Below are 48,996 nucleotides of genomic sequence, written 5' to 3' on the forward strand. Positions count from 1 at the left end.
GAGGACATCGATGCCACCACATGGAAAACACTGGCGGTGCAGTGGTTTCGGGGAATCAACTCCGCGCTGGGGGTGGCCCGTACCGGCATCTACGGCGGCCGCAGGCAGTGCGGTTGGGCGATTGCCGACGGCGTCGTCGGATCGTCGTCCAGTCCCGGCTACCGCTGGGCCTGGCAGACCAAGGCGTGGTCACGGGGCGAGCGTGAGCCGGCGGCCGTGTTGTTTCAGCGGGAGGTCGTCACCGCATCCGATCCCGGGTTCGTGATCGACGGCGTCCACGTCGACGTAAATGATGTTCTCGCAGCCGATTTCGGCCAGTGGGAGCTTTCCCGATGAACCAGGTAACCCGACCGTAGGAGCCGATCCATGAGCAATCCCGAAGCCACACGCGCCGTTGCCGCCACCGGTGCGGCCATGGAGCAGGCGGTGGCCACATTCATGCTGCACCCGGAGACTTTCGGGCAGAGCGTCGCGGCCGGGTATCAGAACCCGTTGGCGCACTACGTCGCCGGCCGCGGCGGGGTATTGGGTGAGGCCACCGGCGCCACGGTCAGCGCGGTCTTCGCCGTGTTCGAGCCGACGGGGCTCGCGGCGATGTGGGACGAGGGTGTCGCAGTGCGCGGTGCCGCCGGTGCGGCGCAACTGTATTGGGAGCAGGCGGCGGATTTCGGGCGCAAATACCTCGCCGGCGCGCAGGGCCTCGATCGGATTGCTGCTCTGGGAGAGAAGCTGATCGCCGCGACGCCGGTAGCCGGGTTGCCGCTGTTCGCCGGCTGGCGTGCGATGCCGTTGGCCGACGATGCGGCCGCACGCGCGTTCCAGGTGATGTTCGTGCTCCGGGAACTGCGTGCCGGTGTGCACTTCAATGCGCTCACGATCTCCGGCATCGCCCCGGTCGAGGCGCACATGCTCAACAAGGGGCCGCAGTACACCGCGATGTTCGGGTGGCCTGAGCCGTACGCCGACGGTGCGGACAAGAAGGACCGCTACGACGAGATCGAGCTGGCGACCAACCGGCGGATGGCCGAGCTCTTCGCCGCTGCCCTCGAGGAGGGCCAGGTCGAGGACCTCGCGCAGCTGAGCGCCCAAGCGCTGGCGACATTGAAGGCCAACGTCTGAAGCTGCCGACACACCGCCGAGAGGTGTACGTTGTATATATACGGCGTATATCTAGGAGGTTCTCATGACTCCGCTCTCTGTGATCGCGCTGTGTCTGGTCGCGGTCACGTTCGGGTTGTCCCTGGCACACGCGCTGGAGTATCCGGGCAAGGTGCGGTTGGACGAGCCGACGTATCGGTCCGTGCAGGCGATCTACTACCCGGGGTTCACCATCGGTGGCCTGGTCGGCGAGCTCGGTTCGTTGATCTCGGTCGCGCTGCTGCTGGCCATCACCCCGGCCGATTCGCCTCGGTTCGGGTGGACCGCGGCCGCCCTGGGCTTCATGGTGCTGGTGCACCTGACGTACTGGTTCGTCACTCATCCGGTGAACCGCGCTTGGCTGGCGGGCACGCAGGTGTCCGCGGCCGGCCGGAAGTTCTTCGCGACGCACTCGGCCGGTGAGTCAGATTGGCGGCACATGCGCAACGTGTGGGAGATGTCGCACGTGGCCCGCGCAGTGCTGGCCGCACTGAGCTTCCTCGCGCTCACCGTGGCCGCGGTGTAGCAGCGGTGCCGAATCGCATGCCACGCGGGCTTTCCCGCGACAAGATCGTCGCCGTCGGCCTCGAGATGGTCAATCAACGGGGCGCCGACGCGCTCACCATGCGCGGCCTGGCGCAGGCGCTCGGCGTGACGCCGATGGCGATCTACAACCACTTCGACGACAAGGGCGACCTGTTGCGCGCGATCGCAGATCAGGCGATCAGCGGCATGGACTTCGATGGCGGTCATGCCGAGTGGCAGCCTCAGTTGCGGCACTGCTTCACGGCGTTGCGCGATACTTGCCTGCGCAATCCGGCCCTGCCCCGCCTGCTCGAGATCGATGGTGTCGCACCGGCTTCCGCGCTGGCGCCCATGCAGGTGGCGGTGGCCGCACTGGGCCGCGCCGGTCTGAGCGAGATCGACAGCGTGCGGACGTTCTTCCTGCTCGTCGGGTTCACGCTCAGCCAGGTGAGCTATCAGCTGCACGGGCCCATCCCGGATCTGGAGCCGGCGCGGCGCCCGGAGTCGGCGTTGCCCGCCGATTGGGACTTCGACGCCGGCTTCGAGCACGGCCTCACGCTCATCACCGAAGGTGTGATCGCGATGGCCAATCGCGAGAAGCGCTGATGCGCTCGGCGGTTCAGCCGAGCATGCCCGGCCTGCCGGATATCAGCGGAAGCGCATGTTCAGCGTCGCCAGGCCGAAGATCTTCCGGCCGCCGGACTTCGCGCCGACGATGACGACACCGGAGCGGGTTTCCGGATCCAGCGACTTGATCCGGCCGCTGTACTCGATGTCCGTCCCCTCGGCGGGCACGACGGCGGGCTGCGACAGCCGCACCGCGTAGCGGGTGACGGCGCCGGGGTCGCCCGACCAGGCGGAGGCGAACGACGCGCCCAAGCCCATGGTGAGCATTCCGTGGGCGAGCACGTCGGGCTGGCCTGCGAGCTTGGCGATGTTCTCGTCCCAGTGCAGGGGGTTGGCGTCGCCGGCCACACCCGCGTAATTGACCAGGTCACCGCGGGACAGTCGCGTGTGGTGCACCGGCAACTCGTCGCCGACCGCGACGTCGTCGAAGGACGGTGACGCCAGCGTGCGGCTGGCGTCGGCCTGGGCGATCCGGAGGTCGCCTTCGGGACGCAGCGTCTTCACGTATGGCGCACCGGAGTCTTCGGCACCGAGCATGTTGATGCCGTGCATCATCACGCCTGCCACGGCCGGACGGATGGCCGCGTCGACATCCTCGGCGCCCACGCCGACGACGGTCGTGTGCAGGGTGTGCACCACCTCACCGGCGGTATCGGTGAAGGTGTTGGTCACCGTGATCAGGTCTCGGCCGGCGATCCGGCGGACCGATGCCAGCTCGATATCGATGCGAAGCTCATCGCCCTCGACGATCGGGCGGTGTTGCTCGAACACTTCCTCGGTCTGCAGGTACATGTCGTAACCGACGACCACCTGCTCGAACATGCGCTGGTTGCAGGCCATGGCCGGGCCGGATGTGAACGTCAGCGGCGCCACCAGGCCGGAGTAGCCGAGCTTTTGTGCGGCGGCGACATCCCAGTGCGCGGGGTGATAGTCCTGCACGGCGCGGGCGAACTCGCGGATCTTTTCGCGGCCCACCAGGTAGGTGTCGTCCATCTGGTAGTAGTGGCCGACCCGGGATTCGAGCGTCGACGTGTCTGCTGCTGCGGTCATGAATGTGCCTAACGTTTCTGTCGGCTTGTTCGCTGTGGCCGACGAAAGCACATTAACGTCTTGCCGCCGCGGCCATGCGCCAGCCCGGCGCTATGCCGAGAAGCGGCGGGTGGCGCGCCGCTCGAGGGCGGCGAGGGCACGGCCCCCCCCATCGATGTTCTCTTCCTCCAACCGGATGCCCCCCAGCAGGGGCCAGGAGGGNGTCGGCCTCGGCCAGAAATGCCTCTTCGGTTCGTCCGGCCAGCAGATGATCCTGCGCGCGCCGGTAGCGGGCGAGTTTTGCGGTGGCCCAGTCCAGCCGCTCGGCGAGGGCGGCGCGAACCGCTTCGACGTTGCCGGAGTCCACCGCCTGGATCTGGACCAGCAGGTCTTCGCGGATCGCCCCGGGCTTCGGTGGGATCGCGGTGAACTCGAGCAAGGCGGCCCGCCCGTCATCGGTCAGCGAGTACAGCCGCTTGTTCGGCCGGCGATCCTGTTCGACGAGGCGGGCCGTGATGAGCCCGTCGGCCGCCATGCGGTCCAGCTCACGGTAGAGCTGCTGGGGGGTGGCCATCCAGAAGTTCGCCACCGACGCGTCGAACCCTTTGGCCAGGTCATAGCCCGATGCCTCGCCGTCGAGGAGGGTGGCCAGGATCGCGTCGCGCAGCGCCATGCGCCGATGTTAGCAGCGAAGTTAATAATCAAAATGTTGACTATGGAATCGCGCCGCGCCTAGCATCGCCGCTGTCGAAAAAAGTGGAGGTGGACATGCATCCGTTCCGGAAGGCAGTGGAGGCCCGCGACGCGGCCGCGATGGAAGCACTCTTGGCCGATGACGTGGTGTTCACCAGTCCGGTGGCGTTCAAGCCGTATCCGGGCAAGCCGATCACCGCGGCGATCCTGCGGGCGGTACTGCGGGTCTTCGAGGACTTCCGGTACATCCGGGAGATCGCCGACGCCTCGGGACGCGATCATGCGCTGGTCTTCGAGGCGACCGTGGACGGCAAGAAGATCACCGGCTGCGACTTCCTGCACCTCGACGACGACGGCAAGATCGACGACTTCATGGTGATGGTGCGGCCACTGTCGGGCGCGACCGCACTGGCCGAGGCCATGGGCGCCCAGTTCGAGCGGATCAAAGAAGAAGCCGCGGAACAGATTCAGCGAGAGTCCGCTCAAGCGTAGGCGCGACGAGCCCTACGGCTTGATCAGCGTCCCCGCGTCCGACGCCGCCTTCTGCAATTCGGGGATCGTCATGTCGGCGTAGTCGGCGTTGACCGGTCCGGCCGGGTAGCCCAGCCACGGCACCACGCCGGGGTCCGGGGTGACACCCAGGTGGTAGGCCTGAATGCCGGGCAGGTGGTACTGCAGGAAGTTCACCGCGATGTCGACGACGAAGATGGCGGCTCCGATGGGGCCGGTGCTCAACAACGCCGCCGAGTTCATCAGGGGGATCGCGGCGTCGGGATTGCCGATCATCACGATCGAGCCGTAGTGCGGCTTGCTGCCGCCGCCGGGCACGTACGGCATGAACGGCTGCAGCCCGGGCAGGTCGGTGGAGAAGTACGCGGCGGTGTCGCCGTAGGTCAGGATGTTGACGAATCCGGAGTTGGCGCCGTTGCCCGGGACCGTCGTGTTGAGGCCGGGGCTCTCGAATGCGATGCCGCCCAGGCCGGTTTGTTGAGCGACGTAGGACGCCTCCCAACCGCCGAGCGAGTGGCCGGTGAGGAAGATGTCCTCCCGGCGGTAACCCTGCGCGACGGCCGCGGCCTCGACCTCCTGCTGGAACGCCAGGGCATCGGTGAATGCCTGGGGCGTGGTGTCGGTGAAGATCACCTGCATGTCGGTGATCACCTGGGAGACGGCGATCAGCGGATTGTGGAGCAGGTTCGTGCCGCCGGTAGTGCCCTGGTAGGCGATGATGATCTGGCCCTCGGGGGTGACCCACGCCTTGGCGGACATCCCGGTCAGCACGTTCGTCGATTCCATCTGCTTGCCGTCGACCACAAAGGGTTTCAGATCGCCCGGGGTGCCGCCGAAGACGTAGGCCGCGGTCGCGGCGTTGAGGAACTGGGACACCGTCGGGGACTTGCCGGTGGTGGGTCCGTCGTAGACCAGCTTCGGCGGAACCTCTTGCATGGCGGGCGGTTTGGTCAGGCCCAGCCGACCCTCGATCTCGCGGAACGCGGCGAACAACGCGTCGTTGATCGGCGCGAAATTCAGCGGGCCGTCCGGACCGTTGGCCGAGGTGGTGATGTCGAGTACTTCCAGCACCGAGTTGACGATGCGGCCGGGCAGTGCCGCGATCTTCGCGATCGGCGACAACGGCTCGGGCTCGCTCGGAGCGGTGGTGGTGGTCGGGGTCGTGACGGCCGCGGCCTTGGGGGCGACCAGCGTGATCGTCTTCGTCGGAATCGAGGGAGCGGCCGACGCGATCTCGGTGAGGTCGGGCAGCGTTGGCCGCTTCGCTGCCACCGGCGTCAGAGATGGTGCCAGGGCGGAGTCCATCACCGTCGACGGGGTCAGTGCGGCAAGGCGTTTCACCTCGGCGCGCGGTGTGGGCTCGGGGTTGACGGATCGCGGGCCACCGGCACGCAATCCCGGATTGTGCGTGGCTGAGCGGAGGATCTTGCTCAGCCTCTCGGTGGCCGTTTCCGGCTGCGGCGACGCCGAGGCGGGCGGTTCGGCGGGAGATTGGCTGGTCGGGGTTTCGGTGGCCGGCGGGGTGGCCTCGTCGGCGTCAGGGCCGGGGTCGGGCGAGTCCGGAACGGCGGGTTTTGGCGCCAACCGGGGGCGGTTCCCTTTNCCGTTGACGACCCCGAAGTCTGCCCTGAGGTCTGGCCGGACACGGAGCCACCTGAGGTGCCGGAGGAATCCGAGGCGCCGGGCGCCGCCCACGCCACGGCCTGACCGCTCGCGCCGGCCAGGCCGATCCCGATTCCGACCGCGACGACTGCCATCCCGTACCGCATCGGCATGCGTCTGGCGTCTTGCGGGCAGCGTGAACTGTGCACCATTACGGATGTCCCCCTTGATATCCCACGGCGATGTCCGCATCGGCCGGTGACAGGAATGTCAGGGACGGCGCACACACGCCGGGTCAATATATGACAGCGGGCGATGTCATTCGGGGCTTTTGACAGGTTGCCGCGGGCGGGGGATGGCGGCCAGGCCATTGCGCCGCACCGTGGTCATGAGGGTGAACCACCACGGTCGGGCCGGATTGGGCTCAAGGCCATTGGCGATGCGGTGGATCTGGTCGGTGTGCCACTGCACGTCGAGCAGCGCGTCGGCGGCGTGCAGGTCGACGACGCGGCCCAGCAATGCGCGAGCCGCGATACGTGGGGTTCCGGCGGCGGCGTAATGCCCGGTGTCGGCGAGCAGACGTCGCGCGGCTTCCGGGTCGACGCATAGTGGGCGTCCGAGGCCGACGATGTCGCAGGCAACGTCGGCGAGCGCTCGATCCATCGCACTGCGTGACCGGAAGCCGCCGGTGACGGCGAGCGGTACGTTGCCGGCATGCGACCGAACCCGTTCGGCGTAGGTGAGGAAGTAGGCCTCGCGTTCGCGGGTGCTCTGCCGCGCGGTGGATCCCATCATCGCCGGCCGCTCGAATGTGCCGCCGCTGATCTCGATCAGGTCGATCTGCTCGTCGGCCAGCCGCGCGACGACGTGCTCGGATTCGTCCTCGGTGAAGCCGCCGCGTTGAAAGTCGGCCGAGTTCAGCTTGATCGCCACGGGAAACGCGTCGCCGACCGCGGCGCGTACCGCTCGTAGCACCTCGACCGGGAAGCGCATCCGGCGCTCGAGGTCGCCACCCCATTCGTCGTCGCGCCGGTTGACCAACGGGGACAGGAACTGCGAGACGAGATAGCCATGGGCGCCGTGCAACTGCACACCGTCGAACCCGGCGTCCTTGACGACAGCGGCGGCGGTCGCGAAGCGCCGCACCATCGCCTCGATCTCGTCACCGGTCAGCGCGCGCGGGCGTGGTGCACCGGGAATGGCCAGCGGGACTTCGCTGGGCGCGACGGGCCGCGTCCGCCCGGCAAGTGGATTGGCCTGGCGCCCAGGGTGATTGAGCTGCACCCAGATGCGGGTGCCGCCGCTCTTCGCGGCGCTTGCCCAACGGCACAGCTGATCGTGATCGCGATCGTCTTCGATGGCGACATTGCGTGGCTCGGCCAGGTGATGCCGGTCCACCGTCACATTGCCGGTGATGATCAATCCGCATCCGCTGCGTCCCCAGCGGTCGTAGAGGTGTTCCAGCTGCGGTGTCGGAGCGTGTTCACGGTCGCTCAACTGCTCACTGAGCCCGGCTTTCATCAGCCGATTGGCCAGGGTTTGTCCACAGGCCAGGGTCAGCGGCTGATCGACGCGACTCATCGGCCAAGTATTGCATGATTCCTCAGTTTTTGAAGTCGCGTTCAGATATGGTGATCGTTCATGCGGACCCTCGTGGCGGCGATACAACTCGAAGCGGTGGTCGGAGACGTTGCCGCCAACCTTGCGGCGACCGAACGGCTCGCCGACGAGGCCGGCCGCGCGGGGGCGCGGATCATCGCGCTGCCCGAGTTCTTCTCCACGGGCATCGGGTTCGTCGACGGGCTGAAAGACTCGGCGTTGCCGCCCGACGGCGTGGCCACCGAGTTGCTCCACGCCCTGGCCCGTCGACACCGGGCCCTGGTCGGTGGCTCGTTCCTGTGTCGCGATGCCGACGGGCACGTGCGCAACGCATACCTTGCCGTCGGCCCGGACGGTGTCGTCGGGCGGCACGACAAGGATCTACCGACCATGTGGGAGAACGCTTTCTACATCGGCGGCCAGGACGACGGGGTGTTTTCCAACGGCGACCACCACGTCGGGGCCGCGGTCTGCTGGGAGTTGATGCGCACGCAGACGGTTCGCCGGATGCGGTCACGTGTCGACGTCGTCATGACCGGCTCGGGGTGGTGGTCGGTTCCGCAGTGGACTCCGCGCGCCCTGTTCGACCGGTGGGAACGCGATAACTGCGCGACCGCTCGGACCGCAGCGGCGTCGTTCGCGAAATATGTTGGTGCACCGGTGCTTCACGCGGCGCATGCCGGAGAGTTGACGTGCCCGATGCCGTGGTTGCCCGTGGGCTACGAAGGTCATTTCGAGGGATCGACGCTCATCGCCGATGCGAACGGGACGGTCATCGCCGAACGCCGGGCCGATGAGGGCGAAGGCCTCGTCCTGGGTGCGATCGAGATCGGGCGCCGACCACCGTCACTCGAACCGCCGGACCGGTACTGGCTGCATTCTCGCGGCGCGCTCGCGAGCGCAACCTGGCACTACCAACGCTGGCACGGCAGGCGCTGGTACCGGAGTCACGTGGCGAGGGTCTGAGGCGACCTTTCATGCCTGCAGGGCATCCCGAACCAGTCCGCGACCGAGTTCGAGGCAATGCTCAAGCTGGGTGAAGCTGAGGGCGAGATCGTCCTGGCGCAAGGCCAGCGCGATCACGCCGTTCCAGGCGCCCCAGAGGAATTGCATCGTGGTGGGTACGTCGACGTCGCGGATCAGGCCGGCGTCGCGCGCCTCGGCGAGGTCGGCTTCGACGTTGCCGACGATCCGCCGCACGCGGGCCGCGATCCGCCGCTCGGCGTCTTCGAGCGTCCCGCCGCTGGATGGTTCCAGCACGCGCAGTACCACGATCCTGAACTTGTCCGGGTGGTCGAGGAAGAAGCGTAGGTAGCAGTCCCCGGATTGCAGTACCCGATCGAACGGCCCGCTATCCCGGTCGACCCGGGCCATGTACTCCTCGTTGACATCGAGTGCGCGCTCGACGAGCGCAAGGTACAACCCGTCCTTCGACTCGAAATGGAAGTACACGGTTCCGACCGAAACATCGGCCGCCGTGGCGATTTCATCGACAGTCGTCCGGGTCAGGCCTTTCACCGCGAACAGCCGCTCGGCGGCGTCCATGATCGGGCCCGCCGTACGCATCCGGCGACGCTGTGCCCGGTCGCTGAGACTTTTTTCCGCCATACCGAACCGAACGCTACCTGAGGAGGATTTGTGAACGAGTCAACCCGAGCCCTGTTCGAGCGGTACCACGCCGCGTGGACGGCTCATGATCCCGATGCCATCGCGCGTTTGCACAGCGCGGACTCGGTGTTTCACGTGCACGCGGGTCAGGATCCGGCGCGGGGGCCGGATGCGATCCGACAGGCCGCGGCCGGCGTCTTCGCCCTCGTGCCGGACCTTCGCTTCGAACCGGTGTCCCTGCGGGTGGGAGAGGACTACTGGGTGGCGGAGTGGACGATGACCGGAACCACGCCCACGGGTTTCCCGGTCGAGATCGACCTGGTGGACGTCGTGTCGGTCGAGTCGGGTCTGGTCACGAGCAAGCAGTCCTACCTCGACGGTGCTGCCATGCAGGCCGCGATTGACTCTTGACGCCGTTTGGCTCTTGACAACATACAACCAATCGGTTGTACATTTGGTTCGTGACCGAGGACGACGAGGACCGGGCAGATGCCCTGTTCCACGCGCTCGCCGACCGGACCAGGCGTGACATCATGCGTCGGGTCCTGGCGGGGGAGCATTCGGTCTCCGTGCTCGCGGCGAAGTACGACATGAGCTTCGCCGCGGTACAGAAGCACGTCGCCGTGCTGGAAAGGGCCGGTCTGCTGGCCAAGCGACGCGTTGGTCGCGAGCAGCTGGCCAGCGGCGACGTGCAGGCAGTGCGGTCGGTGGCGTCCATGTTGACTGAGCTGGAACAGGTTTGGCGTGGACGCATCGCCCGCATCGACGAACTCATCGCATCCGATCACAAGGAGGACTGAATCATGCCGGTTACCGACGTTCAGCACGATCTCGACAGGCTCACGTTGACCATCACCGCCGATTTCGCCGCGCCGGTGGCGCGCGTCTGGCAGGTCTACGCCGACCCGCGTCAGCTGGAGAAGGTGTGGGGCCCACCGACTTTCCCGGCTACGGTGGTCGACCACAGCCTGGTCCCGGGCGGTCGCGTGACATACTTCATGACCGGCCCGGAGGGCGAGAAGTACGCCGGGTACTGGGAGATCACGGCCGTCGACGAGCCGACGAGCTTCTCCTTCGACGACGGTTTCGCCGACGAGGATTTCAACCCGAACCCCGATATGCCGGTCTCCAAGAACGTCTACACCTTCGCCGAGCACGACGGCGGCACGCGCGCGGTGTACGTCAGCACCTACGCGTCCGCCGAGGCGCTTCAGCAGGTACTGGACATGGGTGTGGTCGAGGGCGCCTCCTCGGCGATCAACCAGATCGACGATCTGCTGGCCGCCTGATCGGCGGTCGGGACCCGGTGCCCGTGGTTACCGATGCCGCCCGGCGGGCGTGGCCACGGCCCGGGACTCGAGTTCGTCGTCTTCGGCGTTGTTGTCACTGGACAGCATCACCGCGGTGATCGGGACGACCAGGGCCAGAAGGCCGATCACGAAGACCGGGAACAGGAACGAGAACACCTCGGGGCCACCGGGAACCGGCAGCGTGTGGTCCACATTCACCCGCACCGCGGCCATTCCGGTGTAGTGCATGCCGGTGACGGCCACACCCATGACGAGGCCCGCGACGAACCGCAGTCCGCGCGACTCGAGCACCTGGGTGAACCACAGCGCCGCGGTGGCCGCCACGACGGCGATCACGAAGGACAGGACGACCAGTATGGTGTCGTAGGAGATCGTGCCCTGCATCTGCACCGCCCACATGCCGGTGTAGTGCATGACCGCGACGGCCAGGCCGGTGATCACGCCGCCGGCCAGCAGCCGGCGCAGATCGAAGGTCCGGCCGATCGTGATCAATCCGACGAACACGGCCGCGATCGCGAGCACCGCCGAGGCGATCGTCCAACCGAGGTGGTAGCGAACCATGCTGTTGGGAATTGCGAAGCCGAGCATCGCGATGAAGTGCATGAGCCAGATCCCGACGCCGCCGATGGCGATCGAGGCCATGAGCAACCAGCGCAGCCGGTCGCGCCCGTCGGTTGCCGTTGCGCCGCAACGGGTACAGGCCAGCCCGACGACCGAGCCGGTCACCGAGACGATGTACGCCAGGAACAGCAGCCAGAGGCCCATGTCGAAGTGGTGTACTTGGTGGTTCATGATGCGTTCCTCTGGGCGGTGAGACTTTCGGGTAGGTCAGATCGCGGTCGTCGGCAGACGATCCAGCGCAAACGAGGTGATCGCGATCAACGCGTTCTTGGCCGATTCACGTTGCCTGGCGTCGACATTGATGATCGGGACGGTGGGGGACACGGACAGTGCCTCGCGAAGTTCCTCGACGGAGTGCGTCGGGGAATCCTCGAACTGGTTGACCGCGATCAGGAAGGGCAGGCTGCGGGCCTCGAAGAAGTCGACGGCCGCGAAGCTGTCCTCGAGCCTGCGGGTGTCGACGAGCACCACCGCGCCGATCGCGCCGTGCACCAGGTCATCCCACATGAACCAGAACCGCCGCTGACCCGGCGTGCCGAACAGGTAGAGCACCAGATCGTCGGCGATCGTGATACGGCCGAAATCCATGGCGACCGTGGTGGTTTCCTTGCCAGGAATGGCGTCGAGGTCGTCGTGGCCCTGCGAGGCGTTGGTGACGAGAGCCTCGGTGCGCAACGGCACGATCTCCGACACGGCGCCGACGAACGTGGTCTTGCCGACGCCGAAGCCGCCCGCGACCACGATCTTCGTCGACGACACCGTGGTGCCGGAGTCAGATTGCGCGTAATCCACTGAGGGTCCTTTCGATCAATCGGCGCCGTTCCGCAACGGTCGAACGGTCGGTCAGGGTGGCGTGCACACGGAGGTGGCCGCTGTCCACCAGATCGCCGACCAGTACCCGGGTTACGCCGATGGGCAGCCCGGCGTAGGCCGAGATCTCGGCGATCGACGGCTTGTCGCTGCACAACCTGACGATGACCGCGGGAATGTCGCCGGGCGCGCAGTCGAGCTCAGCGCCGGATAGCAGTGCCTCGACCGGAGCCTCGATGGGCATGTCGACGCGGGCCCGGGTGCGTCCACCGGTCAGTGTGTACGGCCTGGCCCGGCTGGCCGTGGGCTTCTGGGGTTTGTCCATGCTGAGGGTCATCGAGCTCCACGCGTGGCCCGCGGGGTGGCCTCCACGGTCTTGCCGACCCGGTCGACGAGCAGCGCCATCTCGTAGCCGACCTGGCCGATATCGCACGAGATCGACGCCAGGGTGGCCAGATACGAGCCGTTGCCGACGCCCATCAACAGCAGGAAACCGTCGTCCATCTCGACGATGGACTGGCGCACGTTTCCGGCCTCGAACAGCCGGGCGGCGCCGGTCGACAGGCTGGCCAAGCCGGAGGTGACGGCGGCCAATTGCTCCGCGCGATCCGACGGCAGGTGTGAGTTGGACGCCATCAGCAGGCCGTCGGCCGACACCAGAATCGCATGGGATACACCCGGCACGTCGCGGACGAAGTTCGACACGAACCAGTCGAGGGTTCCTGAGGACGGTGCAGCAGACCCGGCGGGCCGACCTTGGGATTGCGTGCCGGTGTTCATCGATCTCCTTCGATTCGGCGGTGTGCTGCGTCGGTTTCGGCTCTGCCTCTGCGAACGCCGGCCAGCTGCCGGCTGAGGATGTCTCGGATGGCCGCGGGATCGTTGGCCGCGTCGGCTCGGGCGTGCGACCCCGATCTTGCCTCATCGGGCACCAGACGCGCGCCCCGTTCGCGAATCGGCAATCCGGATGCGGTGTGCCGCTTGGGTTCCTGCTCGTCGGCCTTCGCAGCCGCGGCCCAGCTCGCGTCCGCCGCGCTGGCCCAGACCCGGGACCGCGATTCCGGCGCGGTCGGGTCCATCAGCCACTCCGAGGTCATGCGCTCGAAGATCGGCGCGCTCTCGGACTCGATGTCCAGGCGCATGCCTTCGGTGGCCGGAGCCGGCTGGGGTGCGGGTGGTGCCGGTTCGGGTGCGGCGGGTGGTGCCGGTTCGGCCGGCGCGGCGGTCGAGGTCGTGAAGTACGACAGCGGGTTGCCCCGCTGCTGGCGTTCCGGCTCCTCGGTGGGCTGGGCTTTCAGGCCAGTGGCGGCCGGGAAGCCGTTCACCCCGCTGGCGCCGGGGGAGCGTTTCGGCAGCCCGTTCACGGTGGCCTGCGCGGGGGTGCTCATCTCGCGCGAGGGTTCGTCGGGCGACGTCAGCTGCGCGCCGTTGGTGTGGGCCGGCGAGGCACCGTTGAGGCGTTCGCTGCGGTGCGCCCCGCGCCCGGTGCCGGCGGCCCGCGGCCGCGAATCGGTGAATGCGTGCGGATCGTCGAACGTGTCGATCCCGCTCGGGACGATGAGCGTGCCGGGCAGGTGCACGCTGGCCGTCACACCGGGTCGCTCGGTCAGCGCCGACGTGGTGCGCAGCCGCACCGTCACATCGTGACGACGCGCCAGGCGGCCGACCACGAACAGGCCCATTCGCTTGGCGGTCTCGGAGGTGACCTCGCCACCGAGCGCAAGCCGCTCGTTCGCGGTGGCCAGGTCGTCCTTGGACATGCCAAGCCCACGGTCGGCCACCTCCACCAACAGGCCGGCGTCGACCGCGCGGCCGACCGTCACCATCACCGGCGACTCCGGCGGCGAATAGCGCAGCGCGTTGTCGAGCAGTTCGGCGATCAGGTGGCCGATGTCGCCGGCCGCCGAGCCCGCGATCGACACGTCGGCCAGGTGGCCGACCTGCACGCGGCGGTACTCCTCGACCTCGGACATCGCCGCACGCAGCATGTCCGGCAGCGCCACGGGTGCCGACGCTCGGTGACGCTCCACCGTGTCGGCGAGCACCAGCAGGTTGTCGCCGTTGCGGCGCATGCGGGTGGCGAGGTGATCGAGCCGGAACAGGTGATCCAGCCGCACCGGGTCTTCCTCGTCGAGCTCGAGAGTCTCGATCAGGGCCAGCTGCTCTTCCACCAGCGACCGGCTTCGGCGTGACAAGGTTTCGAACATGTCGCCGATCTGCAGGCGGACACCGTGCTCGCCGGCCAGCCGGACGGCCTGGGCGTGGATGTCGTCGATCGCGCGCGCGAGCTGGCCCACCTCTTCCTTGGTGCGCACCGGCAGCGCGGTGATGTCCGGAACACCGCCGCCCTTACTGAGTCGCTCGATCTCCTCGGGCAGCTCGACCTGCGCGACGTGCAGGGCCCCGCGGCGCAGCCGGCCGATAGACCGGATCAGCGAGCGGCCGACGGCCAGGGCGAACACCAGGGCGGCGAGCACCGCACCGAGGATGATCGCGGTGTCGCGCAGCGCGTCGGACCGCAGCGCGTTGGCTCGCTGATGCAGCGTGCCGTCGAGGTCGGATGCCAGTCGTTCGGTCATCGCCCGGTACTGCTCGACACTTGCCTGCATCGCGCCGCTGAACGCCGGTGCGTGCACGCCCTCGCTGAGGGGTTGGGTATAGGTGTCGCGACGGACGTCCGATTCCTTGCGCAACGCCGTGGACTCATCCGTCGGGGTCGGCTGGCCGAGCCGGTCGATCGCCGCCGCCTCGGCGCCGGCCGCATCCGCGGCCTCGGTGCGCAGTTGGTCCGAATCGACGAAGTCGGGCGCCGCGATCAGGATCCGTTGCGTGGTCAGCGCGCGTTGGGCGGCGAGACCGTTGAGCAGCTGGTCCGCGATCGGGCGCACGGTGCGGTCGTCGACGCTGGCGGTGGTCGCCGCGATCGCCGAGATCACCCCTGTGGCCACGTCCTGCACGCGCTCGGCGATCAACCGTTGCGGGATCGGCCCGGAGTTGATGTCGTCGCGCAGGGTCTTGGCCGTCGAGGTCGCGCCGGTCAGCTGCGCGGCGACGGCGGGATCGAACTCGACCGAGGTGACCAGTGCGGCCAGGGCCGCGGCACTCTCGTCGAACTGGGCGCGGGCTTCCTCGGACGGCGCACCTGAGGCCGCGGCGTATGCCAGGCCGTCGAGCCGGTCGACCAGCTCCACCGCGGGCACCACGATCACGGCGTTGTCCGACGCGACGTTCAGCCGCGACGCGGCGGACAGTTCGTTATAGATCCGGACCGCGCCGAATGTGGCCGCCAGCAGGATCGGCAAGACCAAGGTCGCTGCGACTTTCCAGCGCAGCGGCCAGCCTTCGATCGCGGCCCGAGACACGGTCGGACGCGCATGCTCACCGACGCTCGGATCATGTGCATCCACGGCCGTACCACCCTTCGCCGAGTTAATTGACGTTCAGGCAGGGAGAACTCGGCCACGGGACAGGGTAAATGATAGGTAACAATTCCGCATCGACGGGGCGAAAGGCGGCGCGTTCGCTGGCGCTCTTCCTTAATTTATGCAGCCGCCCTACGTGCGCGTTTCCACACAATGTAAGAAGATGCTGCGATTGTCACGGCCCAGTTTGACGGCATTTGGGCGCCCTGGCCGAATCGAGGTTGCTGGCACCCGCGCCGGCGATGATCTTGATCGAGCGATCAGCGTCCTGAGCGCAGCGGAGCGCGACGATCGATGTCAAATCCTGGAGTGTGAATTGCGTCTCTGTCGCGGGACTTTCGATGTGTAAAAGGCGCCTAAGAGGGATCCTTAATAAGTCCACGGCCAACTCGATGCGTCGTCACAGCTTGGCCGAGCACGCTTGGCACTGAATAGAAGTGCCGTGAAGCTCCGCTGGAGGTCATTGAACATGGCGACAGAAGCTGCCGGCTCGACGGTCATCGAGCTGGCGACACACCCGCTCTGGTGTTCGTCGCAGCGCTACTCCCGTGAGCTCGCCGCCGCCATGCGCAGGCACCCGTCCTCTTACCGGTTCGACAGCGATGGCGACGAGCACGACGCCGATTCTCTGCGCTCGATCCAGCCGGGACTGCGGACCAGCAACCGGGTGACCCCGCTTTCCTGCGCCAGGGTGCTCAAGATGAATGCCGTGCGCCGCGGCGCCGCCGAAGACTGAGCGCCGTCTCGTTTACCACGTTTGCCTGCGGCCTGCCGTGGCCGAAACGTGACGAACGCTTGACCGAATTGTCAACGTGTGACTACACATTCGCGCACCTGTCGGCCCATACCATGACAACGTTCAAGATCATGGGGACCTCGCAGAGGAATCGAATTGATGCGCGCGGTGGTGCAAGGCGTTGTCGTGTTGGTCGTGGTCGCCATGACCTACTACTGGGGTGATACCGACAGCATCGACACGGCGGCGGTCAGCCAGCCGCTGACGTCCGAAATCGAATCGGTCGCACCGACCGATGGCGCGCCCGTCGGGGTGGGACACCCCGTGGTGGTGACGTTCAAGAACCCGGTCACCAACCGGTCGGCGGTCGAACGTGCCCTTGGACTGAAGTCGACTCCGGCCCGTCAGGGCACGTTCGAGTGGCTCGACACCAAGGTGGTGCAGTGGACGCCCGCCGAGTTCTGGCCGGCGCACAGCACCGTGATGCTGTCGGTGGGCGGGATGCGGACGCAATTCCAAACGGGGCCAGCGGTAATCGGTGTCGCCGACATCTCCGATCACACCTTCACCGTGACCATCGACGGGATCGGTGAGGAACCGCCGGTTCCGCTGCCGGCGCCGCACCACCTGCCGCACGCCGGCGAGGAGGGGGTGTTGCTGGCCTCGATGGGACGCCCGGAGTACCCGACGCCCGTCGGCACCTACACCGTCCTGGCGAAAGAGCGCACGGTCACCATGGATTCGAGCAGCGTCGGCATTCCCGTCGATGCCGCGGACGGTTACCTGCTGGAGGTGGATTACGCCGTCCGCATCACCCACCGCGGGATCTTCGTGCACTCGGCGCCGTGGGCCGTGCCGTCGATGGGGCTGGAGAACACGAGCCATGGCTGCATCAGCCTGATCCCGGCGGCCGCCGAGTGGTACTTCAACACCGTCAGCGTCGGAGACCCGGTGATCGTGCAGGAGTGACGAACTCCGCTCTACGGCAAGTCAAGACATGAGAAAGGCGCCTGGCCGGCAAAGCCAGGCGCCTTTTCTGACGCGATGTGCCGAACGGGGCTACCCGGGTCCGGGCAGGGTCGGGGTGCCCGCCACCGGTCCGCCTCCGGGGGAGGTGGTCGGCACGCCCTTTCCGCTCGGAGCGCCCGCGGCGACTGCCACCGGGGCGGNGCACAAGCCTGCGCTGACAACAGTTTTGACCTTGGTTCGAGCAAAGGTGGTCATCCCCGACCGACTCCTTTGATTGTGCCTGGAAATGAGAACTAAGAGGATTGTCAGAGCGAAACGGTAGAGCCGCCCGGGCCCGAAGTCCACGGAAGTTCTCAGATGGATGCGGGGTCGACACGTGAGTGCGCCGGACTCGTGACCGCATCGTTTCCGATCGGAACCGTCCGTCGTGATATGGCTGAACCGGCCGGCGGTGCAACTGTGCTTCCCGGTGCGATTTTCGCAAACGTCACTGACCGAGTGTGATCTGAATTCCTTTGGCCACAAGCTGTTCGAACGTGTAGCTGAATTCGCCACGACGTCCGACAGACAGGACGTAGCGGTCCTGACCTTCGGTGAGTGGCACCGTGAAGGTGAAGGTGCAGTTGCTGGTACCGCTCGTGCCGGGTCCGAGCGTGGTGGCGGCCAGGATCTCGGCCTTGCCGTTCTTGACGGTGACCGCGGTGCCTGCGTTGACGTCGTCGTAGCCGTTCGCACCCTGGCACGCGGTTCCATCCGAGGCGATACCGCCCATGCCGATATTGTCGTGGAGCACGAAAGTCCCGGTTACCGTGATGGTTTCGAGAATATGGAAACCCTGGGAGAAATGCGGGCAGAAGGTGTCGACCGCGATCTTGTCGGCCGGTGACCCCTGCTGCGGCTCACCGTCTTCGAGTTGGCGGCACACCTGGCGGCCGTGGGCGACGGCGTTGGCGTCGGAGTTGAACTGGTCACTGAGCCCGGCGTCCCGGAGTGCGGCGAGGTACCCGGTTTCCGGTGGTGGCGGTGTCCTGCGGCTCGCCACCAGCAGCACCCACACCACCGCGGCCGTCATCACGATGATGATCGTGGCGGCACCGGTGGCCAGCCAGGTCGACCGGATACCCGGTTTGGGCAGCTCCAGGTAATCCGGCAGGGTCCGTCCGCCGACCGGGTCGTTCGACGTGGCCCGGCCGTCGCGGACCCGGTTCGTCGGATGCCCGGTCACGAAGTAGCGGCCCTCGTGCCGCGCCGTCGGGTCGGGACGCCACCCGGTCGACACCTCGTCGTGCACCCGCCCGCAGCGGGCGCAGTTGCCCGCCGCATCCAGGTCGGAACCGCAGAACGGGCACGTCATGGCGCGCGGTCCGCCACCGGTGTGCCGTTTGTGATCACTACTCGGTTATATGCCGGTCCGCCCAGTTGCACAGCGGGCTGGTCAGATTGGCCCTTCGGGTAACCGCTGAGCACCTGCACGGCACCCCAGGCACCGGCGGGTGAATCCGCGGTATACCGTGCTTGCCATGACACAGGTGACGGTGATCACAGGCGGCGCGGGTGGCATGGGGCTGGCCACGGCCAAGGTCGTCGGCCGAGAGCATGCCGTGGTGTTGTGTGACGTCCGGCAGGACCGTCTCGATGCCGCGGCAGCTGCCCTGGCCGGGCAGGGCACCGCGGCGACGATCGTGAACGCCGACGTCACCGACCGGACCGCGGTCGACCGGATGCTGGAGACGGCATCCGGTATCGGAACCGTCCGTGCGGTCATTCACACCGCCGGGGTCAGTCCCAGCATGGGCGACGCCGAGTACGTCATGCGAACCAACGCGCTCGGCACGCTGCACGTGAACGAGGCCTTCTTCTCGACCGCGGGCGAGGGGTCCGCGATCGTCAACGTGGCCTCGATGGCGGCTCACCTCCTGCCGGAGGAAGTCATTCCGGCGCAGCACTTTCCGCTGGCGCTGCAGAACCAGGACCGTTTTCTCGCCGAGATGCTCGCGGCCTGTGACGTAGCACCCGAAGAGATGAGGTCGGGTTTCGCCTACGCGATCAGCAAGGCGTTCGTGAAGTGGTACAGCTCGTCGCAGGCCGAGCGGTTCAACGGCCGCGGCGTGCGGATCGTCTCGGTCTCCCCGGGCTCCATCGACACCGAGATGGGCCGGTTGGAGGAGCAGGCCGGGGCGGGCGCGATGGTCGCCGACGCCGCCGTACCGCGCTGGGGCAAGCCCGAGGAGATGGCCGATCTGCTGGCCTACTGCGCGAGCGAACGGGCGGGCTACCTCACCGGCACGGACATCCTCAACGACGGCGGTGTCGTCGCGTCGATGCGGGAACGGGCCAGGCTGGCCGCCGCGGGCGGCTAACCGAACACTAGAGCGGTACCGGCGACCACATGCCAGTCGATGCCGGGATCTGGGGGCGCCAACGGCACTCGGCCCGCCCTCGTGAAACACGCGGCTGATGGCCGTCGACAGCTAGCTCCGTAGTCGACACGGAGTATCTGCTATCGGCACCGGCGTGCTCTTGTAATGCCATGTAGTTCAATATCATTCGCTCATCACTGTGCCACCGCATCTACCGATCAAACGACTTTGTCTACCCGCCAGCAAACAAAGTGATCTTGACAGGGTTCCATTTCGTGTGGTTCCTTGTCCGTGACTCGGCTAAGCCAGGTCTGGGACTGAGTCGTTTCGGGGGAGGTTGTCACTGAATGTGGGTCTGGTACAACACGGCGCGATGGTGGGTGCGTTGGCTGGCCATGTCGCTGTGGTTGACGTTGTTCTTGGGGTTGTACTACTGGGCCCTGTTGCTGCCACGCCCGCATTGGTGGACTCCGTGGCCAGCCTGGGTGACCGTTCTCAGTCTCCTCGTGCTCGGCCTCGCCGCCGGGGCGGCGTGCGTGCTGGCACATCAACCCTTCGCCACGTCCTACAAGGCTGCACTCGACGGGTTGAGCAAGCTTCAACTCCGAGCAGTGGCTCGCGCACGGCGTCGTGGGCCCATCCCCACAGACCCAGCCGTCCTGGCTGGAGCCGTGCGTGTCAATGATCTCGTCGGCACCTATCACGATCGGGTGTCCCCGACGGTGCAGCGAGTTGCCTGGGGGTTGATCGCGATAGGGGCGGTACTGCTCCCCATTACCCAGTTTCTCGATCACAACCCCCGTGCCGGCGTGCTGTATCTGATCGTGTCGTGCACGATGGTGGCCGCGTTGCTGGGGCCCAAACTGTCGCGGCACCGCCGCCGACAGCACGTGGCAGCGTTGCGGGCCGCCGCCGATGCCCATCCCGGCGTTTCAGCGGCTCTCGCCCTTAGCCCGGCGGCCCCCGTCTCAAGAAAGCGCGAAATTCGGGTTCGTGTCGGCACGGCTGCGCTGGTGGGCATCGTGACTGGCGTGGCGGCAACGTTCGTCACCATCGCCGGCGACCACAGCTGCCGTACCGCCAAGTCCGCGGTTCGCGACATCGCTGAGCACTGGGAGTTGCTCGACCCGAACGGCATCGCGATAGGCGGGCCGGAACTGGCTGAATACCGTGCCTGGTCACAGCGGCTACAGGGTTACACCGAGCAGGTCGGCGAACCCGTCGTCGAATCCCAGTTGCGCCAGATCGCCGCCCTGTCAACCGATGCCGTCAGGATAGTGGAGCAGACACGAACACCAGGGAACACCGGGGGGACCGTCGCACCCCAAGACCTCTACCGGGACATCGCATACCAACTCATTGCTGCAGACAAGAGGCTGCTCGAAGACTGCACACGGTAGCCCGCCATTCAGCCGACAGCAGCCGCACCCCGGCGCCGGCTGTACCTCGATAGCCCGGGATGTGTATCGGTCACCAAGGGTCCGGCGACGCGATCTGATTGCCGCTGAGCCCGCCGACACTGAACAGTTACCCGCTATGATGCATCAGCATGCGTCCGACGTCGTCGTTTAAGTTGTCTCTCGCCTTTCTGGCAAATTGGTGCACGGCTGTCGTTGCCGCTGTGCTGACCGCGGCCACCAGTCTCTCCGCTGCAGCCCCGGCCGGCGCCGAGCCGATGACGGTGTGCCCGCCGAACCAGCCGTCTTACTGGAATGGCCAGCCGTGCTTTCCGCAGCCGTGCGTGCCGCCGTACGCGCCGGGCATCCCACCGTGCTTCATGCCCCCGCCACAGATCGGGCCGAACGGCGTGCCGGTGTTCGGGTGAGCCACGTCGAGCTCCCCGGGAGACGATTCGTCACTGCGAAAGTCGCTCGCATGGTTGGCGACTCGGCGTGGTGGGCGTTTGTGGTCGGCGGGCTCGTGGCGGAGACAAACTCCTTCGGATTCCCCCGCCGCTACGCCGATTACCGCAGCGAGTCCATCTTCGGAGTCGGCTTGGGCCACAGCGACTTCGGCTGGACGGCGTATGAGCCGCTCACCGACCGGACCTCATCGCCGATGCTCGACTTCTTCTACAGCGTGAACGCAGTGCTATCCATCGCCGCAGCTGCCTTGGCCGCGACCGTGATCGCCGCGGTGGTCGACGCTGTCGCGGTGGGTCGCTGGCCTGCCGGAGTCGCAACGATTCTCGCGCCGATCGCAGGTGCTGGCGTCATCGTCACCGCGCTCCACTACCGGAGCGGGATGGATCTCACCGTGGTGTTCGTGCTGGTGCTACTCGGAGTCGCGATCCGCGAGGCGTGGAGCCGGGTGTGGGCGCCCCGACCACAGCGAGAGATCTGACATGGCAATGGATCCCGAATTACCTGAGCCCACGTTGCCCTGGTGGCGACGCCCACCCGGATGGCCCCTCGCCGCTTTCACCGGGCTCGTGGCTGCGGCAATCCTGCACGCGGCCAGCGCTCCCGGCGTGTTCATACTGACTGCGCTGGCTCTGCTCGGCTGTGTCGGAATCGTCGCCCTCACCTGGATGGCGCGCGTGATCATGGCGATGCGGCACCGCCGCTGGGACTACCGTTATCTCGTCGTACCCGCCATCGGGATTCTCACTCTGACGCTGGTGCGGTGCGACGTGCCTTTTCACGTGCGCTGGGCACACGCGCGACCCGCGCTGGAACATGCCGCCGCTGATGCGCTCGCGGGACGGCTTCCCCCGCTCGAGCGTCTCCGGGCCGGGACATTCGACGTGTCGCCAGAGGTGCGAGGCGGAACTGTTCGATTCCTGGTCTGGAACTCAGGCGGCTTCCTGGATATCCACTACTTCGTGTACGCGCCCGACGGGTCCACGCCCCAGTCCCACGGTGAGCACCCCGACCTGGATTCCGTGCGTCACATCGGGGGGCCGTGGTGGAACGTGATCGAGGACTTTTGACCTGTGAGTGAGCCGCCCCCGTCCGCCTTCTCCTGGCTCCTGCGCGGCATCGACATCGTGTTCGTCGCAGCAGCGGGGTACCTGTGCTGGACTCTGGTGTGGTGCGCCGGTCCGTTCGAGCGCATGGGCTGGATCTTCCCCGCGTTCGTCGTCGGGCCACTGCTATTGCTGGTCGGTGCTGTCTACTTCGGGGTGTCCGCTGCCCGGCGGCGAAGAGTGGTGGTCCCGGTCGCTGCGATCGCCGCGGTGATTGCCCTGTCGATGCTTCTGATCGGCACGGGCGTGGTGCAGAAGGCGCGGTGGGCGCATGCCCGTTCCGAAGTACTCGCTTTGGCGGATCATCCGCCGGCGCGCGGCCAGACCCAGCACCGCTGGATCGGCACCTATCCCGCCACCGTGCACACGAACACCACCGGAACCGTGCTGATCAAGTTCGACAACAGCTGGGACGGCCTGCTCTACGTGCCGGCCGGGATGCCCGAGCCTGAACGGGGCCGTGGTCTGGGGATCGGCCCCGAAGTGCTACCGCGCTGGTGGTACTACGACACCGACTGATCAGCCTCGACCTTCCGGCATGAAACTGCCTGCCACTTAACGGATCTGCCCAGCGGAAAAGTAGATCTGGTGATGGTCCGGGATCATGGTTGCCTGAGCGAGGAGTTCGTTGCCCGGCATTCCGGGTGTCTCCCGCTGCTGACAACTGCCGCCGTTGAGCAGCTCCCACGAGGACTATCTGAGTTCCGTTGTTCATGAGGATCTCAGGGTGATCTCGCGGGCCGGTGTGTCCGGCCCACCGGGACGAATGATTACCGACGTCGGTGTGGGGCTCAGCTCACGAACCACGGATTCGATCGCACCCCATAGAGTTTCGCAGTCTGGGCCATACAGATAGATCACGGCTGTTCCGCTCCCCACCTCGTTACCGTCGACCTCGCCGAGTCCAGGTTGGGTGTCGATGACAGCTTCGAGGCGGTCTTCAACCGCGAAGATGAACTCCAGTGGTGGTTGGCCATCTGCCCATTCCAGGAGAACCGCGTGCTCCTGCGGGGTATCGGCCGCTTCGGGTGGCGATGACATGAGTAGTGCCTCTCTTCGCTGCTAAACGCCAGCCCAGGTAGGGAGCCGGTGTGGTGATACATGGCGGCCCGGTAGTAGAGGTACGTGTTGTCCGTAGAACGACGGCTGGTCGAGCTCGTACTGGTATCCCGGGACCAAGTCGAACGCCCCGTAGAACTGGCGAACATCCGATGGTGGCTGGGCAGACCGGCCCGGCCGAGCAGATCATCCATCCGTTCTGTCGAAAGGCCCGGACGAAGATACCGGGTGAACTCGTAACCCGCTGCCGATAACTGCTCGAACAACCGCGCCGCCGACTCAACCACTCCCACCGATTTAGATTACGGGGCGCCACCACCGGGAGCAACATCTAAGGGCCAAACGTGGCAACTGTGGGTGAATGGCGGGGTGGTGTGATCGGCGGCAGGTCAAGCTCACTGCGTAAAGAGTTTGCTAGTTCGGAAAGGTGCTGGGCGTTCTTGCACCTGAATGGTCGTCATTCATGCAGTAAGTTGACGCGCAAGAGAGCATCGCTTACAGTCCGTGCCATCAACAGACACGTAACTGATCATGGTTACGAACGCGGGCTGATCGGGGGATCGCATGCCGGGGGATCGAGGCTGTACGCCGGATGAAGGAAACTTTCTGCACGACAGTCAGCAAAGTATCTGGTCGCGGTGGCCGGCCCGCTGGCTAGCGGCGGTGTGCGCGGTGGCGATCACCGTCAGCGGGCTGCACTTGATCACACCGGCACCGTCACAACGATCCGACCAGGCGGCACGAACAGTGTCGGCAGCCCAAGGGTTCGCCGACGCCGCGACCGCTGCGTTCACCGAATCGGCGGTCGGCTCTGATCCGGCCCTGACCACTGAGCAGCGCCGCACCGGATTGCCCGACGCGCCGGTGGCCGGGCTGAGCGCACAAACCCCAGCCGGCCCGGTCCAGGTGGTGTTGCCCGGCGGACTCGGGAACGCTCAGCACACCCCCGGCGGACAGGTCATCTACCCGAATGCCGGTGCCGGCTTTGACATGCTCGCCGAAAACACCGCTTCGGGCACCCGCACCGTCGCCCGGATCAGTGACCCGGCCGGGCCGCGGATGGTCACCACCTTCGTGCGGACACCTGCCGACACGGTGATGCTGGCCCACACCAACGGTTACCTGACCATCAACCGGGCCACCCCGGCCGCCGAGACCATCGGCATGTTCTCCCCGGCCGAAACCCGCGACGCCACCGGCAAGTTGGTGCCCAGTTCGTATGTGGTGAAACAACTCGCCCCGCAACTCTATGCGTTGGCCGAAGTCATCGACCCCCAACCGCACACCACCTGGCCGGTCTATGTCGACCCACCCCTACACGTCGGCACCCCCGGCGCTCCGCTGCCCCAAGGGTTCCTCGACTCGTTCACCAACACCGTCAGCTCACTCGCCGACACCGCAACCTCAGCGGTCTCCACCGTCGCCTCAGCCACCGCGTCGGGCGCAAAAGCCGTTGGCGGGTTTGTGAAGGAAAACCCGCTGGAATCGGCCATGCTTGTCGGCGGTGTCGCGCTTGCCCTGACCGGCGTCGGTGGCCCGGCCAGCGCGGCGATGATCACCGCAGCCACGGTCAATCTGGCCAGCGCCAGCGTGGATATCGCCGCCGCGGCCCTGCCCGACAACCAAGCACTCGGTATCGCCTCCAACGTGCTGGGTGCGGCGTCCATGGTCACCCCGCAAGGCGCAGCCAAAAAGGTCGTGAAAGAAGGCACCGAACTCGCCGTCGAACAACTGACCAAACACGCCGACGATGTCATCGACGTCGCCAAAACCGCACCCACCCCACCCGCCCAGCTCGCCGACGACGTAGCAGCCGCCGCTGGCACCGCGAAACCGCCAGTGACACCGGGGGTTTCACCGAAAGCGCCGAACGCCCCGCCGGCGGCTAAGCCCACTGAGGTTCCGTGCGCGGGACAATCGTTCACCCCGGACACCTTGGTATTGCTCGCTGACGGCACCAACCGACCCATCAGCCAGCTGCGGGTCGGGGACCAGGTGTGGTCCACCGATCCAGCCTCGGGCCAGTCTGGGCCGCAGACCGTGCAGGCGGTGCTGGTCAATCACGACACCGACCTGCTCGACCTGACCATCACCAACAATGCCGGTGACTCGGCAGTTATCAACACCACCAGCGGGCACCCCTTCTACAGCCCCACCCGCGCGGACAGCACCACTACCGCACTGGCAGCGAGCACCACACCCACCAACGCCTACGGGCCCGGCTGGATTGACGCGAAAGACCTGCGCCCCGGCGACGCCCTGTACACGCCCAATGGTGCTGCCGCGCAGGTCAAAACGACCAGCCCGGTGCCCGGTGACGCCGACATGTGGGACCTCACCATCGAGACCACCCACACCTTCTACATCACCACCCCAACTGCATCGGTGCTTGTCCACAACTGCCCGATGCCAGCGCCCAAAGCCACACCGCCGGCACCCAAACAGCCCAAAGGCGGGGTGTACGTCATCCACAACCAGGACGGGGTTCCGGTGTATGTGGGCCGCGCACGCAATGTCGACAGCCGACTGTATGGGCATGCCGGCTCCGGCAAAGGCTACAAGCTTGAGCCCGGTGACCGTGTCCAGGTGTATCGGACAGACACCCGTTCAGTTCAACGCGGCCTCGAACAGAAGCTCATGGACAAATACAAGACGCTCAACCCGAATGCGAAACGGCAGCCGAGTTTGTTGCAGCGCAACCATATCCGCGCCCTGGAGGAAGGCCACCCGGACAGCAAGAAGTTCAAGGCTGCGGCGAGCAGGTATCTGCGCAGTCTGGGCAAGGAGCCGGAGGTTTCGCGGCTACCGGAGCGGGTGCAGCGCCGCCTTGACGGGCAAGAACGTTCCCAGCACGCTGCCCAACAGCAGCGTTCCAGCGCCGCCCAGCACGCACACGAGACCAACAATCCCGCCGGCCGTGGCAGCGTGAGTTCGGGCCAGGGCCGCGGGTCGCACAGTGGCCATGACCAAGGTAAGAAAGACTCTGGCAAAAAGCAGAAGCCGAAAAAGGACAAGAAGAGCAAAAAGCACCACAGTCGACCCAAGTAACCACCGCAACTCCCGCCGCACACTGGGATGAAAGGACTCGTCGATGAGTGACGACGGTGCCCAACAACAGCCCTCAACACCGGCGCTCACCAAAGGCCTGGTGTTGGAAGCCCCGATCACCGCCGATGACCTGCCCCCAGTCGGCCCACCGCTGGAAACCGTTGTGGTCAATGCCGATTACGGTCGACGTCGCCCTCGGGCCGAGGAATGGGAACTGCTGGCCGACTACATGCGCCCACACCCCCACCTGGAGCTCAAAGTCAGATTCTTGAAGAAGAAACAACCGTGGAACCTGGAATTCCTGGCTCCGTTCGGGCACCTGAGAAAGCTGTGGATCGAAGGTGCCGCCCCAGAATCGATGGACGGGCTGCGCCACGTTCCCCAATTGCGCTCATTGATTCTTCTCGGCGAGGACAAACGCCGCTCACTGGACGTGCTCAGCCAGCTCACCGAACTCAGAGTATTTATCGTCGCCGGGCACTCCCATCAACTGGATGTGCTCGCCAGCTTGCCTAACCTGCGGTCAGTAGCGCTGCGCAGCGTCAAACGCGACAACCTGGATTTCCTCGGTGGGGCTCACCACCTAGGCGCTTTGACTTTGGAGTACGGCCGCATCGACGACCTGTCAGCCCTACCAACCTTCCCCAACCTGCAGATCTTCGGCATGGGATACACCAAAGTCAATGACTTGAACCCGATCTCGGAATGCACCCGGCTGGTGCAGCTGACTTTGGACCACATGCCCGTCAGTGCCTTCCCTGACCTCAGCGCGCTCACCGACCTGGTCTCTGTCAGGATCGACGAACTCAAAGGACTCGAAGACCTCACCCCTGTGGCTGCCGCACCCAACCTGCGTTACCTCGCCGTCGACAGTAAAACTCTGCAGCCCGAGGCATTCGCCGTGCTCGCCAACCACCCCACCCTCGAATACCTCGACGCCGGACTGCGAACCGTCGCCCTTAGCGGCGAACCCAACCAAATGCTTGACCTGCCCCGCGACTTCGGCCACAAATACAACCAACTCATCCTCGACCTGGCCGACCGCATCGACGACATCTGAAAATCCGCAGTATCACATCAGAGGCACGTCAAATGCGATCGGCCGTGTCGCTATTCGTGTTCGGTTGCACCTTTCTCGATTCTAGGGAATCGAATGGTTTCGACTGCCAATTCGGGTGTCATTGGGGTTGCCCGAGTGATCACGAGTTCAAGAGTCGCCCCGGCAGGCAACGCCTGGCCCGGGCGCCTCAAACCGAAAGCGCCGGCACTGACGTACTCCTCGATCTATGGCCTGAGGATATCGTCAATAGACGCGGTCTTGACGAATGCACGTGCTGCGGTGGCAAGTTTCGTATCTGCGGTGGCCAGCGCATCTGCTTGCAGTTGGGTCAGCGCGATGTATTCAGCGTGGTATGTGTCCGACCAGTTCAACTTGGCCGCTATTAGCCATGCGTGATCCTGCATCGATCGGTCGCCGAGGCGCCGAATTCGCAGCCCGCGGATCTCATTGAGAAACCTTCCGGCCGACCCGTTCCCCGAACTCGCCGCGGCGCACCGATTCGTAGACCAGCGCCAGGGCTTGCGAACGCATCAGTGTGGGAGCGGTCAAGCTATGCTGCGGCGGAATCGTCGTTGCACCAGAGGCCAGTTTGATAGTCGCCGGCGCGTCGATGACAAACGTGGCCATCCCACCCAGAGTCAACGCCGACCAGGCGCCTGAAGTGGCTTTGACGGCCAATTCGGGAGTCGATTGATCACGAATCTGAGAGTCGGCGTTGCCGCGTCGATGTGGGTGACTGCGAATCGCGCTCACACGCTATGCCAGTCCGGCATTGCCGTATTGATGCACGCAAACCGCATTTGTTTGACGCACGTCGATCGAGAGCGAGGCGCGCCTCAACTGCAAGGATGCGTTGCATGGACTTCGCTCTGCGCTACGACAGGTGGTACCGGCCCTTTGCCAGCCTCATGGGGCTGGGACCGCTGTGGACGACAATCCGCGTCGCCGACGGGCGGCTCATCGTCCGGCATGGCTGGGCCTTCCGATTCCAGGTCTCACTCGACAAGATCCAAACGGTGGACGCCATCAAACAACGACCCAGCTCCTGGGGTGTCCACCAAGCCACCGACGGTTGGCTGGTCAACGGTTCACGGGACGGCATCGTGAAAATCACCTTCACCGAGCCAGCCTCGCCGGGGCGGGTCCCACTGGCAGTCCTATCCGGTGGATCGTTTCGTGCCCTGTACCTCAGCCTCGCCGAACCCGCGGCCTTCGTCGCAGCGTTGACGCGGCCCAGCATCCCGTAGCAGCAGAAACACAGCCCGGGCAGCATCCATGGCCTGCCCCACAGATTCCTGAATGGTGGCCGTAACTGAGACCGCCCAGCGTAAGGGCCGATTTTTTGCTGCGCTGGCAGAATGAGCCGGTGGGTTGGGTCGTAGCAGGCGCGTTTACGGCGGTGATCTTCGTCTGGTTGGGCTTGGCGTACGTGCGGGTTCAGTGGGACGAGTGGGACGTTGTCGCCGAGCAATCGCCGCGTCCATGGGTGCGCCGCGCACTGCGCCGCAAGTCGACACGAGTTCCACTCATCATCGTGATGGAAGCGCTTGGTCTTGGCTAGCTTGCTATTTCGTGGCAGCTATGGCTTGCGTATGTGATGGCGCGGTCGGTTAGTTAGTCAGCAGAGTTGTCGTCGCAGCAGGGCTGCCAGCCCGGGATCCAGCCGCCCGCGCTGTGTGTCCCTCCCTCTGTCGGCCACAGGTGCAACTCCACGATGTAGCCGGGCAATTGCGCACTAACCAGCTCTAGCAGTGCATGCCCCTCTGCGGCGTATTGGGTCGCGGCGTCTGCGGTGTCCCAGCCGCGCTCCCAATGGAAGTGCTCATCGAACAGCTGCTGCCACGCGTCTAGTCGGGTCACGAGGTCCGCGGAAAGTCCGACACTGTCCGTGTCGATACAACCTTCGGCCCACAACGGGGTGCTGCTGTAATCGCTCATGATGCGGATCATCCGGCCTGGGGCGAATTCGTAGTCGCGCACTTCCATCGCGTGATCGTGCCGGAATTCAGCCGGCTCGCGCCACCTCGTTCACCGGCCGCGATCCGGTGACGACGGCGCGCGCCCGTAGGGTGTCCGGGTGCCCCGTGGGTCGGCAATGTGGTCGCTCACCGTGGTCAGGTACCCCTCGTCGGGCACCCGAAATCAGAGTGCCGGGCAGTGCAACCCGAGCCCGTGTCGGGTACACCACGAGTGGCTGGGCGGAGGGCCGGGTACCCGACAGTTGCCGATGTTGGAGACGAAACCATAAGGAAGCCAGGTTGATTGGTAATTCGATGCAGCAGGTCAGGCAAGTTGCCGATGCCCGGATGGCCCGCCGGGCGGCGTTCAAGCTTCCGCTGGTGATGACCGTGGCGGCCGCGCTGGGCAGGACACCGCGGGCGACCGCGCAGGCCGACGGGCCGAGGGCCCGCTGGTCACCCGAGCGGGCGCACCGCTGGTACGCCGCGCAGGGTTGGCTGGTCGGCGCCAACTTCATCCCGTCCAACGCGGTCAACCAGCTGGAGATGTTCCAGCCGGCCACGTACGACCCGCAGCGCATCGACCGCGAGCTTCGCATCGCCCGGCTGGCCGGGCTGAACACGGTGCGGGTGTTCCTGCACGACCAGCTTTGGGCGCAGGATCACGTGGGGTTCCTCAACCGGCTGGCACAGTTCGTCGCCCTGGCGTCCAGCCACGGCATCAAGCCGCTGTTCGTGCTGTTCGACTCCTGCTGGGACCCGTTCCCCCGGCTGGGACGCCAGCGCCGGCCCCAGCCCGGGATTCACAACTCGGCATGGGTCCAGAGCCCGGGTGCCCAGAACCTGGACAGCAGCCGATACCGGCGCATCCTGCGCGAGTACGTCGTCGGCGTGATCGGACAGTTCCGACACGACGACCGGGTGCTGGGGTGGGACCTATGGAACGAACCGGACAATCCCGCAGCCACCTATCGCGAGGTGGAGCGGCAGGACAAAATCAAACTCATCGAAGGCCTGCTGCCGCAGGTGTTCGGCTGGGCCCGCTCGGTCAATCCCGTGCAACCGCTGACCAGCGGCGTCTGGGACGGACCGTGGGCCGACCCGCGGCAACGCAGCGCGATGGCGAACATCCAGCTCGACCACTCGGACGTGGTGACCTTTCACAGTTATGACGATCCGGCGGGGTTCGAGGCCAGGATCGGCGAGTTGGCGCCGATGGGACGCCCGATCCTGTGCACCGAGTACCTGGCGCGCGGTGAGGGCAGCACGATCGAGGGCGTGCTCCCGGTCGCCAAGCGGCACAACGTCGGGGCCTACACCTGGGGTCTGGTCGCGGGTAAGACCCAGACCTATCTGCCCTGGGACTCCTGGGATCGTCCCTACCGGAGCCCGCCGCGGCTGTGGTTCCATGACCTGTTTCACGCCGACGGCCGGCCATATCGGGATGGCGAGATCCGCACGATCCAGGAGCTGACCGGCCGGCCGTACCCCTGAACGCCACGCCGCTCAGCGGCGGCCACCCATGCGACTGACGTCGGCGACGGCGGCGACGAACTGTTCCGGCGCTCCTTGCGGCACGTTGTGTCCGATGCCGGTCAGCACCCGGTGTTCGTAGGGCCCGGTGTAGAGCGCGCGGTAGCCGGCGCCGTCCTTGGCCGCGCCGTCGAAGTCCGATCCGATCGTGATGGTCGGCACGGTGACCTTCGGCTTGCCGGCCAGCCGCGCCTCATCGGCGTCGTAGCGGGCTTCGCCGGGGGCCAGGCTGAGCCGCCACCGGTAGTTGTGCACCACGATCGCGACGTGGTCGGGATTGTCGAACGACGCGGCGGACAGGTCGTAGGTGGCATCGTCAAAGTCCCACAGTGGTGAGGCCTTGGTCCAGATCAGCCGGTTGAACTCCTTGGTGTTCTCGCGGTAGCCGAGTTCACCGCGCGGCGTGGCGAAGTAGTACTGGTACCACCAACCCAACTCGGCCTCCGGTGCCAGCGGTTTCAGGTTGGCGGCCAGGTTGACGGTGATGTAGCCGCTGACGGCGACCAGCCCGGCGCAGCGCTGCGGCCACAGCGCTGCCACGTTGTTGGCGGTGCGCCCGCCCCAGTCGTATCCGCCGATGATTGCGCTGGGAATGTTCAGCGCGTTCATCAGTGCGATGACGTCCCGGGCCAGTGCGGCCTGCTGACCGTTGCGCACGGTGTCGGCCGATCGGAACCGTGTCGAGCCGAAGCCGCGCAGGTACGGCACGATGACGCGGAAGCCCCGCTCGGCCAGCAGCGCCGAGGCGTCGGCGTAGCTGTGGATGTCGTAGGGCCAGCCGTGCAGCAGGATCACCGGTTGCCCGTCGGCCGGGCCGGCCTCGGTGTAGCCGACGTCGAGGTCACCGGCGTCGATCTGCTTGACCGGGTTCAGGGTGTGCGACGGCCTGGGCGGCGCGGTCGGCGACGGGGCCGGGGTAGGGGTGGACGACGTGCCGCAGGCGGCCAACGTCGCCGCTCCGGCGGCGGCCACCGTGAGGAATCCGAAATTCCTTCTGCTCAAACCGTTCACCGTCGCTGCTCCTTCTCGCGGGCCGTCGGTGTCCATCTCAGTCGTTTGTGCGCATCGAGTCCAACGATTGAATCTGATGAAGGTCATCGACGCGATAGATAGGCTGGCACGGTGGAGTTACGACAGATCGAACACTTCATCGCGGTCGCCGGCGAGATGAGCTTCACCCGGGCCGCCGAGCGGGCCCATGTCGTGCAATCGGCGTTGTCGACGTCGATCGCGAAGCTGGAACGCGAACTCGGTGTGGAACTGTTCGACCGGTCGCGTCAGCGCATCAGCCTCACCGCCGCGGGGGAGGCCTTCCGGCCACACGCCTATGAGATGCTGCATGCGGCGCGTGCGGCCGCCGAATCGGCCGGGCAGTTCCGCGGATCACTGATGGGCACAGTCGAATTCGGTTCGTTGATCTCCTACGGTCCGGTCGACGTCGCCCGCGCCCTCGGCGATTTCCACCGCGCTCATCCGTTCGTCCGGTTGCGGCTGCGGCTCAGCCAGTCCGGGGCGTCGGCTTACCTGTCCGCACTGCTGGAGGGCTCGCTGGACCTGGCGCTGGTGTCGATGCCCAACCGCTTCCCGGCCCAACTCGATCTCACCTTGCTGTTCGAGGAGCCGATGGTCTTCGTCTGCCGCGACGATCATGCCCTGGCGCGTCGCCGCCGCCTCGACCTCGCCGACCTGGCCGGTGAGGATCTCGTCGGTTTCCCACCCGAGTTCGGGTTACGCCGCCTGATCGACACGGCGTTTCACCGTGCCGGAGTAGAGCCGCAGACGCAGTACGAGGTTCCGGCGGGATTCGCCGCTATCGCGGAATTGGTCGGCAACGGACTGGGCACGTCGTTCATGCCGGAATCCGAGGCTCGCCGATTCGATCTGCGTGCGGTGCCACTGCTGGACCCGGCGGTGTGGCAGGTGTATCTGGCCGCACCGCGGGTCGAGCGGATGACGCCGGCCGCGGCGCGGCTTGCCGAAACCCTTTTGGCAGCCGCGGTTTAACGCGCCAACGGACTGTAGAACACCAGCCCGTTGCCCTTGTTGTCGTAGACAACGGCGCGTCGCTCATGGGCGTCGTCGTACGGGTGCTTGATGATTCCGCCGCCGCTGGCTTCGATGGCCTTGGCCGCGGCGTCCACATCGGCGGTCTTGATGCCGACCACCACCTGGCCGGGAATCGGATGATCCACCGAGGTGGCCAGGGCGAGAGTCAGCGATCCACCGTCGAGTGCGGCGAAGTGCGCGCCGTCGCGGAACTTCAGTGGCATGCCCAGCGTCTCGCTGTAGAAGCGGATCGACTCATCGAGATCGTCGGTCGACAAGATGATCATCCGCACGTCGTGGTCGGGCATCGAATACCTCCTCAAGGACGGGTTTTCAGCTTAGGCCACCGTGCGTCGGAACCCCCTTGGCCGCGGTTTCGGTCGATCACACCGCGGGTATCAGTAACGGATCGAGCTAGCTGCGCTTTTTGCGGACAACGGAAGGACGGCAACCCGCGACTACGGATCAAAAGCCGGACACCACAACAACTCTGATCGGCACGGACAAAGGAGTCATGATGCGGCATGTTCGTCGATGGGGCGCGGTATACGTACTGCTGGTGTTGTTCATCGGGTCGTGGATCGGACAGTTCGTCACTCAACTTCAGACCTTCCATGCCGAGCAGGCCGCACATGGCCAGCCGTTCCTGTGGTCGGAGTACTGGAGCGACTTCTTTGCCAGCACATTCGAGAACTGGCAGAGCGAGTGGTTACAGCTGATCTTCCAGGCCATCTTGTTGCTCGGCGCCAAGCACTGGATATTCAAGGTCGACGCCGATGACATGGAACGGATCGAAGCCAAGATAGACCGCATTCAGGACCGGCTCGGCCTGCCCACGCCTCCCCCGGAGGAGGAGCAGAGTGAGCAGGCCATCCGCTGAGATGGAGGTCACGGTAGGGCTGGTCGCCGATCCGGGGCTGTCCACCAAGATCGTCGAGGCGCTGAGCCCGAGATTGCCCGCGGCACTGGCCAAAGATGTCCGTTCCGACATCCGGTGGGTCGTCGAGACCTGTAGCCAGGCGTTGCCGCTGGACGAGGCGGGAAATGTCGCGGTGTGGAAGCACGCCGATGAGTTGAAATCCCAACGGCATTGGGACCTGCTGGTCTGCGTGACCGAGGCCACCCGTCGACGGGGAGAGACGCTGGTGGTGTCGGACACCAACATCTCGCACGATGCCGCACTGATCTCCCTGCCCGCACTGGGCCCGGCCCGGTTACGTCATCGGGTCGGCCAGGCCGTCGTCCGGGTGTTACAGGTCTTGTCCCGCCATTCCCCGCCGACCCAGCCGGCCGGTGGCCCGTGGCATCCGACCCGAGCCGAGGTCACCGATGATGACGACGGGCGAAACGCCTTTCTGGAGTTGACCCGGGTCCGGGGGCGGCTGCGGCTCATGCTCGGCATGGTCCGGGTGAACCGGCCGTGGCGGTTGCTGCCCTCACTGTCCAGTGCGATCGCGGCGGCGGTCGCAGCGGCCGCGTTCGGTGTCTTCTACTCCAGCATTTGGCGGATGGCGGACTCCATGAGTGCCGTCCGATTGGCGGCCACCAGCATCATCGCGGTTCTGGCCATGATGCTGTGGTTGATCCTCTACAACGGCCTGTGGGAGCTGCCCGGCAATCAGACTCAGCGCAAGAACGCCACCTTGTACAACGGTGCGACGCTGCTGACACTGGGTGCCGGCGTCGCGTTCATGTACGTGTTGCTGTTCCTGGTGGTCCTGCTGGGCGCACTGACGATCATCCCGTCCGGATTCCTGGCCTCCACGCTCGGTCACCCCGCGTCCTGGCGTGATTACGCCGAGTTGGCGTGGCTGGCAAGCTCGCTGGGCACCTTCGCGGGCGCACTGGGTTCGAGTTTCGAGAGCGACTACGCGGTGCGCAGCGCAACGTACGGAAAGCGCGAACAACAACGACATGCGCGAGCCGTCAAGCCATGAGAAGCCGAACCTTCCCGACCTCGAGTCTCTACTGACGTAGAGACGTGGGCTACGTTGTCCGAAACCGCGGACCGCGAGGAGGCCTACCGACCATGGCACTGGAATTCGATCTGTCCGGCCGGCGGGTGCTGATCACCGGTGCCGGTCAGGGTGTGGGCCGAGGTCTTGCCGATGCCTTCGCAGCGGCCGGGGCCACAGTGCTGGTCAACGACCTGCGGGCGGATCGGGCCGAGGCAGTCGTCGCTGAATTGCGTTCTGCGGGCGCAGATGCGGAGGCGGTACCGTTCGATGTCACCGATTACGACGCCACCACCCAGGCGGTCGCCGGCGCGGAGCCCGTCGAGATCCTGATCAACAACGCGGGCAACGCCGGGGCCGAGGGATTCGCCGCCCGGATGCCGTTCGCCGAGACCGCACCGGCCGACTGGGATCCGTTCCTCCAGGTGAATCTGTATGGCGTGCTGCACTGCACGAGGGCCGCCCTGCCGTCGATGGTGGAGCGGCAATGGGGCCGGATCGTCACGATCGTGTCCGACGCCGGTCGGACGGGGGATGCCAGTGGTGCCGTGTACGCGGCGGCCAAGGCCGGTGCCGCGGGGCTGACCCGGTCGATCGCGCTGGAGAACGGTCGCTACGGCATCACCGCCAACAACATCGCGCTCGGCACCATGCGGACACCGCTCACCGAGCCGCTGTGGGCCGAGATGGCCGATTCGCCGCAGGCCAAGGCGATCCTGTCGCGCTACCCGATCCGCAGGCCCGGCCTGCCCGAGGACGTCGCCCATCTGACCGTGCTGTTGGCCAGTGACCACGGCTCCTGGATCACCGGCCAGACGCTACCGGTCAACGGCGGTTACTCGTTCGCGATGTGAGGCGGCCGGGGCCGCGGTCACCATCGTCGTGATGATGCCGAGCAGCTGCGCGTCGGAGTCGATCGTGCGGTCGCCGCGGGCCAGGGCGAGCATCAGCCCGCTGATGAAGGTCATCAATACGTAGGCTTTTTCGTCGATCAGGTCCTGGTCGGTGCCGGCGGGGCAGAGTTCGGCCACCACGTCGCGGTGCAGTTCGAGGAAGCGCTCCTGATTGTGGCTGAATGCCTCGGCGAGTCCGGCATCCCGGCTCGAGGGCATCACCAGCTCGTAGCGGGCCTTGCTGCGGGCCAGGCGGGCTCCCGTGCCGGACCGGATGACGAGCCGGGCCAGGCCTGCCGCCGCCGACGGGCCGTCGCAGCGCGTGTGCGACCTGGTGGCTGCGGTGAGGTCGGCGAGGTCGAGATCGGCGATTCGGTTGGCCGCGGCCCGGATCAACGCCGCGCTGGTGCGGAAGTAGAACGACGTGGTCCCGTCCGGGAGCGCCGCCTTGCGGTCGACCTTCAGGTGGGTGACGCCCTTGATGCCCTCGCGGGCCAGCAGAGCTATTGCCGCATCGCACAATTCGCGCCGGCGCTGGTCGGGATTCTGTTTGCCTGCCACGCCGCACCTATCGGCGGGCCGGCTCGGGCACGCGTTCCGGCCGGACCCCGGTGCCCACCAGGTAGGCGGGGATCGCGGTGAGCTGTGGGAACTTTCGCACGATGGTCACCAGGGCGCCCGGAGGGGCCACCTGGGCACCGGCCATCACCGGCCGCATGACCTGGCGATGCAAGATGCGCTGGACGCCCTGGGTGACGACGGTGGGCAGGGTGCGCCGGCGCTGCACAGCGGCCAGGTCCGAGTCGGTGACCCGGTGCCCGCGCAGCGGCCGGTACAGCAGGCGCGCGGCCGCGACGGCGTCCTGGATCGCCACGTTGATCCCGACCCCGCCCACCGGCGACATCGCGTGTGCCGCATCGCCGATGCACAGCAGGCCGCTTCGGTACCACCGAGTCAGCCGATTGAGCTGCACGTCGAGATGTTTGACGTCGTCCCATGAGGTGAGGCCGGCGGTGTCTGCCTCGGGGATCAGCTCGGCGAGCTCGGCGCGGAACTCATCGAAGCCGCGGGCCCGCAGCCCGGCGTCGCTGCCCTTCGGGATCAGGTAGGCGACCTGGAAGTAGCCGCTGCGCGGGATCATGATCAGGGCGCGTCCCGGGGCGGTGCGCGGGATCAACGAGTACTGGCCGTCGTCGGTGCGCGGCAACCGGAACCACCACACGTCGAACGGAACCGGGTAGTCCCGGGTGCTCATCCCGGCGTCGCGCCTGACCAGTGAGGTGCGCCCGTCGCAAGCCACGGTGAGCTCGGCGGTCAGTTCGCCGTCGCCGTCCGGACTGGTGTAGCGCACGCCGGTGATCCGCCCGCCGCTGCGCAACAGGCCGGTCACCCCGGCCCGCATACGCAAGGTGAAGTTGGGCTCCTCGCGCCCGGCATCGGCCAGCAGATCCAGGAAATCCCACTGCGGCACCATCGCGACGTACCGGTGCGGTTGACGCAGCCGCCGGAAGTCGACCAACGTGACGGGCTCTCCGTCGACCGGGAATTCGGCCTTCTCCACCTTGCTGAATCCGGTCTTGCGGAACTCGTCGAACAGGCCGAGCTCGTCGAGCATGCGCATGGTGCTGGGATGCACCGTGTCGCCGCGGAAATCACGCAGGAAGTCGGCGTGCTTCTCCAGCACGGTCACCGGCACGCCGCACCGGGCCAGAATCAGCCCGAGCATCATCCCGGCGGGTCCGCCGCCCACGATGGCGCACGTGGTGTCAGACATGGGCCAGTCCCCGCAGCGCCTCGGGCAGCGGCTCGGTGTGCAGCACCCCGAGGCGTTGCGTCGCGCGGGTCAGGGCGACGTAGAGTTCGGCCGCGCCGCGGTCGCCGTCGGCCAGGATGCGGTCGGGTTCCACCACCAGCACCGCGTCGAACTCCAGGCCCTTGGTCTCCGACGGAGCCACCGCACCGGGCACCTCGGGTGGGCCGATCACCACGCTGGTGCCCTCGCGGGTCGCCTCGGATCGCACGAATTCCTCTACTGCCGCCGGGATCTCGGCGATGCTCAGCTGTCGCGACCACGGCTGGACACCGCAAGACCGCACGGATTCCGGCGGGGTCACCCCCGGGGCGAACTCGGCCAGCAGTGCACCGGCCACCGTCATGATCTCGGCCGGGGTGCGGTAGTTGACCGACAGCGTGCGGTAGATCCAGCGACCGGGCACATACGGCTCGAGCATGCGGTCCCAGGTTCTCGCCCCGGCCGCCGAGCGCCGCTGGGCCAGGTCGCCCACCACCGTGAAGGACCGGCGCGGGCAGCGACGCATCAGTACCCGCCAGTCCATCTCGGACAGCTCCTGGGCTTCGTCGACCACGACATGACCGTAGGTCCAATCCCGGTCGGCCGCAGCACGTTCAGCCAGTTCGCGGGTGTCGCGTTCCAGGAACCGCTCCGCCAGGTCCTCGGCATCGATCAGGTCGGCGGCCAGCAGGTGATCCTCGTCGTCCATCAGATCCTCGCGGGCGACCATCAGGTCGAGCACCCCGGCGGCGTAGGCGGCCTCCTCACGCCGTTCCCGTTCGGCGGCCTCTTCGCCCGCCTTGTCTCGGCCCAGCAGGTCGACCAGCTCGTCGAGCAGGGGCACGTCGGAGACCGTCCAGGCGTCGCCCTCGGCGCGGAACAGCCTGGGGTCGGCACCGGCCGCGGACAACCGGTCGGGTGACGAGTACAGCGGGGCGAGCAGGGTTTCCGGGGTCAGGATCGGCCACAACCGGTCGAGTGCCGCGGCGAACGCCTCGTTCTCGTCGAGCTCGCCGACCACGCTGGCCCGCAGCTCCTCCCAGGCCGCCTTGTCCTTGCGGGTCAGCCAGCCCTTGCCGATGCGAGCCACAGCGCGTTCGGTGAGCACGTAGGTGACGATGTCGCGGAAGGTGGGCCGGGCCTCGTTGTGTGGCAGCCCGGTCTCGCGGGCCTCTTCGATGGCCCACTGCGCGGTCTCGGCGTCGATGCGGACGGTGACGTCGGGCAGGTCGATCAGGATCGGCTCGTCAGGGACCTCCTGCCGGTCGGCCACCGCGGCGGCCAGCACGTCGAGGATCTTCAGGGAGCCCTTGATCTCGGCGACCTCGGGGGCGTCCTCGGCGGTGACGTGCAGTCCGGGCACCAGGTCGCCGGGTGTCATGAACACCGCATCGGATTCGCCCAGTGAGGGCAGCACCCGGCCGATGTGGTTCAGGAAGGCCTCGTTTGGGCCGACGACCAGCACACCGTGACGCTCGATCCGCTCGCGGTGGGTGTAGAGCAGGTAGGCCACCCGGTGCAACGCCACCACGGTCTTTCCGGTCCCCGGGCCGCCCTCGACCACCAGCACTCCGATGTGCTCGTTGCGGATGATCTCGTCCTGTTCGGCCTGGATCGTGGCGACGATGTCGCGCATGCCCTCACCGCGCGGGGCGTTGACCGCGGCCAGCAGGGCGGCGTCCTCGTCGCCCTCGTCGCCTGCGGTGGGTCGGCCCAGTACCTCGTCGGTGAAATCGAGCACCCTGCGGCCGAGCGTGCGGAACTGGCGCCGCCGGCGCATGTTCTCCGGATTGGCGCCGGTCGCGGTGTAGAACGGCCGGGCCAGCGGGGCCCGCCAGTCCAACAGCAGCGGTTCGTAGTCGTTCTCGCGGTCGAAGATGCCCAGGCGTCCGACGTAGAGGTGTTCTCCGGCAACGGTTTCCAGTCGCCCGAAGCACAGGCCGTTGTCGGCCACATCGAGCCGGTGGGCCTCTTTGGCCAGGGCCCGCACCTCGGCATCGCGTTCTACCGCGGTGCCGCCGTGCTCGCGCAGCGCGGCACGGCACCGGTCGCGCACCCGGATGCGCTCGTCGTCCAGGCGGGTATACAGCCCGTCGACATAGATCTGTTCGGACTGCACTTCGACGTCGTGATCGTCAGCTGGCACGTGCTCCCTGTTCCTCCGTGGCGTACTCAGGCCAGCGATTGTGCGCCATCACCCGGGCCTTGCCGCAAGCCCAGGGTGCCGCGATAAAATGGGGTCTAGCAATCGCTCAGCCCATCCGTCCGGCATCGATGATCCGGAGCACCGCGGCCCCTTCCTCGTCGCTGGCCGCCAGGTCTACCTCCACGTCGAATCCCCAATCGTGATCTCCGGCAGGGTCGTCGAGGATCTGTCGTACTCGCCACACCTGCGGTTGCCGGTCGAAGATCAGCAACGCCGGCCCACGTGCGTCGGCGCCGGTGCGCACCTCGGCGTGCTCGTCGAAGTACTCGTCACCGACGTCGGCCCAGCGATCCGCCGTCCATCCGGATGCGGCATCCAGGGCGCCCAGCTCGTCCCAGCGGGACCGGGCGAACAACTCCACCCGCCGGAACAACGCGTTGCGTACCATCGCGGTGAATGCCCGCTCGTTGCCGGTGAGCGGGCGCGGCCGGGCCGGCATGGCCACCGGCACATCGTGCGGCTGATCGGGGCTGGTGAGCTGTTCCCACTCGTCGAGCAGGCTCGAATCCACCTGGCGCACCAGTTCTCCCAGCCATTCGACGATGTCGGCCAGCTGCTCGGTGCGGGCGGTGGCGGGCACACCTGAGCGCAGCGCCTTGAACGCATCCGACAGGTAGCGCAGCACGGCTCCTTCGGAGCGGGTCAGCCCGTAAAGGCTGATGTATTCACGGAACGTCAGAGCCCGCTCCCACATCTCGCGGACCACCGACTTGGGGGAGAGGTGCCCGTCGGCCGCCCACGGGTTGGTCTGCCGGTACACCTCGTAGGTGTGCTCCAGCAGTTCGGCCAGCGGCTTGGGATAGGTGATCTCGTCGAGCAGTTCGATGCGTTCGTCGTACTCGATCCCGTCGGCCTTCATCTGCGCCACCGCCTCGCCCCTGGCCTTGTTGAGCTGGGCGGCCAGGATCTGGCGGGGATCTTCCAGGGTGGCCTCGATCACCGAAACCACGTCCAGCGCATAGGTTTCCGCCTCGGGGTCGAGGACGTCGACGGCGGCCAGCGCGAAGGTGGACAGGGGCTGGTTGAGCGCGAAGTCCGGCGGCAAGTCCACGGTCAGCCGGTAGCGGCGACCATCGGCCTCGGGTTCGTCGAGTCGTTCCACCACGCCGGCCTGTAACAAGGACCGGGCGATGCCGACGGCCTCCCGGATGTGCTTCAGCTGGCGCTTGCGTGGTTCGTGGTTGTCGGTGAGCAGTCGGCGCATTGCCTCGAACGGATCGCCGGGACGGTCCACGACATCGAGGATCATGGCCGTCGACACCCGCATGTTGCTGGTCAGTGCTTCGGGTGCGGCGTCGATCAGCCGGTTCATGGTGTTCTCGCCCCACGGCACCATGCCCTCGGGGGCCTTGCGCCGCACCAGTTTCCGACGCTTCTTCGGATCGTCGGCCACCTTCGCGAACTGCTTGAGGTTCTCCACCTCGTGGTCGGGGGCCTGCACCACGACGGTGCCCACGGTGTCGTATCCGGCGCGGCCGGCCCGCCCGGCGATCTGGTGGAACTCGCGGGCGTTCAGGAGCCGCATGCGGGTGCCGTCGTACTTGGACAGCGCCGAGAACACCACGGTGCGGATCGGCACGTTGATGCCGACGCCGAGGGTGTCGGTGCCGCAGATCACCTTTAGCAAGCCGGCCTGGGCCAACTGTTCCACCAGGCGCCGGTACTTGGGCAGCATGCCGGCGTGGTGGACGCCGATCCCGTGCCGCACCAGCCGCGACAGCGTCGACCCGAATGTCGTCGAGAAACGAAAGCTGCCAATGTGTTCGGCGATCGCGGCCTTCTCCTCCTTGGTGCAGACATTGACGCTCATCAGCGCCTGCGCCCGTTCCAGCGCGGAGGCCTGGGTGAAGTGCACGACGTAGATCGGTGCCTGCTTGGTCTCGAGCAGGTCGGCGATGGTCTCGTGCATCGCGGTGGTGGCATACGAGTAGAACAACGGAACCGGCCGTTCGGCGCCGGTGACCAGCGCCGTCTCCCGGCCGGTGCGCCGGGTCAGATCCTTGCGCAGGAACGTCACGTCACCCAGCGTCGCCGACATCAACAGGAACTGGGCCTTCGGCAGTTCCAGCAGCGGTACCTGCCACGCCCAGCCGCGGTCGGGGTCGCCGTAGAAGTGGAACTCGTCCATCACCACCAGGCCGATGTCGGCGTCCTCGCCCTCCCGCAGCGCCAGGTTGGCCAGGATCTCGGCGGTGCAGGCGATGATCGGCGCGTCGGCGTTCACCGACGCGTCCCCGGTGAGCATGCCGACGTTGTCGGCCCCGAACACATCGCACAGCGCGAAGAACTTCTCGCTGACCAACGCCTTGATCGGTGCGGTATAGAAACTGACGCGGTCCGCGGCGAGCGCCGCATAGATCGCCCCGGTGGCCACCAGCGACTTGCCCGATCCGGTCGGCGTCGCGAGGATCACGTTCGCCCCGCTGACCAGTTCGATCAGCGCCTCCTCCTGCGCCGGGTACAGCGTGGTGCCATTGGCCTCGGCCCAGCCGGCGAAGTCGGTGAACAGCGCGTCGGCGTCGCCGCCCTTGGCTTGCAGTGCCGAGAGATCGTTCGGATCGTCGAGCAGGGGAGTGGTCATATTGATGACCAGCGTGCCAGTTCGCCCGGACCGCCGGCGTCCCGGTCGGTGCCACAGCTGGTGCGCCGACCGGGATCCGGTGCGCGCGGTTACCCGAACTGTCCCGGCTGGTAGTCGCCCGCGGGCTGCTGGATGATCACGTTCAGGCGGTTGACGGTGTTCATGAAGGCGATCAGGCACACCAACGCGGCCAGTTGGTTCTCGTCGTAGTGCTTGACCGCATTCGCCCACACCTCGTCGCTCACCCCGCCTGCCGCGTCGGCGATCCGGGTGCCCTGCTCGGTCAGTTCCAGCGCGGCACGCTCGGCCTCGGTGAACACCGTGGCCTCCCGCCACGCCGCGACCAGGTGGAGCCGTTGCTGGCTCTCCCCGGCGAGCGCGGCGTCTTTGGTGTGCATGTCGGTGCAGAAGCCGCAGCCGTTGATCTGGCTGGCGCGCAGCGCCACCAGTTCCTGTGTGGCCTTGGGCAGCTCCGAATCCTTGATCACCTTGCCGGCCGAGGTGACGTACTTGAGCATCTTGACGGCGGTCGGGTTCTCGAACAGATTCAAACGAGCATCCATGGTGACTCCTAGTCGATGGTGATTACCCCCTCAAGACACCGCCACTGCAAGAAATGTGACATGTGGGCGGGTGGCGCCGCCGTCCTCTGGCCGATAATCAGCGGGTGCCGATGCCGACCACTCTTGAGTTCGTGTTGCTGGTGGTGGTCGTCGTGCTGTTCGCGGCGTTCGTCACGTTCCTGGTGCTGTTCATCGTGAGCCGGCGGCAGCTGACGAATGCCCGGCGCGAGATCGAGCGCATGAAACTCGAGGACGAGGACCGCCGCCGGAGACGTCGTCGGGGGGTGGCGCCACTGGCGATCAAGACGGTGTTTCAGACCGCGGACATGCTGATCAACAAGGGGCTCGGCGCCACGGTGCGCAATTCAATCGAGGATCTGGCCGGGTGGGCCCAGGTGGAGCGACCGGATCTGGCTCGGCTGACCGCCGACGGCCGGGTGGTCATCGTGTTCTCCGACATCGAGGGGTCGACCGAGAGCAACGCCGCGATGGGCGACCGGGCCTGGGTAAAGCTGTTGGAGAAGCACAACAAGCTCGTGCAGGCGCGGGTGGACCGGCACGGCGGCCACGTGGTCAAGACGCAGGGTGACGGGTTCATGATCGCCTTCGCCGACCCGGAGAACGCGGTGCGGTTCGCCACGGACGTGCAGGGCGCCCTTGCCGAGAACCCGCAGCGGTGGCAGTCGATCCGGGTGCGGATCGGTGTGCACATGGGCACGTCGGTGCGCCGCGGCGACGACCTGTTCGGGCTCGACGTAGCGATGGCGGCCCGGGTGGCCGGGCAGGCCGATGGTGGCGAGATCCTCGTCAGTGAGACGGTCGCGGAGGCCGTCAGGCACCTCGACGATCTCGAGCTGGGTGCTCCGCGCGAAGTGGAGCTGAAGGGTCTGCCCGGGACCCACCGACTTTTTCCGGTTCTCAGCGTCGAGCAGCGGGCGCTGGAGGCGGCGGCTGGACGTGACGCGTGACCCATTGGGCGGCAAGCTTGATCAGGCCCGACTTCGGATAGCTGACGTGGGCGTTCCAGTCCCGCCCGAGTGAGCAGATCGGGTCGTTGGTGTTGCACAGGTCGGCGGTCCTGGCCCCGAAATCCGGGCTCATGCGGGTCAGGGGCTGGCCGAGCCGCGCCGAGGGATTGCCGAACACGACGACTGAGGCGATGCGCGGCACCACCGCGGCGGGCAGGGGAGCCGTGTAGCCCAGGCCCGCGATCGGTGAGGTGGCCACCACGTCGACGACTGCCGCGCCCTGCGAGTAGCCGCCCATCACGATCTTGGTCTTGGGGCACCGCGCCGCGGTCGCCTGGATGCGCTTGCTCATGTCGGTGGCCCCGGCGGCGGCTTTCATGAAGTCCCACGAAGCCGGGTACTGCACCGCGTAGGTACCGATCGTCGACCCTTTGACCATCGGGCGCAGTGTGTCGACGAAAGCCTGGCCGACGGCCCCGATGCCCGCGGGCTCGTCAGTGCCCCGGGCGAAGACGACCTCGATGTCCGGGCATTTCGGCGCGGCGGAGGCCGGGGGAGCGGGCAGCGGGCACATCGCGGCGGCCGCAGCCACCGCTGCCATGCCCACCCGGCTGCCGGTGCGCCGGGTCCACCCGCCGACAGGCATGCCTCTCCTCGATAATGATCTGTCCCATGTGAACCGCTGTACCCAGTAACCACTTCTACCACTGTTTTCACAGCCGTGCGCAGACATGGTGGCGTTGTCCAGCGGGTATTGCATAACGATGACCAGTCCAGTGCTCGATGAACTCCTGAAGATCGAACGGGCCGGGTGGGACTCGCTCTGCGAGTCGAGCGGTGCCGACTTCTACGGCGAGGTGATGCTGCCCGACGCCGTCATGGTGCTCGCCAACGGCATGGTGATGGACCGCAACACCGTGGTCAGCGCGCTCGCGCAATCCCCGCCGTGGCGGGCCTACGAGCTCAGCGGGGTCCACCTCGTTACCGCTGACGACGACAACGCCGCCCTGGTCTATCAGGCCACGGCCTACCGGGACGACGACGAGCCCGCCTTCGTCGGCGCCATGTCCAGCGTCTACCACCGGACTCCCGACGGATGGAAGCTCGTGCTGTACCAGCAGACCCGCAAGCCCGACCAGCCCACGTCCTGACCTCACCGGTCCGGTTCACCGCGCCCCGCATATGGTCGAGCGGTGACGATCGCCTATGACGAAGCCCTGCGGCAACAGATCGGGGCGAACCTGGCAACGCACGAACGCCGCCGGGTGACCGATCCGACGAAGCGGCACGCGGCCGTGGCGGTGGTCGTGGTGGACTCCGAACTCGGCGAGGACCGGGTGGACCCGGCACCCGTCGACGATTGGATCGGGGGACGGCCGATGCCAGAACCTGGACTGGACGGTCGCATGGTTGATGTTTCGGGCGGTGCAGCGTTTCTGTTGTGCCGCAGGACATCTCGCCTGTCCTCCCATGCCGCGCAGTGGGCCTTGCCCGGCGGCAGGCTGGATCCGGGCGAATCCGCGGTCGAGGCGGCGTTGCGGGAACTGGACGAAGAGGTAGGGGTGAACCTGCCGGAGTCGTCGGTGCTGGGCTTGCTCGACGACTATCCGACCCGCTCCGGATATGTGATCACCCCGGTGGTGATCTGGGGCGGCGGCCGGTTGGATCTGCGTCCCTCACCCGATGAGGTGGTGGCGGTCTACCGGGTGGGGCTGCACCAATTGCAGCGGCCGGATTCGCCGCGGTTCATCACGATTCCCGAGAGCCCGCGCCCGGTGGTGCAGATTCCGTTGGGCAACGATCTGATTCACGCGCCGACCGGTGCGGTGCTGCTGCAGATGCGCTGGCTGGGCCTGGAGGGCCGCACCGATCCCGTCGACGAACTCGAACAGCCGGTGTTCGCCTGGCGGTAGCCTCAGGCCTCGTGGCCGGGTTTGAGGTCGGCCACGTCGGTGAGGCTCACCCATGGTCGCGGCTCGTCGGGTGCCTGGCCGGCGACCGGATTCAGCAGGTAGCCGACGTGATCACCGAGATCGAAGCGGTCGAGGACGGCCCCGACGAACCAGGCCGGGGCGGCTTCGAGGACCGGGACCCCGGCCGGGCCGGCATGCCAACGGCATTCGGCGAACTTGTCGACCTCGTCGCCGGTCTGCCCGCCGAACCAGCGGGCCAATGCCAGGTCGTCGCGGGCGAGTAGGTGCACGCCGAGGTGGGTGGCCGATTCCGCCGCCGCATAGGTGTGGTTCTTCTTCGAGATGGCGGCCAGGAACCGGGGCGGATCGATGCTGGCCTGCGTGGTGAATCCGACCAGGCAGCCCGCCGGCCCGTCCTCGGCCCGTGCGGTCACGACGACCATCGGATAGTCGAGGAGTCCGACGAACCGGTCGAACCCGTCCCAGCTCTGCGCCACCAGACCATTCTCGGCCATGTCGGTGCCGGTTTGGCACCGGCCTGGCGGGGTAGCCCCCACCTGCGATACCGCGAGCGATGGGAGTGCACTTGTGAAAGCCGTTACCTGGCACGGCCGGCGGGACGTGCGGGTCGACACCGTGCCCGACCCTGAGATTCGTGAGCCCACCGACGCGATCATCGAGGTCACCTCGACCAATATCTGTGGCTCCGATCTACACCTGTACGAGGTGCTCGGCGCCTTCATGCATCCCGGCGACATCCTCGGCCACGAACCGATGGGCATCGTCCAGGAGGTGGGCTCGGCCGTCGCCAATCTGTCCGTGGGTGACCGAGTGGTCATCCCGTTCCAGATTTCGTGTGGGCACTGCTTCATGTGCGATCAGGAGCTCTACACCCAGTGTGAGAACACCCAGGTCCGCGAACACGGCATGGGCGCCGCCCTGTTCGGCTACTCGGAACTGTACGGCCGGATCCCCGGCGGCCAGGCCGAGTACCTGCGGGTGCCGCAGGCGCAGTTCACCCACATCAAAGTGCCGGAGGGACCGCCGGATTCGCGATTCGTCTATCTGTCGGATGTGCTACCCACCGCATGGCAGGCGGTCGCGTACGCGGAGATTCCCGACGGCGGCTCGGTGACGGTGCTCGGCCTCGGGCCGATCGGTGACATGGCGGCCCGCATCGCCGCGCATCTCGGCTATCGCGTGATCGCGGTCGATCGCATCCGGGAACGGCTGGCCCGAGCCGAAGAGCGTGGCATCACCACCATCGACCTGGACTCGCTCGACGAATCGGTGGGCGACGCCGTGCGGTCGATGACTGCCGGCCGCGGCACGGATTCGGTGATCGACGCCGTCGGGATGGAGGCCCACGGGTCACCGGTGGCCTCCACGTTGCAGAAGATGACCGCGCTGATGCCCGACGCGATCGCCAAACCGCTGATGCAGAACGCAGGTCTGGACCGGCTCGACGCGTTCTATGCGGCCATCGACATCGTCCGCCGCGGCGGAACCATCTCGCTGATCGGCGTCTACGGCGGCATGGCCGACCCGTTGCCGATGCTGACGTTGTTCGACAAGCAGATTCAGTTGCGGATGGGGCAGGCCAACGTCAAGAAGTGGGTGGGCGACCTCCTGCCGCTGCTCGGTGACGACAACCCGCTCGGGGTCGACGGGTTCGCCACCCACGTCCTGCCGCTCGGCGAGGCGCCGCATGCCTACGAGATCTTTCAGAAGAAGCAGGACGGCGCCGTCAAGGTCATGCTCAAGCCGTAGGCGTTTCGCAGCCACCGCGGTGGGAACCCGAACGGCATGACGATTCATGTGCGGCCGGGAACTGTGGTGGTATTCACCGATGTGGTGTGCGGGTGGTCGACCGTGGCGCTGCACAGGTTCTACGAGGCGCGGGAGAAAGCCGGCCTGACCGACGCCGTCCGGGTGGACCATCAGCTGTTCCTGCTCGAGGACGTCAACAAGTTCCCGATCCCGAAGCGCTACCTGGACAGCGAGATCCCGGTGGTGGGCGCGCTGGCACCCCAGTTCGGGTGGAAGCCCTGGCAGGGCGACGCGTCCACCTGGCCCATCACCTCGCTGCCGGCCAATGAGGCCGTGCACGCCGCCAAGCGGCAATCGCTGCAATCAGCCGAACGGCTCGACATGGCACTACGGCACGCGTTCTTCACCGACAGCAGGCCGATCTGCCTGCTGCACGAGATCCTCGACGTGGCTGACCGCTGCCCCGGTGTCGACGTGGACACCCTGCGTCGCGATCTTGAGGAAGGGACGGCGCGGGCCGACATGATGCGCGGGTACCGCGACCATGTCGAGGAGGTCCAGGGCAGCCCACACTTCCTCCTGCCCAACGGTTCTGACGTACACAATCCGGGTATCGAATTGCACTGGGTGGGCGAACCGGGTGCCGGTTTCCCGGTGGTGGACGCCGACGATCGGGCGGCGTTCGACGAACTCGTCAGGCGCGCAGCGGATTAGGGTTTGCCGCTCCTACGGCCGCGCCGCACGGTGGCCGCCGCGGGCGCGCTCGGACGTGGCGGTGTCGCGGGTGGGTCCAACCGCTCGAACGACCGGAGGATGCGGTCCCGGTCGCCGCCGAGGCCGACCAACAGATTGGTGATGTGCGGCGCCAGCACCCGGGCGACGCCGCCGCCGTCGGTGCCGAAGACGCCGATGATCTCGGCCAGGACGTAGCCGTGCATCATGGTCCAGATCTGGGCGGCGACGGCCACCGGATCGCCCTCGTCGATGGCACCGGCGTCCATACAGCGGCGGACGAAGGCGGGGATCTGGGCGAACACCGAGTTGATCTCGGACAGGTCGGCCGGATTGCCGTCGACGGTGAGATCGCGACCGACGGGTAGCGCGATGGACGGTGAGGTGATGCCG

At 66.7% G+C, this 48,996-nt stretch carries 53 protein-coding genes and 1 pseudogene; 30 read left to right on the top strand and 24 right to left on the bottom strand.

Features of this window, described 5'->3' with window-relative positions; all coding sequences use genetic code 11:
- From BN4332_RS23345 to BN4332_RS23360, 4 genes are all read left to right on the top strand, one after another.
- On the top strand, positions 1-336 hold a 336-nt coding region (locus BN4332_RS23345), incomplete at its 5' end, for a glycoside hydrolase domain-containing protein (protein ID WP_220096864.1).
- Between the two features lie 30 nt (positions 337-366).
- Positions 367-1,119 (top strand): SCO6745 family protein, encoded by a 753-nt coding sequence (locus BN4332_RS23350; RefSeq protein WP_066901877.1) that lies wholly within the window; start codon positions 367-369, stop codon positions 1,117-1,119.
- Between the two features lie 64 nt (positions 1,120-1,183).
- Entirely contained in the window at positions 1,184-1,663 is a 480-nt protein-coding gene (locus BN4332_RS23355) for a DUF1772 domain-containing protein (protein WP_066901878.1), read from the top strand.
- A gap of 17 nt (positions 1,664-1,680) precedes the next feature.
- The gene (locus tag BN4332_RS23360) at positions 1,681-2,268 is read left to right on the top strand and encodes a TetR/AcrR family transcriptional regulator (RefSeq protein ID WP_066901879.1); all 588 of its coding nucleotides are present in this window, start codon (positions 1,681-1,683) and stop codon (positions 2,266-2,268) included.
- Between the two features lie 42 nt (positions 2,269-2,310).
- Here the strand turns inward: BN4332_RS23360 and BN4332_RS23365 are convergent, their stop codons facing one another.
- Together BN4332_RS23365 and BN4332_RS23370 are read right to left on the bottom strand one after the other, a co-directional pair.
- A complete protein-coding gene (locus tag BN4332_RS23365; RefSeq protein ID WP_066901880.1) occupies positions 2,311-3,339 on the bottom strand; it encodes a fused (3R)-hydroxyacyl-ACP dehydratase subunits HadA/HadB in 1,029 nt (342 codons plus the stop codon).
- Between the two features lie 90 nt (positions 3,340-3,429).
- Positions 3,430-3,991 (bottom strand): annotated as a pseudogene (locus tag BN4332_RS23370) (PadR family transcriptional regulator).
- A 95-nt stretch (positions 3,992-4,086) separates the two neighbouring features.
- Between BN4332_RS23370 and BN4332_RS23375 the strand changes: the two are divergent.
- On the top strand, positions 4,087-4,503 hold the full coding sequence (locus BN4332_RS23375) for a nuclear transport factor 2 family protein (RefSeq protein WP_066901917.1): 417 nt from the start codon (positions 4,087-4,089) through the stop codon (positions 4,501-4,503).
- A 12-nt stretch (positions 4,504-4,515) separates the two neighbouring features.
- On the opposite strand, the gene BN4332_RS23380 is transcribed toward BN4332_RS23375, so the two are convergent.
- Positions 4,516-6,105: a hypothetical protein gene (locus tag BN4332_RS23380; RefSeq protein ID WP_066901881.1), complete on the bottom strand. Its 1,590-nt coding sequence runs from the start codon at positions 6,103-6,105 to the stop codon at positions 4,516-4,518.
- 336 nt (positions 6,106-6,441) lie between these two features.
- Entirely contained in the window at positions 6,442-7,704 is a 1,263-nt protein-coding gene (locus tag BN4332_RS23385; RefSeq protein ID WP_066901882.1) for an NADH:flavin oxidoreductase/NADH oxidase family protein, read from the bottom strand.
- Positions 7,705-7,764: 60 nt separating this feature from the next.
- Here BN4332_RS23385 and BN4332_RS23390 point away from each other — a divergent pair, with 60 nt between their 5' ends.
- Positions 7,765-8,688: a carbon-nitrogen hydrolase family protein gene (locus BN4332_RS23390; RefSeq protein WP_066901883.1), complete on the top strand. Its 924-nt coding sequence runs from the start codon at positions 7,765-7,767 to the stop codon at positions 8,686-8,688.
- Positions 8,689-8,697: 9 nt separating this feature from the next.
- Here the strand turns inward: BN4332_RS23390 and BN4332_RS23395 are convergent, their stop codons facing one another.
- Positions 8,698-9,267 carry a TetR/AcrR family transcriptional regulator gene (locus BN4332_RS23395; protein ID WP_200820339.1) on the bottom strand — a complete coding sequence of 190 codons (570 nt, stop codon included), beginning with the start codon at positions 9,265-9,267 and terminating at the stop codon, positions 8,698-8,700.
- 93 nt (positions 9,268-9,360) lie between these two features.
- Between BN4332_RS23395 and BN4332_RS23400 the strand changes: the two genes are divergently transcribed.
- The 3 genes from BN4332_RS23400 to BN4332_RS23410 are packed head-to-tail and all read left to right on the top strand — an operon-like array spanning position 9,361 to position 10,619.
- Positions 9,361-9,741: a nuclear transport factor 2 family protein gene (locus BN4332_RS23400; RefSeq protein WP_066901885.1), complete on the top strand. Its 381-nt coding sequence runs from the start codon at positions 9,361-9,363 to the stop codon at positions 9,739-9,741.
- Between the two features lie 50 nt (positions 9,742-9,791).
- Positions 9,792-10,130 (top strand): ArsR/SmtB family transcription factor, encoded by a 339-nt coding sequence (locus tag BN4332_RS23405; RefSeq protein ID WP_066901918.1) that lies wholly within the window; start codon positions 9,792-9,794, stop codon positions 10,128-10,130.
- A 3-nt stretch (positions 10,131-10,133) separates the two neighbouring features.
- Positions 10,134-10,619 carry an SRPBCC family protein gene (locus tag BN4332_RS23410; protein ID WP_066901886.1) on the top strand — a complete coding sequence of 162 codons (486 nt, stop codon included), beginning with the start codon at positions 10,134-10,136 and terminating at the stop codon, positions 10,617-10,619.
- Between the two features lie 27 nt (positions 10,620-10,646).
- Here BN4332_RS23410 and BN4332_RS23415 read toward each other — a convergent pair whose 3' ends face one another.
- From BN4332_RS23415 to BN4332_RS23435, 5 genes are read right to left on the bottom strand one after another with little or no spacing between them, the layout of a single operon-like run.
- Positions 10,647-11,432, bottom strand: coding sequence for an MHYT domain-containing protein (locus tag BN4332_RS23415; protein ID WP_066901887.1), 786 nt, complete (start codon positions 11,430-11,432; stop codon positions 10,647-10,649).
- A gap of 36 nt (positions 11,433-11,468) precedes the next feature.
- Positions 11,469-12,053: a GTP-binding protein gene (locus BN4332_RS23420; RefSeq protein WP_066901888.1), complete on the bottom strand. Its 585-nt coding sequence runs from the start codon at positions 12,051-12,053 to the stop codon at positions 11,469-11,471.
- Entirely contained in the window at positions 12,034-12,396 is a 363-nt protein-coding gene (locus tag BN4332_RS23425) for a DUF742 domain-containing protein (protein ID WP_066901889.1), read from the bottom strand. The genes BN4332_RS23420 and BN4332_RS23425 overlap by 20 nt, the downstream gene beginning before the upstream one ends.
- Positions 12,397-12,404: 8 nt before the next feature.
- Positions 12,405-12,851: a roadblock/LC7 domain-containing protein gene (locus tag BN4332_RS23430; protein ID WP_235654180.1), complete on the bottom strand. Its 447-nt coding sequence runs from the start codon at positions 12,849-12,851 to the stop codon at positions 12,405-12,407.
- Positions 12,848-15,478, bottom strand: coding sequence for an ATP-binding protein (locus tag BN4332_RS23435; RefSeq protein WP_066901890.1), 2,631 nt, complete (start codon positions 15,476-15,478; stop codon positions 12,848-12,850). Before BN4332_RS23435 ends, BN4332_RS23430 begins: the two co-directional genes overlap by 4 nt.
- Positions 15,479-15,962: 484 nt before the next feature.
- Between BN4332_RS23435 and BN4332_RS23440 the strand changes: the two genes are divergently transcribed.
- A complete protein-coding gene (locus BN4332_RS23440) occupies positions 15,963-16,229 on the top strand; it encodes a hypothetical protein (RefSeq protein WP_066901891.1) in 267 nt (88 codons plus the stop codon).
- A 159-nt stretch (positions 16,230-16,388) separates the two neighbouring features.
- Positions 16,389-17,198 (top strand): L,D-transpeptidase, encoded by an 810-nt coding sequence (locus BN4332_RS23445; protein WP_084459387.1) that lies wholly within the window; start codon positions 16,389-16,391, stop codon positions 17,196-17,198.
- Positions 17,199-17,685: 487 nt separating this feature from the next.
- Here BN4332_RS23445 and BN4332_RS23450 read toward each other — a convergent pair whose 3' ends face one another.
- A complete protein-coding gene (locus BN4332_RS23450; protein ID WP_066901893.1) occupies positions 17,686-18,552 on the bottom strand; it encodes a DUF732 domain-containing protein in 867 nt (288 codons plus the stop codon).
- 166 nt (positions 18,553-18,718) lie between these two features.
- Here BN4332_RS23450 and BN4332_RS23455 point away from each other — a divergent pair, with 166 nt between their 5' ends.
- The 5 genes from BN4332_RS23455 to BN4332_RS23475 all read left to right on the top strand — a co-directional run bounded on the left by BN4332_RS23455 (position 18,719) and on the right by BN4332_RS23475 (position 23,045).
- Complete coding sequence (locus BN4332_RS23455) at positions 18,719-19,558, top strand: SDR family oxidoreductase (protein ID WP_066901894.1); 840 nt, start codon at positions 18,719-18,721, stop codon at positions 19,556-19,558.
- Positions 19,559-20,268: 710 nt separating this feature from the next.
- The gene (locus BN4332_RS23460) at positions 20,269-20,958 is read left to right on the top strand and encodes a hypothetical protein (protein WP_160110915.1); all 690 of its coding nucleotides are present in this window, start codon (positions 20,269-20,271) and stop codon (positions 20,956-20,958) included.
- A gap of 475 nt (positions 20,959-21,433) precedes the next feature.
- Positions 21,434-21,901, top strand: a complete 468-nt coding sequence (locus tag BN4332_RS23465) for a hypothetical protein (RefSeq protein WP_235654181.1) — start codon at positions 21,434-21,436, stop codon at positions 21,899-21,901.
- An 88-nt stretch (positions 21,902-21,989) separates the two neighbouring features.
- Entirely contained in the window at positions 21,990-22,490 is a 501-nt protein-coding gene (locus tag BN4332_RS23470; protein ID WP_160110916.1) for a hypothetical protein, read from the top strand.
- A 3-nt stretch (positions 22,491-22,493) separates the two neighbouring features.
- Positions 22,494-23,045, top strand: coding sequence for a hypothetical protein (locus BN4332_RS23475; RefSeq protein ID WP_066901897.1), 552 nt, complete (start codon positions 22,494-22,496; stop codon positions 23,043-23,045).
- A gap of 192 nt (positions 23,046-23,237) precedes the next feature.
- Here BN4332_RS23475 and BN4332_RS33335 read toward each other — a convergent pair whose 3' ends face one another.
- Entirely contained in the window at positions 23,238-23,567 is a 330-nt protein-coding gene (locus BN4332_RS33335; protein WP_160110917.1) for a hypothetical protein, read from the bottom strand.
- 690 nt (positions 23,568-24,257) lie between these two features.
- Between BN4332_RS33335 and BN4332_RS34615 the strand changes: the two genes are divergently transcribed.
- Together BN4332_RS34615 and BN4332_RS23485 are read left to right on the top strand one after the other, a co-directional pair.
- On the top strand, positions 24,258-26,633 hold the full coding sequence (locus tag BN4332_RS34615) for a polymorphic toxin-type HINT domain-containing protein (RefSeq protein WP_235654182.1): 2,376 nt from the start codon (positions 24,258-24,260) through the stop codon (positions 26,631-26,633).
- A gap of 103 nt (positions 26,634-26,736) precedes the next feature.
- On the top strand, positions 26,737-27,693 hold the full coding sequence (locus BN4332_RS23485; RefSeq protein WP_160110919.1) for a leucine-rich repeat domain-containing protein: 957 nt from the start codon (positions 26,737-26,739) through the stop codon (positions 27,691-27,693).
- 444 nt (positions 27,694-28,137) lie between these two features.
- Here the strand turns inward: BN4332_RS23485 and BN4332_RS34620 are convergent, their stop codons facing one another.
- Entirely contained in the window at positions 28,138-28,320 is a 183-nt protein-coding gene (locus BN4332_RS34620; RefSeq protein ID WP_235654183.1) for a hypothetical protein, read from the bottom strand.
- A 230-nt stretch (positions 28,321-28,550) separates the two neighbouring features.
- Between BN4332_RS34620 and BN4332_RS23495 the strand changes: the two genes are divergently transcribed.
- Together BN4332_RS23495 and BN4332_RS23500 are read left to right on the top strand one after the other, a co-directional pair.
- Complete coding sequence (locus BN4332_RS23495; protein ID WP_066901899.1) at positions 28,551-28,940, top strand: hypothetical protein; 390 nt, start codon at positions 28,551-28,553, stop codon at positions 28,938-28,940.
- 119 nt (positions 28,941-29,059) lie between these two features.
- Complete coding sequence (locus BN4332_RS23500; RefSeq protein ID WP_066901900.1) at positions 29,060-29,254, top strand: hypothetical protein; 195 nt, start codon at positions 29,060-29,062, stop codon at positions 29,252-29,254.
- A 53-nt stretch (positions 29,255-29,307) separates the two neighbouring features.
- On the opposite strand, the gene BN4332_RS23505 is transcribed toward BN4332_RS23500, so the two are convergent.
- The gene (locus tag BN4332_RS23505) at positions 29,308-29,679 is read right to left on the bottom strand and encodes an immunity protein CdiI family protein (RefSeq protein WP_066901901.1); all 372 of its coding nucleotides are present in this window, start codon (positions 29,677-29,679) and stop codon (positions 29,308-29,310) included.
- A 320-nt stretch (positions 29,680-29,999) separates the two neighbouring features.
- Here BN4332_RS23505 and BN4332_RS23510 point away from each other — a divergent pair, with 320 nt between their 5' ends.
- Positions 30,000-31,145: a glycoside hydrolase 5 family protein gene (locus BN4332_RS23510; RefSeq protein WP_066901902.1), complete on the top strand. Its 1,146-nt coding sequence runs from the start codon at positions 30,000-30,002 to the stop codon at positions 31,143-31,145.
- A gap of 12 nt (positions 31,146-31,157) precedes the next feature.
- Here the strand turns inward: BN4332_RS23510 and BN4332_RS23515 are convergent, their stop codons facing one another.
- Positions 31,158-32,231, bottom strand: coding sequence for an alpha/beta fold hydrolase (locus tag BN4332_RS23515; protein ID WP_066901903.1), 1,074 nt, complete (start codon positions 32,229-32,231; stop codon positions 31,158-31,160).
- Positions 32,232-32,306: 75 nt separating this feature from the next.
- Between BN4332_RS23515 and BN4332_RS23520 the strand changes: the two genes are divergently transcribed.
- Positions 32,307-33,188, top strand: coding sequence for a LysR family transcriptional regulator (locus tag BN4332_RS23520; RefSeq protein ID WP_066901904.1), 882 nt, complete (start codon positions 32,307-32,309; stop codon positions 33,186-33,188).
- On the opposite strand, the gene BN4332_RS23525 is transcribed toward BN4332_RS23520, so the two are convergent.
- Positions 33,185-33,538, bottom strand: coding sequence for a VOC family protein (locus tag BN4332_RS23525; RefSeq protein WP_066901905.1), 354 nt, complete (start codon positions 33,536-33,538; stop codon positions 33,185-33,187). The genes BN4332_RS23520 and BN4332_RS23525 overlap by 4 nt on opposite strands.
- A gap of 209 nt (positions 33,539-33,747) precedes the next feature.
- Between BN4332_RS23525 and BN4332_RS23530 the strand changes: the two genes are divergently transcribed.
- The 3 genes from BN4332_RS23530 (at position 33,748) to BN4332_RS23540 (ending at position 36,039) form a co-directional block, all read left to right on the top strand.
- Positions 33,748-34,110, top strand: coding sequence for a DUF6766 family protein (locus BN4332_RS23530; protein WP_066901921.1), 363 nt, complete (start codon positions 33,748-33,750; stop codon positions 34,108-34,110).
- Positions 34,091-35,167 carry a hypothetical protein gene (locus tag BN4332_RS23535; protein WP_235654184.1) on the top strand — a complete coding sequence of 359 codons (1,077 nt, stop codon included), beginning with the start codon at positions 34,091-34,093 and terminating at the stop codon, positions 35,165-35,167. Before BN4332_RS23530 ends, BN4332_RS23535 begins: the two co-directional genes overlap by 20 nt.
- A 92-nt stretch (positions 35,168-35,259) precedes the next feature.
- Entirely contained in the window at positions 35,260-36,039 is a 780-nt protein-coding gene (locus BN4332_RS23540; protein ID WP_066901907.1) for an SDR family NAD(P)-dependent oxidoreductase, read from the top strand.
- Here the strand turns inward: BN4332_RS23540 and BN4332_RS23545 are convergent.
- The 5 genes from BN4332_RS23545 to BN4332_RS23565 form a co-directional block, all read right to left on the bottom strand.
- Positions 36,004-36,639, bottom strand: a complete 636-nt coding sequence (locus BN4332_RS23545) for a TetR/AcrR family transcriptional regulator (protein WP_066901908.1) — start codon at positions 36,637-36,639, stop codon at positions 36,004-36,006. The two genes, BN4332_RS23540 and BN4332_RS23545, sit on opposite strands and share 36 nt — an antisense overlap.
- A 7-nt stretch (positions 36,640-36,646) precedes the next feature.
- A complete protein-coding gene (locus BN4332_RS23550) occupies positions 36,647-37,852 on the bottom strand; it encodes an FAD-dependent oxidoreductase (RefSeq protein ID WP_066901909.1) in 1,206 nt (401 codons plus the stop codon).
- Positions 37,845-40,016: an RNA polymerase recycling motor ATPase HelR gene (gene helR / locus BN4332_RS23555; RefSeq protein WP_096866977.1), complete on the bottom strand. Its 2,172-nt coding sequence runs from the start codon at positions 40,014-40,016 to the stop codon at positions 37,845-37,847. Before helR ends, BN4332_RS23550 begins: the two co-directional genes overlap by 8 nt.
- 106 nt (positions 40,017-40,122) lie before the next feature.
- Positions 40,123-42,657 carry a DEAD/DEAH box helicase gene (locus BN4332_RS23560; protein WP_066901910.1) on the bottom strand — a complete coding sequence of 845 codons (2,535 nt, stop codon included), beginning with the start codon at positions 42,655-42,657 and terminating at the stop codon, positions 40,123-40,125.
- 89 nt (positions 42,658-42,746) lie between these two features.
- On the bottom strand, positions 42,747-43,220 hold the full coding sequence (locus BN4332_RS23565) for a carboxymuconolactone decarboxylase family protein (RefSeq protein ID WP_066901911.1): 474 nt from the start codon (positions 43,218-43,220) through the stop codon (positions 42,747-42,749).
- 110 nt (positions 43,221-43,330) lie between these two features.
- Between BN4332_RS23565 and BN4332_RS23570 the strand changes: the two genes are divergently transcribed.
- A complete protein-coding gene (locus tag BN4332_RS23570) occupies positions 43,331-44,188 on the top strand; it encodes an adenylate/guanylate cyclase domain-containing protein (RefSeq protein WP_200820437.1) in 858 nt (285 codons plus the stop codon).
- Here the strand turns inward: BN4332_RS23570 and BN4332_RS23575 are convergent.
- Positions 44,139-44,834: a cutinase family protein gene (locus tag BN4332_RS23575; protein WP_066901912.1), complete on the bottom strand. Its 696-nt coding sequence runs from the start codon at positions 44,832-44,834 to the stop codon at positions 44,139-44,141. The two genes, BN4332_RS23570 and BN4332_RS23575, sit on opposite strands and share 50 nt — an antisense overlap.
- Positions 44,835-44,952: 118 nt before the next feature.
- On the opposite strand from BN4332_RS23575, the gene BN4332_RS23580 reads away from it, so the two are divergent.
- Entirely contained in the window at positions 44,953-45,339 is a 387-nt protein-coding gene (locus BN4332_RS23580) for a nuclear transport factor 2 family protein (protein WP_066901913.1), read from the top strand.
- 42 nt (positions 45,340-45,381) lie between these two features.
- The gene (locus BN4332_RS23585) at positions 45,382-46,101 is read left to right on the top strand and encodes an NUDIX hydrolase (RefSeq protein WP_066901914.1); all 720 of its coding nucleotides are present in this window, start codon (positions 45,382-45,384) and stop codon (positions 46,099-46,101) included.
- 2 nt (positions 46,102-46,103) lie between these two features.
- Here BN4332_RS23585 and BN4332_RS23590 read toward each other — a convergent pair whose 3' ends face one another.
- Positions 46,104-46,616, bottom strand: coding sequence for a flavin reductase family protein (locus tag BN4332_RS23590; protein WP_066901915.1), 513 nt, complete (start codon positions 46,614-46,616; stop codon positions 46,104-46,106).
- Positions 46,617-46,689: 73 nt separating this feature from the next.
- On the opposite strand from BN4332_RS23590, the gene BN4332_RS23595 reads away from it, so the two are divergent.
- Positions 46,690-47,871, top strand: a complete 1,182-nt coding sequence (locus BN4332_RS23595) for a zinc-dependent alcohol dehydrogenase (protein ID WP_066901916.1) — start codon at positions 46,690-46,692, stop codon at positions 47,869-47,871.
- Between the two features lie 36 nt (positions 47,872-47,907).
- Complete coding sequence (locus tag BN4332_RS23600) at positions 47,908-48,585, top strand: DsbA family oxidoreductase (RefSeq protein WP_200820340.1); 678 nt, start codon at positions 47,908-47,910, stop codon at positions 48,583-48,585.
- Here BN4332_RS23600 and BN4332_RS23605 read toward each other — a convergent pair.
- A partial coding sequence (locus BN4332_RS23605; RefSeq protein ID WP_200820341.1) for a TetR-like C-terminal domain-containing protein occupies positions 48,582-48,996 on the bottom strand: 415 nt, incomplete at its 5' end. The two genes, BN4332_RS23600 and BN4332_RS23605, sit on opposite strands and share 4 nt — an antisense overlap.

It is taken from the genome of Mycolicibacterium houstonense, assembly GCF_900078665.2.
GTDB classification, from domain to species: domain Bacteria; phylum Actinomycetota; class Actinomycetes; order Mycobacteriales; family Mycobacteriaceae; genus Mycobacterium; species Mycobacterium houstonense.

Bases quoted from the DNA above. Each gene is read 5' to 3' on its own strand.
- BN4332_RS23350 (WP_066901877.1), top strand. From the start codon at position 367: ATGAGCAATCCCGAAGCCACACGCGCCGTTGCCGCCACCGGTGCGGCC.
- BN4332_RS23355 (WP_066901878.1), top strand. From the start codon at position 1,184: ATGACTCCGCTCTCTGTGATCGCGCTGTGTCTGGTCGCGGTCACGTTC.
- BN4332_RS23360 (WP_066901879.1), top strand. From the start codon at position 1,681: ATGCCACGCGGGCTTTCCCGCGACAAGATCGTCGCCGTCGGCCTCGAG.
- BN4332_RS23365 (WP_066901880.1), bottom strand. From the start codon at position 3,339: ATGACCGCAGCAGCAGACACGTCGACGCTCGAATCCCGGGTCGGCCAC.
- BN4332_RS23375 (WP_066901917.1), top strand. From the start codon at position 4,087: ATGCATCCGTTCCGGAAGGCAGTGGAGGCCCGCGACGCGGCCGCGATG.
- BN4332_RS23385 (WP_066901882.1), bottom strand. From the start codon at position 7,704: ATGAGTCGCGTCGATCAGCCGCTGACCCTGGCCTGTGGACAAACCCTG.
- BN4332_RS23390 (WP_066901883.1), top strand. From the start codon at position 7,765: ATGCGGACCCTCGTGGCGGCGATACAACTCGAAGCGGTGGTCGGAGAC.
- BN4332_RS23395 (WP_200820339.1), bottom strand. From the start codon at position 9,267: ATGGACGCCGCCGAGCGGCTGTTCGCGGTGAAAGGCCTGACCCGGACG.
- BN4332_RS23410 (WP_066901886.1), top strand. From the start codon at position 10,134: ATGCCGGTTACCGACGTTCAGCACGATCTCGACAGGCTCACGTTGACC.
- BN4332_RS23415 (WP_066901887.1), bottom strand. From the start codon at position 11,432: ATGAACCACCAAGTACACCACTTCGACATGGGCCTCTGGCTGCTGTTC.
- BN4332_RS23425 (WP_066901889.1), bottom strand. From the start codon at position 12,396: ATGGACAAACCCCAGAAGCCCACGGCCAGCCGGGCCAGGCCGTACACA.
- BN4332_RS23430 (WP_235654180.1), bottom strand. From the start codon at position 12,851: ATGAACACCGGCACGCAATCCCAAGGTCGGCCCGCCGGGTCTGCTGCA.
- BN4332_RS23440 (WP_066901891.1), top strand. From the start codon at position 15,963: ATGGCGACAGAAGCTGCCGGCTCGACGGTCATCGAGCTGGCGACACAC.
- BN4332_RS23445 (WP_084459387.1), top strand. From the start codon at position 16,389: ATGCGCGCGGTGGTGCAAGGCGTTGTCGTGTTGGTCGTGGTCGCCATG.
- BN4332_RS23450 (WP_066901893.1), bottom strand. From the start codon at position 18,552: ATGACGTGCCCGTTCTGCGGTTCCGACCTGGATGCGGCGGGCAACTGC.
- BN4332_RS23455 (WP_066901894.1), top strand. From the start codon at position 18,719: ATGACACAGGTGACGGTGATCACAGGCGGCGCGGGTGGCATGGGGCTG.
- BN4332_RS23465 (WP_235654181.1), top strand. From the start codon at position 21,434: ATGGTTGGCGACTCGGCGTGGTGGGCGTTTGTGGTCGGCGGGCTCGTG.
- BN4332_RS33335 (WP_160110917.1), bottom strand. From the start codon at position 23,567: ATGTCATCGCCACCCGAAGCGGCCGATACCCCGCAGGAGCACGCGGTT.
- BN4332_RS34620 (WP_235654183.1), bottom strand. From the start codon at position 28,320: ATGGCCACGTTTGTCATCGACGCGCCGGCGACTATCAAACTGGCCTCT.
- BN4332_RS23495 (WP_066901899.1), top strand. From the start codon at position 28,551: ATGGACTTCGCTCTGCGCTACGACAGGTGGTACCGGCCCTTTGCCAGC.
- BN4332_RS23505 (WP_066901901.1), bottom strand. From the start codon at position 29,679: ATGGAAGTGCGCGACTACGAATTCGCCCCAGGCCGGATGATCCGCATC.
- BN4332_RS23510 (WP_066901902.1), top strand. From the start codon at position 30,000: ATGGCCCGCCGGGCGGCGTTCAAGCTTCCGCTGGTGATGACCGTGGCG.
- BN4332_RS23515 (WP_066901903.1), bottom strand. From the start codon at position 32,231: ATGGACACCGACGGCCCGCGAGAAGGAGCAGCGACGGTGAACGGTTTG.
- BN4332_RS23525 (WP_066901905.1), bottom strand. From the start codon at position 33,538: ATGCCCGACCACGACGTGCGGATGATCATCTTGTCGACCGACGATCTC.
- BN4332_RS23530 (WP_066901921.1), top strand. From the start codon at position 33,748: ATGCGGCATGTTCGTCGATGGGGCGCGGTATACGTACTGCTGGTGTTG.
- BN4332_RS23540 (WP_066901907.1), top strand. From the start codon at position 35,260: ATGGCACTGGAATTCGATCTGTCCGGCCGGCGGGTGCTGATCACCGGT.
- BN4332_RS23550 (WP_066901909.1), bottom strand. From the start codon at position 37,852: ATGTCTGACACCACGTGCGCCATCGTGGGCGGCGGACCCGCCGGGATG.
- BN4332_RS23560 (WP_066901910.1), bottom strand. From the start codon at position 42,657: ATGACCACTCCCCTGCTCGACGATCCGAACGATCTCTCGGCACTGCAA.
- BN4332_RS23565 (WP_066901911.1), bottom strand. From the start codon at position 43,220: ATGGATGCTCGTTTGAATCTGTTCGAGAACCCGACCGCCGTCAAGATG.
- BN4332_RS23570 (WP_200820437.1), top strand. From the start codon at position 43,331: ATGCCGACCACTCTTGAGTTCGTGTTGCTGGTGGTGGTCGTCGTGCTG.
- BN4332_RS23575 (WP_066901912.1), bottom strand. From the start codon at position 44,834: ATGCCTGTCGGCGGGTGGACCCGGCGCACCGGCAGCCGGGTGGGCATG.
- BN4332_RS23580 (WP_066901913.1), top strand. From the start codon at position 44,953: ATGACCAGTCCAGTGCTCGATGAACTCCTGAAGATCGAACGGGCCGGG.
- BN4332_RS23590 (WP_066901915.1), bottom strand. From the start codon at position 46,616: ATGGCCGAGAATGGTCTGGTGGCGCAGAGCTGGGACGGGTTCGACCGG.
- BN4332_RS23600 (WP_200820340.1), top strand. From the start codon at position 47,908: ATGACGATTCATGTGCGGCCGGGAACTGTGGTGGTATTCACCGATGTG.